This is a genomic window from Pseudomonas sp. A-RE-22, from assembly GCF_019956035.1.
GTDB lineage: Bacteria > Pseudomonadota > Gammaproteobacteria > Pseudomonadales > Pseudomonadaceae > Aquipseudomonas > Aquipseudomonas brassicacearum.
Window position 1 is genome coordinate 1 of sequence record NZ_JAHBCZ010000024.1, and the last position, 56,328, is coordinate 56,328.

Here is a 56,328-nt window from a genome sequence, read left to right on the forward strand (position 1 = left end):
AAGGGCCGCATCGCCTGAATTGTGATTATGGGAATCCCCTTCAGACTTGCATAGCCCAGAGCTGTGGGAGCCTCGCTGTCCCTGGAAAAGATGGCTAAATAAATCATCCAAGACAGTTGCTCCCACATTGGGTTTTGTGGTGTTCTTAATAATAAGGATCAGGTCATGCGCGCATTGGCTGCATTGAGTCGCTTTGTCGGCAATACCTTCGCTTTCTGGGTACTGATTTTCGCGGTGGTGGCGTTTCTGCAGCCAGCTTGGTTCATCGGTCTAAAAATCGCCATCGTGCCGCTGCTGGGCCTGGTGATGTTCGGCATGGGCCTGGCACTCAAGCTGGAAGACTTCGCCGAAGTGGCCCGTCATCCAGGACGCGTCGCCTTGGGGGTGGTTGCCCAATTCGTGATCATGCCCGGTACGGCGTGGCTGCTTTGCCAAGTGTTCAGTCTGCCGCCGGAGATCGCCGTCGGCGTGATCCTGGTGGGCTGCTGCCCGAGCGGCACATCGTCCAATGTCATGACCTGGCTGGCTCGCGGTGACCTGGCCCTGGCCGTGGCGATTTCCGCCCTCACGACCCTGCTTGCCCCTCTGCTGACCCCGGCGCTGATCTGGCTGCTGGCCTCGGCCTGGTTGCCGGTGTCGTTCTCGGCGCTGTTCTGGTCGATCCTGCAAATCGTCCTGTTGCCGATCGCACTGGGCATCATTGCCCAACGCCTGCTGGGTGCCCGGGTTCGTCATGCGGTAGAAGTGCTGCCACTGATATCGGTAGTGAGCATCGTGATCATCGTCGCGGCGGTGGTTGCAGCCAGTCAGGCGAAAATCGCCGAATCCGGCCTGCTGATCATGGCCATCGTGATGCTGCACAACAGCTTCGGTTATCTGCTGGGGTACTTCACCGGGCGTTTGTTCGGCTTGCCGTTGGCCCAGCGCAAAACCCTGTCATTGGAAGTCGGCATGCAGAACTCCGGCCTGGGTGCAGCGCTGGCGAGTGCACACTTTTCGCCACTGGCGGCGGTACCCAGCGCGCTGTTCAGCGTCTGGCACAACATTTCCGGCGCCCTGCTCTCGACGTACTTCCGGCGCATGAGCGAAAAACAGGACCGTGAGCTATTGGCCCGCCAAGCGGTGGACTGAAGGCGAATCTTGACCGAATCGTCAGCATTGGGCATTCTTGCGCCCAATGCGGGGACGACCCCGCAACGCCATAGCAACCGTTATCCGGGGACGACCCCATCCATCGATGAGGTGTGTGATGTCCTGGATCATTCTGTTTTTTGCCGGCCTGTTCGAAGTCGGCTGGGCTGTCGGCCTGAAATACACCGACGGCTTCAGCCGCCCTCTCCCCACTGCACTGACAATCGCCGCCATGGCGATCAGCCTTGGCCTGCTCGGCCTTGCAATGAAGGAACTGCCGCTGGGTACAGCCTATGCGATCTGGACCGGGGTCGGTGCCGTGGGCACGGTGATCGCCGGGATCATTTTGTTTGGTGAGTCGATGGCGCTGGTTCGTCTGGCCAGCGTGGCGTTGATCGTTGCAGGGTTGATCGGGCTCAAGGTCAGCGCTTAAGCCCTCCTGCAGGAGCAAGACCTTCTAGGAGCCGTGGAACTTGTAGGAGTAAAACCTGTGGGGAGCAGGGTCTGTGGGAGCAAGGCTTGCCCGCGATAGCGATCGCAAGGACGCCATCGCGAGAAAGCTTTGCTCCCACAGGTTTTAATCCCACAGGTCTTCTCCTTCAGTTTTTCGTTCTAGCGGACGGTCCCACGCAACTCCCCCACCAACGCCTGCAACTTCGCCGGCTCAGCCACTTCCACCGCGACCGCCGACCCCGCCACCAGCGTCACCCGCGACCAGAATCGACGAAACAGCCCTTTGGCCGGGTCGCGACTGAAAAAACTGCCCCACAACCCCTGCAACGCCAGGGGAATCACCGGCACCGGGGTCTCCTGGAGGATGCGTGTCAGTCCGCTCTTGAACTCATTGATCTCACCGTCACCGGTCAGCTTTCCTTCAGGGAAGATGCAGACCAACTCACCGTCCTTCAGGTATTGGGCGATTCGCTTGAAGGCTTTTTCGTAGATGTGAATGTCTTCCTGGCGCCCGGCAATCGGGATCGTCCCAGCGGTACGGAAGATGAAATTCAACACCGGCAGGTTGTAGATCTTGTAGTACATCACGAAGCGAATCGGCCGACGCACCGCGCCGCCAATCAGCAAGGCATCGACGAAGGAGACGTGGTTGCAGACCAACAGCGCAGCCCCTTCATCCGGGATCGCCTCCAAATTGCGGTGCTCCACGCGGTACATGGAATGGCTCAGCAGCCAGATCATGAAACGCATGCTGAACTCGGGAACGATCTTGAAGATGTAGGCGTTGACGCCAATGTTGAGCAACGACACCACCAGGAACAGTTGCGGGATCGACAGTTTGGCCAGGCTCAGCAGCACGATGGAGACGATGGCCGAGACCACCATGAACAACGCGTTGAGAATGTTGTTGGCAGCAATCACCCGCGCCCGCTCGTTCTCCACCGTGCGCGACTGGATCAACGCGTACAGCGGCACGATATAGAAACCGCCAAAGACACCCAGGCCCAGGATGTCGATCAGCACCAGCCAGGCGTGACCGAAACCGAGCACTTCAAGCCAACCGTGCCCCTCGACGCTGTCGGGGATTCCACCGGAATGCCACCACAACAGCAGGCCGAACACCGTCAGCCCGAACGAGCCGAACGGCACCAGGCCGATCTCGACTTTGCGCCCGGAAAGCTTTTCGCAGAGCATCGAACCCAAGGCGATCCCCACCGAGAACACCGTCAGGATCAAGGTCACCACGGTTTCGTCACCGTGCATCCACTCCTTGGCATAGGCCGGGATCTGCGTCAGGTAGATCGCCCCGACGAACCAGAACCAGGAGTTGCCGACAATCGAACGGGACACCGCCGGGGTTTGCCCCAACCCCAGTTTCAGGGTGGCCCAGGATTGGCTGAAGATGTTCCAGTTCAGGCGCATCTGCGGCGAGGCCGCCGCTGCGCGCGGAATGCTGCGGCTGGCCAGGTAACCGAGCACGGCAACACCGATGATCGCAGTGGACACCACGGGTGCGTAATGCGCCGAGGACATCATGATCCCGGCGCCGATGGTGCCGGCCAGGATCGCCAGGAAGGTACCCATCTCCACCAGGCCGTTGCCGCCGACCAACTCTTCCTCACGCAAGGCCTGGGGCAGGATCGAGTACTTCACCGGGCCGAACAACGCCGAATGCGTGCCCATGGCGAACAGCGCCACCAGCATCAGCGATAAGTGATCGAACAGAAACCCTACTGCGCCGACCGCCATGATGGCGATTTCGCCGAGCTTGATCAGACGAATCAGCGCGTCCTTGGCGAATTTTTCGCCGAACTGCCCTGCCAGAGCCGAGAACAGAAAAAACGGCAGGATAAACAGCAGCGCGCAGAGGTTGACCCAGATCGAGCGGTCGCCCTCGATGGTCAATTTGTAGAGGATGGCGAGGATCAGCGACTGCTTGAAAATGTTGTCGTTGAACGCGCCCAAGGACTGCGTGATGAAGAACGGCAGGAAACGCCGCGTGCGAAGCAAGGTGAACTGCGAAGGGTGACTCATCTTCCATGTTCCTGAGTGACGTGGACGCTTATTGGAATGACGCTTTTTGATCCAGGCCACACATTACCTGTCTTTAGCGATTATTTCGCCAGCCCTGCAATACAGGGCGACACAAACAACTCACCGTGCCAGGCACCGAGGACCGTACGCCGCCCGACGATCAGCCACATCACCACCAGCATCGCCACCAGCACAGCCCCGAACACGCTGAAAAAAACCAGGCCCAGCAGGTCCGCAAGCTTCAGCGTGGTCAACGCGTACACGCCCAGGGGAAAGGTAAAGCCCCACCAGCCGAGGTTGAAGGGAATGCCTGCGCGCAGGTAGCGCGCGGTGATCAGAAGCGCCATCAACATCCACCACAACCCCAGCCCCCACAGCGTGATACCGGCCACCAGACCCAACCCGACGGCGATTTCACCCACGCCGGACAGGCCATTGGCGGCAAAAATCAGCGGGGCATCGTTGCCCAATAGCAACATGCCCAGGGCGCCGGTGCCGATCGGGCCGAGGGCCAGCCAGCTCGAGGCGGCCATGTTCTCGTGAGGCAGTTTGTGCAGCGCCATGCGCAACAGCAAAATCGTCAGGATGCTGAACGCCACCGGCAGGGAAAAGGCCCAGAGCACGTAGCTGGTCACCAGCATGACCAGTTGCCCATGAGCGTCGGCCAGATGCGGCGCCAACAGCCCGCCACTGGCCGCCGCGACTTCGGCGGCCACCACCGGCAAGAGCCACACGGCGGTCATCTGGTCGATGCGGTGTTCCTGGCGGGTGAACATCAAGAATGGGATCAGCACACCACAGGCCAACGACATGGCCACGTCGATCCACCATAACGCCTCAGCCACCGCCACCACACCGCTCCCCCAGCGCGGCAGCCCAAATGCCAAAAAGCCGTTGATGATGGTCGCCAGCCCCATGGGAATGGTGCCGAAAAACATCGAGACCGTTGAATGACCGAAAATCCGTCGTGCTTCGTCGAAGAACAGTACCCAACGGGCCGTGTACATGAGGGCGAATACCACGAACAACAGCGTGTTGAACAACCACAAGCCTTCACCCAAAAGGCGCAGGCCCGGCACATTCCCAGGCCATTGCGCCAAGGCCAGCGCCAACACTCCGGTGCCCATGACCACGGCAAACCAGTTAGGCGTGAATTGGCGAATGGCCTCCTGCGGCCTGGGCAAATGGCTCAATGGACGCAAGCGGTTTTTTGCAGCGCAGCATGTCATGGCGAACTCCTGTCCTCGGATAAGGTGGAGCCATGCTAGAGCCGAATCGAATATCTATATAACGGGTAATCTCTCTATATGTTATCGGTTTAGCAGATAACCATCAGACGCTGCCTTCGGTCTCGATCACCAGGATTCTCGCTTCGCCCAAGGGCCTGGCCACATGTTCGGTGCCCACCGAGGCGTAGAAAATGTCCCCGGCCTCCAGCAAGGTTTCCTTTTCGACACCCTCTTCCCGATAGCACATCCGCACTTGCCCATCGAGCACCACGAAGACTTCCTCGCCGTCATTGACGTGCCATTTGTACGGCTGATCGGTCCAGTGCAGGCGCGTGGTGATGCCATTCATGTTGGCGATATCCAGCGCCGCCCAGGCGCGGTCCCCGGTGAAGGACTTGCTGCGAATGATTTTCAAGGGATCGTCCGGAAAAAAGACTGAGGCGCCAAGACTAACCTACTGCCAGCGACGCCTGCACCCTTGGTTTCAAGGCCGCGCGCCATCGCTGACCGGTCTCATGGATTGACGTAACCCCAACAACGCAACGACACACAGCACAATCAACACCGCGCCATAGCCATCGGTGGTCGGGATCAATCCGAACACCCGCGTCAGGTTCCCCGCCAGCAGCGACGGCAGGCTGAAGGCCAGGTAACTGAGGACATAGAACGCCGACATCAAACCGGCCCGTTCGTGGGGCAACGCCAGCGGCATGATGCTGCGCAGCGCCCCCAGGAATCCGGCGCCAAAACCGCTGCCGGTGACCAGCGTGCCAATGAAGAACAATGGCAAGCTGGCGCCATGCACCGCCGCCAGCACCAATACAAGACCGACCACCAGCAAGCTCGCGGAGAGGCGCAACATCTTGTCGGCCTCCTGGTTGCGCAGCAGGTAGATGGATAACGCGCCGCTGAGGGTCAACACCGCCACCAGCGCGCCACCGATCAGGTTGGAGGTCGATCCGGTTGCCGCTCGCACCAGGGACGGTGCCAGTGACAAGTAGAAACCGCCCACGGCCCAGGCCGCCAGGTCCAGTGGCAGGACCCGCCACAAGGCTTGCCGCGCCTGGGGCGGCACATGCAGGGTTGGCCGCAGGGACTGCCAGGCACCGGGTTGCGGGCTGACGCTTTCCGCCAGGCGCCAGAGGTAAACGGCCTGGGCCAGGAACAAGCCCAACAGAAGCCAGTACGTCAGTTGCAAGGGCAACGGCGCGAATTCAGCCAGCAGGCCACAGCCCAGCGCCCCGCATGCCATGCCCAACAGCGGCGCGACACTGGTGATCAGCGGGCCCTGGCGACGGTCGAAATCCAGCAAGGCAGCCCCCAGCACACTGGTGGCCATGCCGGTGGCAAATCCCTGGATCAAGCGGGCACTGATCAACCAGGCAACGCTGTCGGCGCTGATAAACAGCAGCATCGCCAGCATGTTGAGCAACAGCGCCACGAAGATCACCGGTTTGCGACCCAGGTAATCCGACAGAGAACCCACGGTCAGCAAGGCCGCCAGCAGACTGAAGGCGTACACACCGAAAATCAGCGTCAGGACGGCCGGGGAAAATTGCAATTGTTCCTGGTAGAGGTGATACAACGGCGTCGGCGCGCTGGACGCGGCGAGAAAACCGAGCAAGGTGAGCGCCAGGAATATCAGGCTGGCGCGGGTCGAAGCTGGACGGGACATGGGCACGCTCCACAGGAGTATTCGCAAAAGCTAATTTTTTGCTTTTGTGGAGTGTGCTACCAGCATGCGCTTAAAGCAAATTCTTTGTGTTAAGGTCTGACGCATGGCGATTAAAGAAGGTTTACGCCCCGGCGGTCGAAGCGCCCGGGTCCAAGAGTCGATTCATTCGGCGGTCCGCGACCTGCTGCAAGAGCAGGACCGCGCGACCCTGACCGTGCCGCAAATCGCTGCGCGCGCCGGGGTGACGCCGTCCACCATCTACCGACGCTGGGGTGATCTGCCGGCGCTGCTGGCCGATGTCGCCATCGCCCGCTTGCGCCCCGACAGCGAACCCGCCAACACCGGCAGCCTGCGCGGCGACCTGCTCGCCTGGGCCGAACAGTATCTGGACGAAATGAGTTCCGAGCCCGGTCGCAACATGATGCGCGACATCCAGGCCTGCGCCACCCCGGGGTATTGCGTGGGGATCATCAGCCGTCAGTTGCAGATCATCCTGGACCGCTATCCCGATGAGCCCAATCCAGGCGTCGAACGGCTGATCAATGTGGTGGTGGCGCCGACGGTGTTTCGTATCCTCTTTGCTACCGCGCCGTTAGCGGTTGAGGAGTTGTATCGGCTGGTGGATATTGCGTTGGCTCAGTAAGGCCGCCATCGCGAGCAAGCTCGCTCCCACATTTGATCTGCTGTGAATACAAAATTTATGCTCGCCCAAGACTCGGTGTGCGAGCTTGCTCGCGATGAGGCCAGCAAAAACCCTGCATAACCCAAGAATTCCCCCTACCTGCGACACCCCACCGCGCCTCGACCTTGGTCGACACTGACGAACCCGAGCGGGCATGCGAGACTGTCCTGCCGGGCTCAAGTCCTGGTGTCTTTGTCCGGGAGTTTCCATGTCGCTGTCCAGCGGGCTGATTGCCGTTGTCGCCCTGGCCTATATGGCCATCATGTTCGCCATCGCCTTCTACGGCGACCGACGCAGCACGCCGCTGCCGCCACGGGTGCGGGCTTGGGTCTACAGCCTGTCGCTGGCGGTGTACTGCACCAGTTGGACGTTCTTTGGCGCCGTCGGCCAGGCCGCCGAACAGCTCTGGGCATTCCTGCCGATCTATCTCGGGCCGATCCTGCTGCTGGTGCTGGCGCCGTGGGTCCTGCAGAAAATGGTGATGATCAGCAAACAGGAGAACATCACCTCCATCGCCGACTTCATCGCCGCCCGCTATGGCAAGTCCCAATCCCTGGCGGTAGTGGTCGCGCTGATCTGCCTGGTCGGCGTGCTGCCGTACATCGCCTTGCAGCTCAAGGGCATCGTGCTCGGGGTGAACCTGTTGATCGGTGCCGGCGCCGATGCCATGGGCACCCGCGCCCAGGATACCGCGCTGATTGTCTCGCTGATCCTGGCTCTGTTCACCATCGTATTCGGTACCCGCAACCTGGACGCCACCGAACACCACCGTGGCATGGTGTTGGCGATTGCCTTCGAATCCCTGGTCAAGCTGTTCGCCTTCCTGGCGGTCGGAGCGTTCGTGACGTACGGCCTGTACGACGGCTTCGACGACCTGTTCAGCCAGGCCATGCTCGCCCCACGGCTGGAACAGTACTGGAAAGAAACCATCAACTGGCCATCCATGGTGGTACAGACCGGGGTGGCGATGATGGCGATCATCTGCTTGCCACGACAGTTCCACGTGACCGTGGTGGAGAACATCGAACCCCAGGACCTGCGCCTGGCCAAGTGGGTATTCCCCGCCTACCTGGCCCTGGCCGCACTGTTCGTGGTGCCCATCGCCCTCGCCGGGCAAATGATGCTGCCCAGCTCCGTATTGCCGGACTCCTTCGTCATCAGCCTGCCGCTGGCCCAGGCCCATCCGGCCCTGGCATTGCTGGCGTTCATTGGTGGCGCCTCGGCGGCTACCGGCATGGTGATCGTGGCCAGCGTGGCGCTGTCCACCATGGTCTCCAACGACATGCTGTTGCCGTGGCTGCTGCGCCGCAACAACGCCGAGCGGCCCTTCGAAGTGTTCCGCCAGTGGATGCTGTCGGTGCGTCGGGTGAGCATCGTCGTGATCCTGTTGCTGGCCTACGTCAGCTACCGCCTGCTGGGTTCGACGGCGAGCCTGGCGACCATCGGCCAGATCGCCTTCGCCGCCGTGACCCAACTGGCCCCGGCCATGCTCGGCGCGCTGTACTGGAAACAGGCCAACCGCCGCGGTGTGTTCGCTGGCCTCGCCATGGGGATTTTCCTGTGGTTCTACACCCTGGTGTTGCCGATCGCCGCTCACAGCCTGGGCTGGTCGCTCAGTAGCTTCCCGGGCCTGGCCTGGCTGCACGGCAATCCATTGAACCTGCCGATTACTCCCCTGACCCAAGGGGTGGTCCTGTCCCTGGCCGGTAACTTCACGTTGTTCGCCTGGGTGTCCGTGCTGTCGCGCACACGCGTCTCGGAACACTGGCAGGCCGGACGCTTCATCGGCCAGGAAATCAGCGCCCGCCCCAACCCCCGCTCAATGCTGGCGGTGCACATCGAAGACCTGTTGCAACTGGCCGCCCGTTTCGTCGGCGAGGAGCGGGCACGGCAGAGTTTCATTCGCTTTGCCTACCGCCAGGGCAAAGGCTTCAACCCGACCCAGAACGCCGACAGCGAATGGATCGCCCACACCGAACGCCTGCTGGCCGGTGTACTCGGGGCCTCTTCGACCAGGGCTGTGGTTAAGGCCGCCATTGAAGGTCGGGAGATGCAGCTCGAAGACGTCGTGCGGATCGCAGACGAAGCCTCGGAAGTTTTGCAGTTCAACCGCGCGCTGTTGCAAGGCGCCATCGAGAACATCAGCCAGGGCATCAGCGTGGTCGACCAGTCCCTCAGGCTGGTGGCCTGGAATCGTCGCTATCTGGAGCTGTTCAAGTATCCGGACGGCTTGATCAGTGTTGGCCGGCCCATTGCCGATATCATCCGCTACAACGCCGAGCGTGGTCTCTGCGGCCCAGGCGAAGCCGAAGTTCACGTCGCCCGACGCCTGCACTGGATGCGCCAGGGTCGTGCCCATACCTCTGAACGACTGTTCCCCAACGGCCGGGTGATCGAGCTGATCGGCAACCCGATGCCCGGTGGCGGTTTCGTCATGAGTTTCACTGACATCACCGCGTTCCGTGAGGCCGCGCAAGCGCTGACCGAAGCCAACGAGGGGCTGGAGCAACGGGTGGCCGAACGCACCCGGGAATTATCGCAACTGAACCTGGCCCTGACCGAAGCCAAGAGCACCGCCGAAGCGGCCTATCAATCCAAGACCCGATTCCTGGCTGCGGTCAGCCACGACCTGATGCAACCGCTCAACGCCGCGCGGCTATTCTCTGCCGCGCTGTCCCACCAGCACGAGGGTTTGCCGAGCGAGGCCCGGCAATTGGTGCAGCATCTGGACAGTTCGCTGCGTTCCGCTGAAGACCTGATCACCGACCTGCTGGACATCTCCCGCCTGGAAAACGGCAAGATCAATCCCGACCGCAAGCCGTTCGTCCTCAACGAATTGTTCGACACCTTGGGCGCCGAGTTCACGGCGCTGGCCCAGGAACAAGGCCTGAAATTCCGAATGCGAGGCTCGCGACTGCGGGTCGACAGCGACATCAAGTTGTTGCGGCGGGTTCTGCAGAACTTCCTCACCAACGCCTTCCGCTATGCCAAGGGCCCGGTGCTGTTGGGGGTACGCCGGCGCAACGGCGAGTTGTGCCTGGAGGTCTGGGATCGCGGGCCGGGAATTGCCGAGGATAAGCTGCAGGTCATTTTCGAAGAGTTCAAACGCCTGGACAGCCACCAGACCCGCGCCGAAAAAGGCCTGGGCCTGGGCCTGGCCATCGCCGACGGGCTATGCCGCGTGCTGGGCCATACCTTGCGCGTGCGCTCCTGGCCGGGGCGTGGCAGCGTGTTCAGCGTCAGCGTGCCCTTGGCCCATACACAGGTCGTCGCACCGAGCCCCACGGCCGAACCCAACGGTCATTTGCCAAGCGGCGCCCAGGTGCTGTGCGTCGATAACGAAGACAGCATCCTGATCGGCATGAACAGCCTGCTGACACGCTGGGGTTGCCAGGTGTGGACGGCGCGCAACCGGGAAGAATGCGAGCGTTGGCTGGCCCAGGGCGGCCGACCGCAACTGGCGCTGGTGGATTTTCATCTGGACGACGGCGAGACCGGTACCGAGCTGATGGCCTGGTTGCGCACGCGCATGGGCGAACCGATTCCCGGTGTGGTGATCAGCGCCGACGGCCGACCTGAGATGATAGCCCAGGTGCATGCCGCAGGCCTGGATTACCTGGCCAAGCCGGTGAAGCCGGCGGCGTTGCGGGCGTTGTTGAGTCGGCATTTGCCGTTGTAATGGGCAGAGGGACACGCTGTTCCCCTGTGGCGATGGAAAATCTTGTGGGGAGCAAGGCTTGCCCGCGAAGGCGGTCTCAAGGATGCCATCGCGAGCAAGCTTTGCTCCCACAAGATGACCTTGCCACAAGCTTCTGCTTCAGCCTTGGGTTTGTGTTTCAGCCCTGGGTTTTCTCGCTGGCCTCTTCCGGCAACTCAGGCAGCCCATCCGCATCGGTCATCGCCCGTTCGAGCAATTCGCTGGGCAAGCTCTTGCTGGCCCGGGCGCCGAGCAGCTTGAGCTGTTCGCTGCGACTGATCAGGTTGCCGCGCCCTTCCGTCAGCTTGTTGCGCGCCGCGCTGTAGGCTTTGTCCAACTGCTGCAAGCGACTGCCGATCTCATCCAGGTCCTGGATGAACAAGACGAACTTGTCATACAGCCACCCGGCCCGCTCGGCGATTTCCCGGGCGTTCTGGCTCTGGCGTTCCTGCTTCCACAAGCTGTCGATCACCCGAAGGGTCGCCAGCAACGTGGTCGGGCTGACGATCACGATGTTGCGGTCGAAGGCTTCCTGGAACAGGTTCGGCTCGGCTTGCAAGGCGGCGGAAAACGCCGCTTCGATCGGCACGAACAACAACACGAAATCCAGGCTGTGCAAACCGTCCAGGCGTTTGTAGTCCTTGCCGGCCAAGCCTTTGACGTGGGCTCGCAACGACACCACATGTTGCTTGAGGGCCAGTTGGCCAATGGCGTCATCTTCGGCGGCCACGTACTGCTGATAGGCCGTGAGGCTGACCTTGGAGTCGACCACTACTTGTTTGTCGCCAGGCAGATAAATCAACACGTCCGGCTGGAAACGCTCGCCGTCCGGGCCCTTGAGGCTGACCTGGGTCTGATACTCGCGGCCCTTCTCCAGGCCAGCATGTTCGAGCACCCGCTCCAGAATCAACTCGCCCCAGTTGCCTTGGGTCTTCTGGCCCTTGAGTGCCCGAGTGAGGTTGGTGGCCTCGTCGCTCAAGCGCAGGTTCAGCTGTTGCAAGCGCTCCAGCTCCTTGCCCAGGGAGAAACGTTCCCGGGCCTCGGCCTGATAACTTTCTTCGACGCGTTTTTCGAAGGACTGGATGCGCTCCTTCAGCGGATCGAGCAACTGGCCCAGGCGCTGTTGGCTGGTTTCGGCGAAACGCTGCTCACGCTCATCAAAGATTTTTCCGGCGAGCTCGGCGAATTGTGCCCGCAACTCGTCGCGCGAACCTTGCAGATCATCCAGGCGTTGCTGATGGCTTTCCTGCTGCTCGCGCAGTTCGGCATGCAACGACGCCGCCTGGGCATCGAGCCGCCGCAATTCTGCTTCCTTGTTGGCGCGCTCGAGGTTCCAGGCGTGGGCCGCATCCCGGGCGTTGTCCCGCTCGATTTGCAACAACTCGACTTCACGACAGGCTGCGGCAAGCTCGGCTTGCTTGGCGGCGTTGGCCTGGCTCAGGTCGCTGATCTCATCGCGGCAGGCATCGAGCTGGGCATTGAGGCCGTCGTGGGCCATGTGCGCGGTGGCCAGGCGTTCTTCCAGCAGGGCCTGTTCGGTCTGCGCAGCGCCGGCCTGGCGTTGCAGGTGCCAGGCCAGTGCCAGCAATGGCACCGCAGCGCCCGCCAGGCCAAACAACAGGCTGGTCAAATCCATAGCCATGACAATTCCTGCCGATCAAATAAAGCCCGAAGGTTAACCAAGCGGCCGGGGGTTGCCCAGCTCGGTCTTCGTTTTCAGCCTTCGATTTCACCGAGGGCCCGGCGGGCTCGATCATCGCCGGCCCGCGCGGCCTGGCGCAGCAGGTCCTGGCCGATGCGGCGATCCCGGGCGTTGCCGCATTCACGGCACATCAATTGTCCGAGGCGACTTTGCGCGGCCACCACGCCTTCGCGGGCCGGTTGCTTGAGTAAACGGCCGGCCAAGTGCTTGACGCTGGGGCTATCTCCCAGTCGCGGGCTGTCGAGTAGCCACTCGGCCACCCGCATCGAAATACGCTTGGGTGGGGCAACACCATGGGGTGTGGAGGTAACAGGATTTGATACGGAGCGAAACTTCATAAAACACTGTGGGCTAGATCGGAAGGCGCGCCACTCTACTCCTTTTTTCGTACGGGTAAAGCCGAAAAAAACCAGCACGCCCGTGCTAGAGCAAGCGCTTGGGACAATCCACAGAAGCTGTGGATAACTCAGTGGACAACCCACCCTGAACTCGCGCAAAGCCCTGTGGAACGGGGCCTGCGCTCAAACTGACGATTTTTTCACCAGTAAAAAAAAGCGATGTTTTTCATTGACTTAAATTTTGGATACAGGCACCCACCCCGGATTGTTTCGACATGACAGTACAGTGACAAGTGGTGCAGCGAGTGTGCACAAGTAACAGCCGAATGGGTTATAACGCTGCGCTTTTTTGGCGCATCTGGCGGTAAAACCTGGGGATAAACCTCGGGCCTTGCGCGCGGCGTGGGTGGCATGGACACACCCGAGTACAGTTGGGTCCTGTGCTACGCGTCCGATCCCGACATCGACGCATGGCCCTGCTTGAATATTTTTTAACCAACGCCCTTCCCTTCACGAGTTCGATCCGTTAGTATCCGCAGCGTTAGTACCAAGCTGAAAGTCAATTCCGGGTCGAACACATCTCCACGGTCAGCCATCCTTCAAAGGACACCTCACCGAAAAAAGGAGACCGGCCCCCTCGATGGTTTCCAGGTAAACCTTGCGTCAACACAGCCTTTGATCGAATGCAAAGGGTGTTGCCAGGCTCATTACTCTGACCGAACCAACCTGCAAAATTGATCAGGATCTTCACCCCGGGCCCAGAACCTTTGCCCTTGATGTGTTGCCTGCCCTCCTAAGTACCTACCTGCCAGCCCAAGCGCGCACTTTATATAGCGCTCAAACTGGCTGCTTTGTTCCAGTCGGGTTCTTCGTTCGACCAATGGTGGTCGACGTTACTGGAACGTTTTAACGTTGCACGGTTCTTAACCGTGTCATTTGTAGGAACACCCATAACATGTCTACTCAAATCCACGCACAGGATGCTATCCGCACCCTCACCAACGCTTTTGCCCCGATGAACTGCCTGATCATGGCCGCTCGCAAAGGCTGCTTCAGCTTCACCCTGGTCAACGAACACGGCATCGCCCGTCACAGCGAACGCCTGTACCCCGATCAGTACTCCAGCGCCGAACCGCTGCAGGCCGTGATCGAGCGTACCCGCCAGGCACTGGTTGCCTGAGACGCCAGAAAGGCTGAAACTCCAAAGGCCCCGCCCAAAAAGCGGGGTTTTTTATTGCCTGGAATTTCTCGATCAAGCGAAACGGCGTAAGTACCAAGGGATATAACAGTTATAACCGTTCGTTGAAGATGTTTTAAAAACAGTCCTTTACAACGTAAATATGACACTACACTTCAAGTCAAGCGGCATGATCCGCTTCCGGCGGGGCCTGGACCGATCCACCGCTGCCAAGCCCACACTCTTCAGGCTCCGCCCATTTCACACTTCGAGGGTTTTATGGGTATCGCTGCCAGCGAACTGTGTCGATATGTGATCCGCCCGACGCTCCTCTACCTTGAGCGTCACAGCGCAACTGCGGAATCCTTGTTGCTGGGTATTGCCGCCAGCCAGTCCGCCCTGGGTTCAGCCCTGCATGATCGCCGCGGGCATGGCCTGTATCGCATTACCGAGCCCCGACACCAGGCACTCTGGGACCATTACCTGGCGCTGGACCCGGAACGAGCCAGCCTGGTACGCGGCCTGGCCAGCCAGCACGCCTTTCTCAGCGGCCCGCACCTGGAATTGACCGTCAACCTGCGCTATGCCACCGCCATTGCCTGGCTGCTGGTGGAGGAACAGAACACTCCGCTTCCTGAAGCCGATGACCTGCTTGGCATGGCCCGCATCTGGCGACAAACCTTTCACCCCCAAGGGCGCCTGCGAGATTTCACCTGCGCATGGCGAAGCTGTGTTTCACCCATGAATCAGGTCGCTTGCTGATGTGGAAATTTGGAAACTTCCTGCAACGGTCGCGAATCTGGTCGGATTGTCCTACAAAACCCCTCTAAATCAAGCGATACGGGCTATAGCGCTTGCACGAAAATGTTGGTAATTTTCGCCCCGGTGATCATCAGGAGTTCTAACAATGAAAAAAATCATGCTCAAAACCACCCTTGGCCTTGCCGTGACCTTGGCATCCACCCAACTTTTCGCCAGTGGCTTTGCCTTGAACGAACAAAGCATCAGTGGCATGGGCACTGGTTTCGCAGGTCGTTCTTCCGCTGCCGATGACGCCAGCACCGTGTTTGGCAACCCTGCCGGCATGTCGCGCCTCAAGCGCCAGCAAGTCACCGGTGGCTTCGCCGCCATTGATGCCTCCACCGATATCGACGATGCCAGCGGCACCAAGTCCGGCACTAACAAGGGCGACATGGTCCCGCTGACCGGCGTTCCGATGGGTTATTACGTCAAGCCTATCGATGATCAATGGGCATTCGGCCTGGGTGTCTACGCACCGTTTGGCTTGATCACCGATTATGAAAACGGCTTCCAGGGCGGCAACTTCGGTAGCAAGAGCGAAGTGAAGGTCGTCACGTTCCAGCCAACCGTCAGCTATGCCTTCAACGACAAGGTATCGATCGGTTTCGGCCCGACCATCAACCGTATTTCCGGCTCTCTGGAGTCGACGCTGAACACTCCGTTTTCAGCTAATGACGGCGACGTGAAGATCAAGGGCGACGACATTGGCTACGGCTACAACATTGGCGTGCTGGTCCAGGCGACCGACACCACTCGTGTCGGCCTGACCTACCACTCCAAGGTCAAGTACAAGCTTGAAGGCCACACTGAAGTGAGCCCTGGCGCCGGTACTCCTGCGGTACTTTTGAATAACGGGCGCTACGATGCCTCGCTGGACATCACCACACCTGAATCGGTGGACTTTTCGGTCACCCAAAAGCTCAATGATGCCTGGACCGTTTATGCGGGCAGCACCTGGACACGCTGGAGTCGCCTGAAAGAAATCACCGTGAATAACGAAGGGGTGACAACATCGGGTGGTGTGTTCGCTCCGGCCTTCCTCGGTACCATCACCGAAGAGCAAAACTGGCACGACACCTGGGCCTACGCCATCGGTACTTCCTACCAGTTGAACAAACAGTGGGTACTGCGTACCGGTCTGTCCTTCGACCAGGCACCGACCAACAACGCCGACCGCTCGCCACGCATCCCTACTGGCGACCGGACCATCTTCAGCCTCGGTGCCGGCTGGAGCCCGACCGACGACCTGACCATCGACGTGGCTTATTCCTACCTCAAGGAAGAAAAAGTCAACGTCAGCGGCAGCAACGCCCTCGGCCAGTCCTACAACGCCAAATATGAAAACAGCGCCAACGGTTTCGGTGTCGGTGCAACCTACCGCTTCTGATGTTTCACGGCGAACCTGAACCCCTCGCCACCTGAAGCGAAAAAAAGCCCCGCACTCTGCAAAGAGGCGGGGCTTTTTCGTGGCTGGCGATCAGGGTCTGGAAGCAATGGCCGCTTCCACCGCCTTGATGAAATCGGGATCGTCAGGCTTGATCCGGCTGGAAAAACTGCCTACGACATTGCCCTGGCGGTCCACCACATACTTGTAGAAATTCCATTTCGGCGCGCTGGATTGTTCAGCCAGGTGCCTGAACAACGGTATCGCATCCGCACCGCGCACCGGTTGAGGTTCGGTCATGGTGAAGGTCACGCCGTAATTGACGTAGCAGACCTTGGCGGTTTCAGCACCGTCCTTGGACTCCTGCTTGAAGTCATTGGACGGCACACCCAGCACTTGCAACCCTTGCTCCTTGTAGCGCTGGTTGAGCGCTTCGAGGCCTTTGAATTGCGGGGCGAACCCACAGAAGCTGGCAGTGTTGACCACCACCAGCGGCTTGCCGGCGAAGCGCTGGCACAAATCAATGGTTTCCTTGGCCCGCAGCTTGGGCAACGAACCTTCCAGCAACGGTGGGCAACCGGCGGCCCAGACTTGCCCGGTCACAGCCAGCAACAGGGCGGGAACAGCAAACCAACGCATCAACATGTCTATCTTCCTTAAAAGCACGTCAGACCACGACGTTACTCGCAGCGTCCGATGCCGTCCATTGTTCAGCAGTTGCCCATGCCCAGCTGCATCAAGGCCAACCCGCCCTGATGCCAACCCCACCAGGCGAACGCCAGCAGCAGGCCGGCACCGGCAGCGATCAACCACGGGCCGACACGACTCATGCTGCGCCGGCCTGGACTTGCAGGCGCGCCACCGGACGTTCACGTACTGGCCAGTTCAACGCCGCCGCCAACAGGCTGAGCAGGATCGACACCTGCCAGATCAAGTCATAGCTGCCGGTACGGTCGTACACCACCCCGCCCAACCAACCACCGAGGAACGAGCCCAACTGGTGGAACAGGAACACGATCCCACCCAACATAGAGAGATTTCGTACACCAAACAGGGTCGCCACCGTGCCGTTGGTCAACGGCACCGTCGACAGCCACAGAAAGCCCATCGCCATGCCGAACAGATACGCAGTGGTGGCGGTCACGGGCAGCCACAGGAACAAACCGATCACCACCGCCCGCACCAGGTACAACCCAGTCAGCAGGCGTGGCTTGGACATGCGCCCCCCCAGCCAGCCGGCGGTATAGGTGCCGAAGATATTGAACAACCCGACCAGGGCAAGCACGGTGGTGCCGACGCTGGCTGGCAGGTGTTGGTCCACCAGGTACGCCGGCAAATGCACGCCAATGAACACCACCTGGAACCCGCAAACGAAAAAGCCAATCGCCAGCAGCCAGAACCCGGAATGACTGCATGCCTCACGCAAGGCTTCGACCAGAGTTTGCTCATGGCCAGCGACCGGCAACGGCGCGTCCTTGAGCATGCTCACCAGCGGCACGATCAACGCCACCAGCAGCCCCAGCGCCAACAACGCCGCCGACCAACCGAGCCAACCGATCAGCCCCAGCGTACCGGGCAGCATGGCGAACTGGCCGAAGGAACCGGCGGCACTGGCGATACCCATGCCCATGCTGCGTTTTTCCGGCGGCACGGCCCTTCCGACCACACCCAGAATCACCGAAAACGACGTGCCCGACAGACCGATACCAATCAAAAGGCCCGCGCTCAACGACAAGGACCATGGCGAATCGGCCATGCCCATGAACACCAGGCCCACTGCGTACAGCACACCGCCGATCAGCACCACTTTCGCCGCACCGAAGCGGTCGGCCAGCGCGCCGGTGAACGGCTGCGCCAGGCCCCAGATCAGATTCTGCAAAGCAATGGCGAAGGCGAATACCTCACGGCCCCAGCCGAACTCGGCACTCATGGGCGCCAGGAACAGGCCGAAGCCATGCCGTACGCCCAGGGACAACGCCAGGATCAGCGCGCTGCCCATCAGGACCCAACCACAGGTACGCCACATCGATGTCATTCTTGTTCTCCGGTCGCGGGTATATACCCACTTATTATCGAACGAACCGGCTTCACGCCAGTTCATCCAGCAAGGCCAGCAAGGTCGCACGCTTTTCGGCGCCCAGCTTATCGATCAGTTTCTGCTGCGCCGCTTCCCAGGCAGGCAACGCCGCCGCCAGCCGGGCCTGCCCCGTTTCAGTGAGCACGACGATGCGGTTACGCAGGTCGTCACCCTCGGCCAGCGCCACCAGCCCTTCGCCTTCCAGCACCCGCAGGTTACGACCCAGGGTGCTGCGGTCCAGGCCCATGGCCTCGGCCAGGGAAGAAATACTCGGCTGGTCCAGGCGCGCCAGGTTGCTCAGCAAAGAATACTGGGCAACGTTGATCCCGAAGCCGTCGAGGGCGCCGTCGTAATACCTGCTGACGCCACGGGCGGCACGACGCAGGTTGATGCACAGACATTGGGAAGGAAGCATGATGCGTGTATATACCCGCGACTGAATGAATGCAAATTTAAATGAACGCTGTCCTGCCAGCAAGATCCGGATTCAACTCAACGCCAACGCTACCAGAACGGCCATCTCCAGCAGTTCCAGCAAGGCGCCCGCCGTATCCCCGGTGCATCCTTGCAGCCTGCGCAGCATCATCCGTCGCAACCCGATGAACACCAGCGCGGCAACCACCAGCGTCCACAGCCCGGTCCAGCCCAACAGCAGCAGGCTCCCCAACGCACAGGCCGCCAACACCTGCCAGCCCGAGCGTCGCGGCAGGTGATCGGCGAGCGCCTGGCCTAACCCACCGGCACGCACGTAAGGGGTGGTCAGGAACAGGCCGAGCAACGCGGCACGCCCCAGCACCGGCACGATGACCAAGGCCAACGTTTGTCCCTGCTCGATCAACGCCAGCAGCGCGGTGAATTTGAGCAGCAACACCAGCACCAGGGTGATCACTGCGATCGGCCCACTGCGCGGGTCTTTCATGATCAGCAGCGTGCGCTCGCGATCGCCAAAACCACCGAGCCAGGCATCGGCGCTGTCGGCCAGGCCATCGAGGTGCAGGCCGCCGCTGAGCAACACCCACGCGCTCAGCAACAGCGCAGCGTGCAGCAGCAACGGTGTACCCATCAGCAGTGCATTGAGCAGCCACAGCAAGGCGCCGAACAACAGCCCCACTACCGGATAGAACAACAACGAACGGCCCAGCTGTTCGGGCTCGGGCATGCCGGGCAGGCGCACCGGCAGGCTGCTGAGAAATTGCAAGGCGATCCAGAAGGGCAGCATCGTCAATCCGCCTCTTTGAGCACGGGCCCTGCCGACACAGCCAGGGAAAACAGCGCGCCATGGCCGACTTCGACATTGAGCAATTGCTCCCGAGGCAGACCCCGGGCCTGGGCCAGCAGCAGGCGCATCACGCCACCATGGCTGACCAGCAAGACCCGCTGACCGGCATAGGCCGAGTGCAGGTGTTCGACCGCCGCCAGCACGCGGCTGGAAAACGCCAGCATCGGCTCGCCTTCGGGGGGTGTGAAGGCATAGGGATCGGCCCAGAACTGGCCCAGTGCCTCGGCGTCGGTGTCCATCAGCGCTGCTGCGCTACGGCCTTCCCAGGCGCCGAAATGCAGCTCTTGCAGATCTTTGTCCAGCTGCACCGGCACGCCGAGTCGGGCACCAAGTTGCTCGGCGAAACGGGCGCAACGTTGCAACGGTGAACTCACCAGGCAATCCCAGGGCCCGCCTTGCTCGACTGCCGTGTGCATCTGCTCCCAGCCCCTGGCCGTCAAGGCATCGTCGAGGCTGCCGCGCAAGCCACCGCCCAGCTCGGTTTCGCCGTGACGCAGCAGGTCCAGGCGCAAGGTCATGCCGGGCGATCCGCCACGGCCGCTTCGGCGAACGTCGCCATTTGCCCATGAAGGTCACAGGCCAGGCGCAACAGTGGCACCGCCAACGCCGCACCACTGCCCTCGCCCAGGCGCAGGCCGAGGTCCAGCAGCGGTTCGGCGCCGAGGGTTTCCAGCACGTGGCGATGGCCCGGCTCGGTGCCGCGATGGCCGAACAGCAACCAGGGCCGGCACGCGGGATTGAGGCGCACCGCCACCAGGGCCGCGACGCTGCAGATGAAACCATCCACCAGCACGGCGACGCCCTGCTGGGCACAGGCCAGGTACGCACCGACCAACGCGGCGATTTCAAAACCGCCGAGGTTGAACAGGGTCTGCAACGGGTCGCTGCCCTGAACAGTGTGCAGCGCCAGGGCCCGTTCGATCACCTGGGCCTTGCGGCTGACACCCGCCGCGTCCAACCCCGTGCCCGGCCCGACCAGATGCGCCACCGGGCATTCGAGCAAGGCGCAGGCCAGGGCGCTCGCGGCCGTGGTGTTGCCGATGCCCATCTCGCCGCCGATGAACAAGTGCGTCCCGGCCGCGACCGCCCGCGCCACGCTGTCGCGTCCGGCGTGCAAGGCCTGCTCGCCCTGGCTCACGGTCATTGCCGGGCCCTGGGCAAAATTCGCCGTGCCCGGCCCGACGTTCAGGTGCCGTACGCCGGGCAGGTCCAGCGAAGGCGTGACGGTGCCCAGGTCCACCACTTCCAGCGACGCGCCCAGTTGCCGCGCCAGGACGCTGATGGCCGCGCCGCCGCTGACGAAGTTGAGCAGCATCTGCCCGGTGACCTCCTGGGGATAGGCCGATACGCCCTCGGCGACCACGCCATGGTCACCGGCGAAAATCGCGATCCATAGCCGCTCCAGGCTCGGTTTGACCTGCCCTTGCAGGCCCGCCAGTTGCACCGCCACCGACTCCAGCCGCCCCAGGGAGCCCGCTGGTTTGGTCAGTTGTTGCTGACGGGCCGTAGCCTGTTCCAGGGCCTGGGTATCGACGGGCTTGCACGGGTCCAGCCACCAGCAGTGATTCATAACGCAGTACCTTTGAGAGTCAGGGGCAGGCCGGCGACGGTCAGCACGACGCGCTGACAACGTTCGGCCAAGGCTTGATGCAGCCAACCGGCTTCATCGACGTAACGGCGAGTCAGCTCGCCCAGTGGCACGACACCCATGCCGGTCTCGTTGCTGACAAAAATGATCTCCCCGGGCAGCGCGGCCAGGCAGTCCAGCAGTGCTTCGCGTTCGGCGCTCAGTTGCTCGGGGTCGTCGAGCATCAGCAGGTTGGTCAGCCACAGGGTCAGGCAATCCACCAGCAGGCATTGCCCGTGGGCGGCGTTTTCCCGCAGCACCCGCGCCAGGGCCAGGGGTTCTTCCACCAGCGCCCATTGGGTCGGGCGCCGCGCGCGGTGTTGCACGACTCGCGCGTTCATCTCGCCATCCAGGGGTTGGCTGGTGGCGATGTAGGTCACTGGCAATTGGGTGTCTGTGGCGAGTTTTTCCGCCAGGCGACTCTTGCCGGAGCGGGCGCCGCCGAGGATCAGTTGCAGCATGGGTCATTACCTTTTATTTGGCGCTGTGGCGACTGGCCTCTTCGCGAGCAAGCTCGCTCCCACAGGGGGAGTTATGGTGTGCACGAATTCTGTGGTCATCAGACATCCAATGTGGGAGCGAGCTTGCTCGCGAAGGGGCCGGCACAGCCACCTCAAATCCCACAGAGTTCACGCAGCAACCGAGTATCCAAATGCCGCTCCACCAGATCCGCCAGCCGCTCGATGTCCCGCTCGCGCAACCCGTGGTAATCCACCGCCTGCACATCCTGCAACCCGGCCCAGCGCAACAACGCGCTACTGGCCGCCGGCGACTCAAAGAGCCCATGCAGGTAGGTGCCGAACACCTGCCCGTCGAGACTCTGGGCACCGTCGCAACGACCGTCCTCCAGATGCACCGCGGGGTTTTCCAGGGCCGGGCCGGTGGTCACGCCCGCGTGGATCTCATAGCCGCTGACCTCAGCCTCTTCCAAGGCCAGTCGCCCGCGCACATTGCGCAATTGCTTCTCGTGTTCCAGCGTCGTGTCGAAATCCAGCAGGCCCAGCCCGGCACTGGAACCGGCCGCGCCTTCGAGCCCCGACGGGTCGTGGACCTGCTGGCCGAGCATCTGCAAACCGCCGCAGATACCCAGCAGCTTGCCACCGTAGCGCAGGTGACGGTTGATCGCCGTTGCCCAACCGTTGGCGCGTAGATAGGCCAGGTCGCTGCGCACGCTTTTCGAACCGGGCAGGATGATCAGGTCAGCCGGCGGGATGGGCTGGCCGGGGCCGATGAATTGCAAGTCGACCTGCGGGTGCAGGCGCAGTGGATCGAAATCGGTGTGATTGCTGATGCGCGGCAACACCGGCACCACCACCTTGAGCACCTGCTCAGCCTTGGCGGTTTGGCGCTGGTCGAGGCCGTCCTCGGCTTCCAGGTGCAGGTCCATCACGTAGGGCAGCACGCCGATCACCGGTTTGCCGGTGCGCGCTTCCAGCCAGTCCAGGCCCGGTTGCAGCAAGGCGATGTCGCCGCGAAAACGGTTGATGATGAAGCCCTTGACCCGCGCCTGTTCACTGGGCGAAAGCAGCTCCAGGGTGCCGACCAGATGAGCGAACACCCCGCCACGATTGATATCGGCGATCAGCAGCACCGGGCAATCCACCGCCTCGGCAAAGCCCATGTTGGCAATGTCACCAGCGCGCAGGTTGATCTCGGCCGGCGAGCCGGCGCCTTCCACCATCACCACCGGATAGGCCGCGCTCAAGCGCGCGTGGGAGGCCAGCACGGCTTGCATCGCGATGGCTTTGTAATCGTGATAGGCCACCGCAGTCATGGTGGTCACGGCACGGCCATGGATGATCACCTGGGCGCCGGTGTCGCTGTTGGGCTTGAGCAGCACCGGATTCATGTCGGTGTGCGGTTCCAACCCCGCCGCCTGGGCCTGCACGGCCTGGGCGCGGCCGATTTCGCCGCCGTCGGCCGTCACGGCACTGTTGAGGGCCATGTTCTGCGGCTTGAACGGCACCACGCTCACATCTTGGCGCCGGACCCAGCGGCACAAAGCCGTGACCAAGGTACTTTTGCCGGCATCGGACGTGGTGCCCTGCACCATCACTGTGGTCATTGGGTGTCCTTGGCGTAGGCCTCTAAGGCCTGTTCGAGGCGCAGGAATTCGCTGTCGTCGGCCGGCAGTCCGAAGCGCAGGCTGCTGGTGTTGGTAAACAAGCGCAGGAGAATGCCGCGATGGGCCATGAAATCGTGAAGTCCCAAGGCGCGCTCGGTGACCAGCCATTGGAACAATCCGCAGCCACCTTGCGGCTTGAAGCCGTGGCGTTCGAGCATCAGCGCCAGGCGTTGGCTGGTGGCTTCGCAGCGTTGGCGCTGGCGGGCGTGGGCGTCGGTGTCTAGCAGGCACGCCTGGCCCAGCACTCGGGTCGGCCCACTGACGACCCACGGCCCGACCTGTTCGGCGAGCAACTTGAGCAAGCGACGTTCGGCCAATACAAACCCCAGGCGAACCCCGGCCAGGCCAAAGAACTTGCCGAACGAGCGCAGCACGATCAACCCGACCAGATGGGTGTGCGCCGCCAGGCTCAACGCCGGCGTGACGTCCATGAAGGCTTCATCCACCACCAGCCAGCCACCGCGCTGGGCCAGGCGCGCATGCCAGTCCAGCAAGCGCTCGGGCGCAAGGCTCAGGCCCGTGGGATTGTTCGGATTGACCACCACCAGCACGTCGAGGCTGTCGAGAAAGAAATCCACCTCCGACTCCAGCACTTCGCGCACGATGTAGCCGCTGCGGCGCCAGGCTTCGGCGTGCTCGGCGTAACAGGGCGACAAGACACCGACCTTGCCGGCCCGGCGCAGGCGCGGCAACAGCTGGATGGCCATCTGCGAACCGGCCACTGGCAGCACATTCAGCGCGCCGTAATAATCGCAGGCCGCCTGCTCCAAGCCGTCATCGGTTTCCGGCAGGCGCGCCCAGGCGCGCAGGGAAATCGCCGGGACGTCGAACGGCCAAGGCGCGAGGCCGCTGGACAAGTCGAGCCAATCAGCCTCGGCAATGCCGTATTGCCGGATTGCGTTGCGCAAACGGCCACCGTGCTCAAGCATAAAACTCAGCTCCCAGGCAGAGAATCAGCAGCCATAACCATACGCCGCGCTGGACCAATTGCCAGCCGCGATCAATGGCGTCGGCACTCGCCGGCACGCCTTCGCCCAGCGCTGGACGCTGGTGCAGTTCGCCGTGATAAACCGCCGCCCCGCCCAGCTCGACACCCAACGCTCCGGCACCGGCGGCCATCACTGGTCCGGCGTTGGGACTGTCCCAGGTCGGACCCTGGGTGCGCCAGCACTTGAGCGCCAGGCGGGTTTTACCGAGCAGCGCGTAGGTCAATGCCACCAGGCGCGCCGGAATGTAGTTGAGCCCATCATCGATTTTTGCCGCAGCCCAGCCGAAGCGCTCGAAGCGTTCGTTGCGATAGCCCCACATAGCGTCGAGGGTATTGCTCAGGCGGTACAACACCACCCCGGGCGCACCGGCCACGGCGAACCAGAACAACGCGGCGAACACCGCATCGCTGCCATTTTCCAGCACCGATTCGGTGGCGGCGCGGGCCACGGCGGCTTCATCCAGTTCCGCCGTTTCGCGGCTGACCAGGTAGCCGACACGCTTGCGCGCCTCCTCCAGGTCGCCGCTGCGCAAGGCCCGCGCCACCGGCTCGACATGTTCACCGAGGCTGCGCAGGCCGAGGGCACAGTACAAGGCGAGGATCTCCACCAGCCAGCCGACCATCGGCGCCCAGGACAGGGCCGTGGCGAGCAAGGTCAACGGCACCACGGCGATGATCCACGCCGTCACCCCATGGCTGCGCCAACCGCGTCCGCCGGAATTGAAACGTTGTTCGATGCGATTGGCAAAGCCACCGAATGCCACCAGCGGATGCCAGCGCCGGGGCTCGCCCAGCAGCGCATCCAGCGCCACAGCGGCGGCACTGAGCAACGCCACACTCATGGGCTCACTCCCCAATGGTTTTCATATAGCAGTTCATTGAGCGGGCGCGGTTGCGCCCAACCTTCCAGGGCGAGCATCGGCGCCGGATAAAAACCCTCGACCGGGCCCAGGCAGAGGATCGCCAGCGGCTTGGCCCCGGCGGGCAGGCCCAGCAGGTCGGCCAGGGCCTGAGGCTCGAATAGCGACACCCAGCCCATCCCCAGCCCTTCTGCGCGGGAAGCCAGCCACAGGTTCTGGATCGCGCAGGACAGCGAGGCCAGGTCCATTTCCGGCAAGGTCCGACGACCGAAGATGTGCCGCTCACGATCTTCCATCAACGCCGCCACCAGCACTTCGGCACAGTCGTCGATACCTTCGACCTTGAGCGTCATGAATTCATCGCTGCGCTCACCCAGGGCCTCGGCGGTGCGAATGCGTTCCTGCTCCACCAGTTCGCGGATCTGCCCACGCAAGGCGCGGTCGCTGATGCGGATGAATCGCCACGGTTGCATCAGCCCGACGCTGGGGGCCTGGTGTGCGGCTTCCAGTAGACGGCGCAGCAAGGCCGGCTCAACCGTCCCGCCGCTGAAATGGCGCATGTCGCGGCGCTCGGCGATAGCGCGGTAGATGGCGTTGCGTTCGGCCTGGGAGAAAGCGGTGTCTGTCATGGCCTCTTCGCGAGCAAGCTCGCTCCCACATTGGCTAGCGTTGCACTTGAGATCACTGGGTCCCCTGTGGGAGCGAGCTTGCTCGCGATAGCGGTCTCAGGATCCGGCGCAAACAACGCAGCAATCGCCCTGGGATTGGACGGAAAATAAAAATGCACATAGGAAGCCGTCATCCGCCCCTTACGGAAAACCGCTTCCGCCCCGCGCCCGCCATTGGGGCTATGGCCACGGGCAATCGGTTCAAGTTCGGTGCTGGTCAGCGAATGATGATAGGTATGCCCACGCAAGGTGCCTTCCGGCAAGTCCACCGCTTGCAACGCCAGGGCCGCCAGGCGTTTTTGCATCTGCGCATCACCCGCCAACAAACCCAGCAGTTCGGTGCGCACGCCTTCGACATCGGTCAATGAATCCAGCAGATACAACATGCCGCCGCATTCGGCGAGCAACGGTTTATCGGCTGCGTGATGGGCACGGATCGCCGCGAGCATCGGCGCGTTCCCGGCAAGCGCAACATGGTGCAGTTCCGGATAACCGCCAGGCAGATAAAGGCTGTCCGCCTCGGGCAGTTCGCTGTCATGAATCGGCGAAAAGAAGCTCAACTGCGCGCCCATGGCCCGCAGCAGATCAAGGCTGGCGCCATAGGTGAAGGCAAACGCTTCGTCACGGGCCACGGCGATGCATACCCCAGCGAGCCACGGCTCAACGGCAATCACCTCGGGCGCGGCGAACTCCACCGCTGGCGGCAGCGCCACTTCACAACTACCGGCCAGGGCCTCGGCGGCCGCGTCGAGGCGCACGTCCAAGTCGTTCAACTCGCTGGCCTGGACCAAACCGAGGTGACGACTGGGTAATTCGATGCCGGTTTCCCGGGACAGCGCGCCGTACCAGCGCAAGCCTTCGGTCAGGCTGCCTTCAAGCAACTGCGCGTGGCGCAAGGTGCCGACCCGGTTGGCCAAGACCCCGGCGAACGGCAGGTCGGGTTGATAACGCGCCAGGCCCAGGGCCAGGGCGCCGAAAGTCTGGGCCATGGCCGTGCCGTCGATCACCGCCAGCACCGGCACGCCAAAATGCCGCGCCAGATCGGCGCTCGACGGGGTGCCGTCGAACAGCCCCATCACCCCTTCGATCAGGATCAGGTCCGCTTCGGCAGAGGCTTCCCACAACAGTCGGCGACTTTCCTGCTCGCCGACCATCCACATGTCCAATTGATAGACCGGCGCGCCACTGGCCCGCTCCAGGATCATCGGGTCGAGGAAGTCCGGGCCACATTTGAATACGCGCACCTTGCGTCCCTGGTTGCGATGCAACCGGGCCAGCGCCGCGGTGACGGTGGTCTTGCCCTGGCCCGAGGCCGGCGCTGCGATCAGCACCGCCGGACAGTGGCGGCTGGTCATGGCGGGATCGCTCACAGTTCGACGCCTTTCTGCGCCTTGATACCCGCCTGGAACGCGTGCTTGATCATGCCCATTTCAGTCACGGTGTCGGCCAGCTCGATCATCTCGGGCTTGGCGCCGCGACCGGTCACCACCACGTGCTGCATCGGTGGGCGGGCCTGCAGATCGCTCAGCACCTGATCGAGGTCGAGGTAGCCGTGCTTGAGGGCAATGTTCAACTCGTCAAGCACCACCAGGCCAATGGACGGATCGCTGAGCAACTGGCGCGATACGGCCCAGGCGGCTTCGGCGGCGGCGATGTCGCGCTGGCGATCCTGGGTTTCCCAGGTAAACCCCTCGCCCATGACATGAAAGCGCACCTGCTCCGGGAAGCGGCGGAAGAACAGTTCTTCACCAGTGCTGTTGCGCCCCTTGATGAACTGCACCACGCCGCATTGCATGCCGTGGCCCATGGACCGCGCAAGCATGCCGAACGCCGAGCTGCTCTTGCCCTTGCCGTTGCCCGTCAGCACCAGCAACAGGCCGCATTCATTCGGCGAGTTGGCGATGCGCTCGTCGATCACGGCTTTCTTGCGCAGCATGCGCGCCAGGTGGCGTTCGTTGCGATCAGACGTGTCGGTGAAGAGGGAGTCGGTCATGGGAAGCCTCCGTTGGGATTGGATAACGGCGGGCGGGCACAAAAAAAGACGGCAACAAGCCTGGCATCGCCCACCGTGATGCCGTTGGATGAATCAGGCCGGTCTCCGGGCTCATGAGCGGCGTGGTGCCGGTCTGTGCGCCTTCCCATGTCTGCGACACAGTGGCTTGAGCACAGCGTTGACTCATTTACCGTTGCGGGGGCAGCGCCGGGTTCGTATGCACTCACCGGCTTCCCTGTTTCACTCTGTCGACCGCAGCCACAGAGCACCTGAAACAAGCGGCGAAGGTTAGAGGGTTGGGGGTGGAGCGTCAATTAAAGCCGCCTGTCGGGACGATCATTGGCGCCGATCAATAAAATGACGCCAATCTTGTGGGATTCTGCGGCAAGTGATATCAAAGCGACATTACGACCCGATATCACAAGAACAAGAGGGCAAAAGCATGCAAGGGATGATCATCAGCAATCCAAAACTGGAGTTTCTGCGTCCAGTGCTGGAACGTTGGTTTGACTGTATCGACCGCTACAACGCGGTGCGTGGCGATAACGACACGCCCTACTGGTTCGATGAAAAAGCCAACCTCGGCTTGCTGTCGGCCGCAGCCTGGATGGCTGAGATGGTCACGCTGCAGAACGCCCCGACCCGCAAGCAGAATGAAGAAGGCGAACGCAACGTCAGCGCCGACCTGTTCATCGCCAGCACCGAGGAGCGCGCCTTCATCCAGGCCACCCAGCGCTGGCCCAAGGTCAACAACCTGAACCTGACCCAGCCGCTACTGGAAGCCACCAGCGATGCCAAGCGCATCAGCTATGCCAGCGACCTGAAGCTGGGCTGCCTGTTCGTCTCGCCGCAAAAAGCCCAGCAAAGCGCCACGCCCGAAGAATTGCAGGACATGATCGATGACCTGCAGAAGGAAAACACCTGCGCCGCGGCCTGGTACTTCCCTTACGCCTACCGCAAGTTGCGCAATGAAGCCGGTCATTACCATCCTGGCATTGCGATGCTATTCAAACAGGCCCATGGTTGATTCATTCAACAAGGAACTGTGCAAGCAAGCTCCCAAAGGGAGCTTGCTTGCCTGGCTGACGGGGCCCACCCGCCGTTGAACCATCACGCGTCTACGCTCCTCTATGAATAACTACATGCATTCATAGGGAAGCCAGCATGCTCAAGCCACCCCACCTCCTGATCGTCGTCCTTGCCGCCGGACTTGTCGCTTGCGGCGAGTCGTCCACCTTGCAAGTGTCCGACGGCACCGGACCAGCGCCGAAACTGCCCGAACCGAACAAGACCCTGATGCCCACCGTCAACATCGCCGAAGCCGTCGGCTGGCCGCAAGGCGCCAAGCCGACCCCGGCCCAGGGCCTGCAAGTGGGTGCATTCGCTGAAGGACTGGACCATCCGCGCTGGCTCTATGTGCTGCCCAATGGTGATGTGCTGGTGGCCGAAACCAACGCCCCACCCAAGCCGGACGACGCCAAGGGCATCCGGGGTTGGGTGATGAAAAAAGTCATGGGCCGCGCCGGCGCCGGCGTGCCCAGCCCCAATCGCATCACCCTGTTGCGCGACGCCAATCACGACGGCATCGCCGAAACCCGCACGGTGTTCCTGGAAAACCTCAACTCACCGTTCGGCATGACCCTGGTCGGCAATGACCTCTACGTGGCCGATACCGACCGATTGATCCGTTTCCCCTACAAGGACGGTGACACGCAAATCAAGGCGCAGCCGACCAAGGTCGTCGATCTGCCCGGGGGCACACTCAACCATCACTGGACCAAGAACGTGATTGCCAGCCGTGACGGCAGCAAGTTGTATGTCACCACCGGCTCGAACAGTAACGTCGCGGAAAACGGCATGGAGGCCGAAGAAGGTCGCGCCGCCATCTGGGAAGTGGACCGTGCCAGCGGAAATCACCGTATCTTCGCCTCGGGCTTGCGCAACCCTAACGGCCTGGCCTGGGAACCCCGCAGCGGCGCGCTCTGGACAGCGGTGAACGAGCGGGATGAGATCGGCAGCGACCTGGTGCCGGACTACATCACGTCGGTCAAGGACGGGGCCTTCTATGGCTGGCCCTACAGCTACTATGGGCAGAATGTCGATGTCCGGGTCGAACCACAGAACCCGGCCCTGGTGGCCAAGGCCATCGCCCCGGACTACGCCGTCGGCCCTCACACCGCCTCATTGGGGCTGACCTTCGCCGAGGGCAGCACCTTGCCTGCACCGTTTACCGAAGGGGCTTTCGTTGGCCAGCACGGCTCCTGGAACCGCAAGCCCCACAGTGGTTATAAAGTGATTTTCGTACCGTTCAACGGCGGCAAGCCGATGGGACAACCGGTGGATGTGCTGACCGGTTTCCTGAACGCCGACGAAAAAGCCCAGGGCCGACCAGTGGGCGTGGTGATCGACAAGCAGGGTGGCTTGTTGGTGGCCGATGATGTGGGGAACAAGATCTGGCGCGTGTCAGGTAAATAAGGCCGACACACCCCTTGTGACGAGGGGATTTACTCCTGACCTGTGGGAGCAAGACTTGCCCGCGATGAAGGCGATGCGGTCTTTCAGAGATCGAGGTGCCTGTTTCGCGAGCAAGCTTTGCTCCCACAGATCAGGGCAACAACAACTCAGGGGTTACGCGCCAGATGCTCCGGCTGCAGCACACGCTTGGCGCCCAGGTAAGCCCTCTGCCAATAGGCCTTGGACAGGCTATCGAGCTTGACCGTGCCTCCCGTGGCCGGCGCATGGACGAAACGGCCCTCACCGACATAGATCCCGGCATGGCTGACCTGGGAGCCACCATTGGTGGCGAAGAAGATCAAATCGCCGCTCTGCAAGGCTTCCTTGCCGACATCCGGGGCACGCATGCCAATCATCTCGCGGGTGGAACGTGGCAGGGAAATGCCGGCGGCATCGCGGTAGACATAGCCAATCAGGCCACTGCAATCGAAACCCGAATCCGGTGTGTTACCGCCCCAGCGATAAGGTGTGCCCACCAGGCCAAGCGCCCGGAAGAGCACATCTTCGGCGGCCGGGGAAAAGGGTTGCGCGGGAGCAAAGACCACCGGAGCTCGCACTGGAGCAGGCGGCGGCGGAGTGCGGCTGGCGCACGCGCTGAGCAGCGCGGCAAAAAACATGAGGGCGAGGCGGGCCGACGTCGACATATGCAGAACAATCCTGATCTGGATGCGGCTTTTCTGCCGTGGGCATGAAAACAAATCCGCCTGCGGAGTACGCAGGCGGATTGCCATCAATCAATGATCTAGGATTCTAGCGGCTATACGGCAAACTTCAAGTAAGACTTTAAGTTTGCCTTACAAACTGTGTGCTTACTTGCGAGCAGTGACCACCGTCGGTGCCATGGCGAGGGCGCGCTTGGCTTCGATGAAGGTCTTGCTCCAGTAGCTGTCGCCCAGGCTGTCGATCCGCACACCACCGCTGCGGCGGCTGCTGGAATGGATGAACTGGTTGTCGCCCAGGTAGATACCGGCGTGGCTGACACGACCGCGACGACCGTTGGTGCTGAAGAACAGCAGGTCACCGGGTTCCAGTTGGTTGCGAGCCACCAGAGGGGCATTCACGTTGATCATTTCGCGAGTGGAACGCGGCAGGTTCATGCCGGCCTCTTCGCGGAACAGATAACCGATGAAACCGCTGCAATCGAAGCCGGCTTCAGAGGTACCGCCAAAACGGTAGCGGGTACCGATCAACGACATACCGCGTTCCAGGATGCTGTCGGCCAGTACTGGAAGCTGGTAAGGCTTGCTGCCGGCGAAGGCTGCGAGCTCTTTGTCGGAGGCCATTTCTTCCTGGAACGCAACGGAGGAAGACTGGGCGGTAACGGAGTTCTTGACCTGTGGTTGTTGCTCTTGCTGGGACACTGGGGAGTGGGCAGCGCAACCAAACAACAGGGTAACGAGTGCGAGAGGCACGAGGGGTGCGAAGCGATTTAGCATGGGCACGACCGTGGCTGAAGTAGTAAAGATGGCGAGACTATGCCTTCTATCAACCTCATTTGCAAATTCAATCGATGCAAATGTGACTTCTCGGTTTTACGTTTACATCTAAGCGCTTAAGCCCATTTTGAACGTCACGTGGCCTGCAGCCCAGCAGGACCGCGGGTTTCGCCGTGTCCAGAGCAGGCCAAGAGCCACTACCTGCAACGGTTCTACCAGCCCAGGGTTTCTTTCAAAAAAGGAATAGTCAGCTTGCGCTGGGCCTGGAGTGAGGCCTGATCGAGGCGTTCGAGCAGTTCGAACAACGCGCTCATGCTGCGGGTACCGCGGGTGAGGATGAAATGCCCGACTTCGTCGGTCAGGTGCAGGCCACGCCGGGACGCGCGCAGCTGCAAGGCACGAAGCTTGTCTTCGTCGGAAAGCGGGCGCATCTGGAAAATCAGCGCCAGGGTGAGACGGGACTTGAGGTCCGCCAGCTTCACCGGCAGCTCCCGTGGCGACGTCGAGGCGGCGATCAGCAAGCGCCGACCGCTATCACGCAACCGATTGAACAGGTGAAACAGCGCTTCTTCCCAGTCAGCCTTGCCGGCCACGGCCTGGAGATCGTCCAGGCAGACCAGTTCGTACTGCTCGAGGTTGTCGAGGATCTCGACGCCGCGATCGAGCAACTCGGCCAACGGCAGGTACACCGCAGGTTCGCCCAATTGCTCGAACCGCAGGCACGCGGCCTGCAACAGATGCGTGCGCCCTACCCCGTCCTTGCCCCACAGATAGATCAGGCTTTCGGTCCAGCCGGCGTCGGCTTCGCAAAGCCGCTCGACATAGCCGAGTGCAGCGGCATTGGCGCCTGGGTAGTAATTGATAAAGGTGGCGTCATCACGCAGACGCACACCTAGGGGCAGCTGAATCGGTTTCATGCTGACTGAACAGTTCCCAAGGAACCGTTAGTGGCCTCTGTGTAAAGTGCGCAAAGTTTATACCCGTGGCGCGGACCGCACAATGCGCCGGACCACGAGCAAAATCAAAGGTTTGCAGCGGCAAGACAGCGGAGCGACAGTTTCCCTGACGCTGCGCCCGACATTCGCCCTAAAGATCAGGGTCTTCGGCGCCGCTATAGATGTCCGAATCCTTGTACAAATCGTGCATATGACGCACCAGCACCATGATCACCGCCGCCACCGGCAGCGCCAGCAGGATCCCGGTGAAGCCGAACAACTCGCCCCCCGCCAGGATCGCGAAGATCACCGCCACCGGATGCAGGCCAATACGATCGCCCACCAGCAGCGGCGTCAGCACCATGCCCTCCAGGGCCTGACCGACCATGAACACCGCAACGATGCCCACCATCGGGTACAGGTCGCCGCCGAACTGGAACAATCCGGCGATCAATGCCGCGCCAATACCAATCACAAAGCCCATGTACGGCACGATGGCCGCCAGGCCGGCAATCAAGCCGATCAACAGCCCAAGCTCCAGTCCCACCAGCATCAGCCCGGCCGCATAGATGAAGCCCAGGGCCACCATCACCAGCAGTTGCCCGCGCACGAACGCCCCCAACACTTCGTGGCATTCGCCGGTCAGGGTCATGATGCGTTCTTCACGGTGACGCGGCAGCAGACTGCGTATCTTCGCCATCATCAGGTCCCAATCCCGCAGCAGATAGAAGGCCACGACTGGAATCAGCACCAGGTTCGCCAGCCAGCCGATCAACGCCAGGCCCGAGGCCGTGGCCTGGCTCAACACCACGCCAACGATGTCGGTGGTCTGGCCCATATGCTCGCTGATGGCCGCCTTGACCTTGTCGAACTTCCAGAAACCGTCCGCCAACCCCAGCTTCGACTGCACCCACGGCACCGCGCTGTGCTGCAACCAATCGAGCATCTGCGGCGCCAATTCGTACAGGCGCAGCAGTTGCTTGGCGAGCATCGGGATCAGCACCAGCAACAGTGCGCCCACAATCAAGGTGAACAGCGCAAATACCGCCACCACGCCCCAGGTCCGCGACAGGCCGAGTTTTTCCAGGCGATCCACTACCGGGTCGAACAGATAGGCCAACAGCAGCGCAACCAGGAACGGCGTCAGGATCGGATGCAGCAAATAGATAAGCGCAATCAGCAGGGCAACCCCGCCCAACCAGAACCAACGCCGCGTATCGCCCATGAACCACTCCTAGCTATATAAAGAAAGAAAACCTACCAGCGGAACCGCAGATTGGCTGCCGGCGCCGGCACAGGTGCTGCAACCGGGGCCGAACCATCGGCGGCGGGCGGCGCCACAGGCACTGGCGCGACGGCCTCGCCGGGCGGGATTTCCTGCAATTTCGCCAGGGCCAGTTGCGCCTTCAACTGCTCGGCGCTGCCGTTGACCCGATAGACGATCCTATCACCCTCAACCTGCTGCAACTGCCCACCAAATGGCTCGAGCAAACGCCCAAGCGCCGCGTACCGCTCAAGGTTCATGCCCTGCACTTCCAGCAACTGTTCAGTGGCCACGCCCGGCTTGGCGACGAAGCGCGGCGCCAGGCGCTGGTTCACCGCCAACATCACCGCGTCAGCCAGTGCGGCCGGATCGGCACCCTGGGCTGTGCCCTGCTCACGCTGATCGCCCAGCCACAGGCGCCAGGCCCCATGCCACTGCCCGCCCTCTTCCTTGGCGTGGACCGCCAGCAAGGCGTCTGTCGCGTAGCGCTCAGAGGCAGCGCGCAGAGGCGCCGGGTCGCTGCCTTCCAGGTTCGGCGCGGTGGCAACGATCTGCTCGCTCAAATCCGCCAGCGGCAAGTGCAATGCCAGCCCCCGATGCTGGGCGGCACGCCGCAATGGCGTGGCGCTGGCCTGGCCATCGCCCACCAGGCTGGAGCCCTCGACCGAGTCGTTCAGCCACCAGCCCAGGATCGATGGCCGGTTCGCGCTCCACAGCGACAAGCCTGCCGAACGCAATGCCCGGTCGGTGCTCGCCGGGTCGAAGTCCACCTTGAGGCTTTCCGGCGGGCCGGCGTCGTAGCCATATTGAAGAATGATCTGTTGCGGGTCCTTGCGCAGCGCCGCCAACCCGGGATTCTGGGCAGCCTTGGCGTCGCCGGTCAGGCGCAGGACCAGCGTATCCAGGGCGCGCAGCGTCGCCTGATTGCGCTCCTCCGGTGTCTGGCTGACGACCGGTTCGAGCACCTGATAGAGGCCATTGACGGTTTCGGCATGGCTCGCCAGGCTGATCAGCGACAAGCAGCCCACGGACAAGAATTTGAACAAACGCATGGAAGATTCCCGGACATAACGGCTGGAACAGGCCGTGTGAAGAAGATTGAGCATGGCTGTGACCACAGCACCCGGCAAAACATTCACACACCCGATGGAAGTTTCGCACGGTCATCACCATAACCGGTTACCGCTACACCTTATACAGACGCGCTACGCAGTACCAATATAAGAAATATCGGTTTTTTTCCGTGGATATGTCCCTGCCCGTCGGCGCGAGGATGGCCGCTGCCCCTCAAGCCTGATAAAATCGCGCGCCTTCGCAGACCGGCAATGGCTGGGCTCCCGGAATAATTCGTACAACGGTTATTCAATGGCCCCGGCGTCGGTCGTTACCCAGAAATCCCCCCTAAAGGCCTGGATCATGAGCAAGCAACCCTCCCTGAGCTACAAGGACGCCGGTGTAGACATCGACGCCGGTGAAGCATTGGTCGAACGCATCAAGAGCGTCGCCAAGCGCACTGCGCGTCCGGAGGTCATGGGCGGCCTGGGCGGTTTCGGCGCCCTCTGCGAGATCCCGGCCGGCTACAAGCAACCGGTCCTGGTCTCGGGCACCGACGGCGTCGGCACCAAGCTGCGCCTGGCCCTGAACCTGAACAAGCATGACAGCATCGGCATCGACCTGGTGGCCATGTGCGTGAACGACCTGGTGGTCTGCGGTGCCGAGCCGCTGTTCTTCCTCGACTACTACGCCACCGGCAAGCTCAACGTTGACACCGCCGCCCAGGTCGTGACCGGCATCGGCGCGGGCTGTGAGCTGTCCGGCTGCTCCCTGGTCGGCGGCGAAACCGCTGAAATGCCCGGCATGTACGAAGGCGAAGACTACGACCTGGCCGGCTTCTGCGTCGGCGTCGTGGAAAAGGCCGAGATCATCGACGGCTCGAAAGTCGCCGCTGGCGATGCCCTGCTCGCCCTGCCGTCCTCCGGCCCGCACTCCAATGGCTACTCGCTGATCCGCAAGATCATCGAAGTCTCGGGTGCCGACATCGAAAACACCCAGCTCGACGGCAAGCCACTGGCCGACCTGCTGATGGCCCCGACCCGCATCTATGTCAAGCCGCTGCTCAAGCTGATCAAGGACACCGGCGCCGTCAAGGCCATGGCCCACATCACCGGTGGTGGCCTGCTGGACAACATCCCGCGCGTGCTGCCAAAAGGTGCCCAGGCCGTGGTCGACGTGGCGAGCTGGACCCGCCCGGCGGTGTTCGACTGGCTGCAAGAGAAAGGCAATGTCGATGAAACCGAAATGCATCGCGTGCTGAACTGCGGCGTGGGCATGGTCATCTGCGTGGCCCAGGAACACGTCGAGACCGCCCTGAACGTATTGCGTGAAGCCGGCGAGCAGCCTTGGGTCATCGGCCAGATCGCTACCGCGGCCGAAGGCGCTGCACAGGTCGAGCTGAAAAACCTTAAGGCGCACTGATGTCCGCAACCTGTGACGTGGTGGTGCTGCTGTCCGGCACCGGCAGTAACTTGCAGGCCTTGATCGACAGCACGCGGACCGGCGACAGCCCGGTCCGTATCCGCGCGGTGATTTCCAACCGCGCCGATGCCTACGGCCTGCAACGCGCCAAGGACGCGGGTATCGACACCCGCGTCCTGGATCACAAGGCGTTCGAGGGCCGCGAAGCCTTCGACGCCGCGCTGATCGAACAGATCGACACCTTCAATCCGCAACTGGTGGTCCTCGCTGGCTTCATGCGCATCCTCAGCGCCGGCTTCGTGCGTCATTACCAGGGCCGCCTGTTCAATATCCACCCCTCGCTACTGCCCAAATACAAAGGGTTACACACTCACCAGCGCGCGCTGGAGGCCGGAGACACGGAGCACGGCTGCTCTGTGCACTTTGTCACCGAGGAACTCGATGGCGGACCACTGGTCGTACAGGCAGTAATACCGGTAGAGTTGCACGACACGCCGCAAAGCCTGGCGCAACGGGTTCACGCCCGCGAGCACCAGATCTACCCGATGGCCGTGCGTTGGTTTGCCGAAGGAAGGCTGACCCTCGACGATCGCGGAGCCTCACTGGACGGCCAGTTGCTCGCCGCCAGCGGCCATTTGATTCGATACTAGGAGATTTTATGCGTCGCGCCCTGCTCTTCGCTTGCGCTCTGCTTGCCCTGCCCCTGGCACAGGCTTCGGAACTACAACCGTTCTCCGCCAGCTACACCGCCGACTGGAAACAGTTGCCCATGAGCGGCACCGCCGAGCGCAGCCTGACCAAGGAAGCCAACGGCACCTGGAAGCTGAGCTTCAAGGCTTCGATGATGATCGCCAGCCTGACCGAAGAAAGCACCCTGACCCTGGACAAGGACACGCTGCTGCCACAGTCCTACCACTTCGAACGTGGTGGCTTGGGCAAGGCCAAGAAGGCCGACCTGGACTTCGACTGGAACACCAAGATGGTCACCGGCACCGATCGCGGCGACGCGGTCAAGCTGCCGCTCAACCGTGGCATGGTCGATAAATCCACCTATCAACTGGCCCTGCAGCACGACGTGGCGGCCGGCAAGAAAAGCATGAGCTATCAGGTCGTCGATGATGGCGAGGTCGATACCTATGACTTCCGCGTGCTGGGTTCGGAAAAGGTCGACACCAAGGCCGGCCAGATCGAGGCGATCAAGGTCGAGCGTGTGCGCGACCCGACACAAAGCAAGCGCATCACCGTGCTCTGGTTCGCCAAGGACTGGGATTACCTGCTTGTACGCCTGCAACAGGTCGAGACCGACGGCAAGGAGTACAACATCATGCTCCTGGACGGCACGGTCAACGGCAAGGCTGTGAAAGGCAGCTGATCGACGCCGACAACAAGAAGCCCCGCCGATGCGGGGCTTTTTATTGCCCGGATTTCATGACCACCCACAGGGGTTGCGCTTTCACTCAGGTTTGCCGCTGCAACATGAAAATTTCTTCATGAAAAACCACCTGCGACCGAATGCCGCGCACTGCCTGGCCTGCAGGACTGATGCGCTTTCCATGAAAACTTTTTAACGCGCCGAAGCATTTACTTAGCACGCTACCAAAATCTATAACAAAGTCCTGCACACGCCTTGCTGCAGATAACAGAGATTGGAGCTTGCAAGATGACTGTGAAAGTAACTGAACGCGACGACGCCCACATGTCCCACGAAGGGATTGCCGCCGGTATCCGGATCTGGGATGTGCATCAACAGGATCTGCTGGTGGGAATGTTCCACTCCGAAACGGACGCTCACAGCTACAAGGCCGAGCTGGAGCGTGAGGAATGGCTGCACTCGCGGGAAATGGCAGAATCCTGAACGACAGAAACACTTTATGGGAGCGAGCTTGCTCGCGATGACGTCGTGTCAGTCAATGTTACTGCCACTGATATACCGCCATCGCGAGCAAGCTCGCTCCCACAGGTTTTGTGTTTCAACTCAATGGCATTGCGCTCGGCTTACCACATCAAATCATCAGGAATCTGATACGCCGCGTACGGATCATCGGCATCCACTTCTTCGGTCTGGGTGTTGAGCTGGACGATGCGCTGGGGGTCGCGCTCCTGGATCTTCAGGGCCGCCTCGCGCGGGATCACTTCGTAACCGCCGGCATGGTGGACAATCGCCAGCGAGCCACTGCTCAGCTTGTTGCGCATCAGAGTGTTGACCGAGATGCGCTTGACCTTCTTGTCGTCGACGAAGTTGTAATAGTCCTCAGTAGTCAGCTTCGGCAGGCGCGAGACTTCGATCAATTGCTTGATCTGCGCGGCCCGAGCCTTCTGCTCGACCTTTTCCTGCTGCTGACGGTTGAGTTCCTGGTCGCGCTTGACCTTCTCGGCCATGGCCTCCTGGGCGGCGCGCTGCTGGGAGTCATCCAGTTTGATCTGGCCTTTATGGGCCAGGCGTTGCTGCTTCTGTTTCTCTTTGCCGACCTGCTTGGCCTGCTTTTGGTTGACCAGCCCTGCTTTGAGCAACTGGTCGCGAAGGGAAAGGCTCATGGTGCTTACTCACTTAGGCAACGGCCTCAGCCACAGCTGGGCAAATTCTTTTCCTGACGTTTGGCTTCGCCCCACAAGGCGTCCAACTCTTCGAGGGTGCAATCTTCCATGGGACGGTGGGTGTCGCGCAATGCCTGTTCGATAAATCGGAACCGCCGCTCGAACTTTCCGTTGGCGTCGCGCAGCGCGGTTTCCGGGTCCACTTTCAAGTGACGAGCCAGGTTCACCACACTGAACAGCAGATCGCCGATCTCATCGCTGATGGCCACCTGATCGTTGTCGGCCATGGCTTCGAGCACTTCGTCCAGTTCCTCCCGCACCTTGTCGAGCACCGGCAACGGGCCTGGCCAGTCGAAACCGACCTGAGCCGCACGCTTTTGCAGCTTCGCTGAACGGGACAACGCCGGCAGCGCTCCCGGCACGTCGTCGAGCAATGACAACTGCTCGGGTGCCGTGGCTTTCTCGGCCCGTTCCTCTGCCTTGATTTCTTCCCAGCGCTGCTTGACCTGTTCTTCGCTCAGGCGCGGGATATCCACGGGCGCATACAGGTCACCGGTAGGAAACACATGGGGATGGCGACGGATCAGCTTGCGGGTGATGCTGTCGACCACACCGGCAAATTCGAAGCGGTTTTCTTCCCGGGCCAGTTGGCTGTAATACACCACCTGGAACAACAGGTCGCCCAACTCGCCCTGCAAGTGATCGAAATCGCCGCGCTCGATGGCATCGGCCACTTCGTAGGCTTCTTCCAGGGTATGAGGGACGATGGTCGCGTAGGTTTGCTGGATGTCCCACGGGCAGCCGTACTGCGGGTCCCGCAGGCGGTTCATCAGGTGGAGCAGGTCTTCAAGGCTGTACATTAAATCCGTCTCATCACACAAAACCCTGTGGGAGCGAGCTTGCTCGCGATTGCGGCTTTTGAGTCACTACATCCTTGACTGCAAGGCCCTCATCGCGAGCAAGCTCGCTCCCACATCAATCACGGGATCACCCTGGCGTCCGGTTGCGCCGGGTCTCGATGATGTTCGGCAACTGGGAAATCCGCCCCAGCAACCGCCCCAGCGCATCCAGCCCCGGAATCTCGATGGTCAGGGACATCAGCGCGGTGTTGTCTTCCTTGTTCGAACGGGTGTTGACCGCCAACACGTTGATCCGCTCGTTCAGCAACACCTGAGACACGTCACGCAACAGACCTGATCGGTCGTAGGCGCGGATGACGATGTCCACCGGATAGGTGAGCACCGGCACCGGGCCCCAACTGACCTGGATGATCCGCTCCGGCTCGCGACCGGCCAGTTGCAGCACCGAGGCACAGTCCTGGCGGTGAATGCTCACGCCACGGCCCTGGGTGATGTAGCCGACGATCGCATCCCCCGGCAGTGGCTGGCAGCAGCCCGCCATCTGGGTCATCAGGTTGCCCACGCCCTGGATCTGGATATCGCCGCGCTTGCCCGGCTTGTAGCCGGTAGCCTTGCGCGGAATCAGCTCCAGTTGCTCGTTGCCCCTCTCCGGCTCCACCAGTTGCTGGGCCAGGTTGACCAACTGCGCCAGGCGCAGATCGCCGGCACCGAGGGCGGCGAACATGTCCTCGGCGGTTTTCATGTTGGCTTTTTCGGCCAGCTTGTCGAAATCCACCTGAGGCAGGCCCAGGCGACCGAGTTCACGCTCGAGCAGGGTCTTGCCGGCGGCGACGTTCTGGTCGCGAGCCTGCAACTTGAACCAGTGGACGATTTTCGCCCGCGCCCGCGAGGTGGTGATGTAGCCCAGGTTCGGGTTCAGCCAGTCGCGGCTCGGCGTACCGTGCTTGCTGGTGATGATCTCGACCTGCTCACCGGTCTGCAGGCTGTAGTTGAGCGGTACGATCCGCCCGTTGATCTTGGCGCCACGGCAGTTGTGGCCGATCTCGGTGTGGACCCGGTAGGCGAAGTCCAGCGGCGTCGCGCCCTTGGGCAGGTCGATGGCGTGGCCGTCGGGGGTGAAGATATAGACCCGGTCCGGCTCGATATCGACCCGCAGCTGTTCGGCCAGGCCACCAATGTCACCCAGCTCCTCATGCCACTCGAGCACCTGACGCAGCCAGGAGATTTTCTCTTCATAGTGATTGGATCCGGACTTGACGTCGGTGCCCTTGTATTTCCAGTGGGCGCAGACGCCCAGCTCGGCCTCCTCGTGCATGGCATGGGTGCGGATCTGCACTTCCAGCACCTTGCCCTCGGGGCCGATCACTGCAGTGTGCAGCGAGCGATAGCCGTTTTCCTTGGGATTGGCGATGTAGTCGTCGAACTCCTTCGGAATGTGCCGCCACAAGGTATGGACGATCCCCAGCGCGGTGTAGCAGTCGCGCATTTCCGGGACTAGGACGCGAACGGCGCGAACGTCGTAGATCTGGCTGAATTCCAGGCCTTTGCGCTGCATTTTTCGCCAGATCGAGTAGATGTGCTTGGCCCGGCCACTGATGTCGGCTACCACGCCGGTGGCCTGCAGTTCTTCTCGCAACTGGGTCATCACATCGGTGATGAAGCGCTCGCGATCCAGGCGCCGCTCATGCAGCAGCTTGGCGATCTGCTTGTACTGATCGGGCTCCAGGTAGCGGAAGGACAGATCCTCCAGCTCCCACTTGATGTGACCGATGCCGAGACGGTGGGCCAGGGGTGCATAGATGTCGAACACCTCCCGGGCGACGCGATTGCGTTTTTCGTCATCGGCTGACTTCACGGCGCGGATCGCACAGGTGCGTTCGGCCAGCTTGATCAGCGCGACACGCACGTCGTCGACCATCGCCACCAACATCTTGCGCAGGTTTTCCACCTGGCCCTGGGTGCCCAGCACCATGGACTGGCGCGGGCTGAGGCTGGCACTGATGGCCGCCATGCGCAGCACGCCGTCGATCAGCTTGGCCACCACCGTGCCGAAGCGCTGGCTGACCACCGGTAGCTGGATCTGCCCTTCGCGCACGCCGCGGTACAGCACCGCCGCCACCAGCGAATCCTGGTCGAGCTTGAGGTCCGCGAGAATTTCGGCGATCTCCAGGCCCGTCTGGAAACTCGAGGTGCCTTCGGACCACAGGTTCTTCGCCGCGTTGTGTTGCTGCTCCGCCTCGCGAGCGAACTCGCAGGCGGCCTTCAAGGCTTCGCGATCCAGAGCCATGTCGACGCTGACCGCATGATCGAGCCAAGCCTCGAGATTGATACTGCCGTCGGTGTTGATCGGCTGGTGTGCTCTCACCTGTACCATCTTTACTTACCTTCCCTACGACGCAGATTCAATGCGTCAACTTCGCTGACCTTCATGCCCGTGTTTGCGCCCAGGGCTGTGGCGGGTTGGCACGAACGGGTCAGTCGGACAAGCCATCCTGGCTCGCTTCAAATAACGCCATGGCCTCGACATGCGCCGTTTGAGGAAACATATCGAGAATCCCGGCACGTTTTAACCGGTAGCCCTGCTTGATCAGTTCGACCGTATCCCGGGCCAAAGTTGCCGGGTTGCACGAAACATAAACCAACCGTTTGGCACCCAGGGACGACAGCTTGCGCACCACCTCGAAAGCACCGTCACGGGGTGGGTCCAAGAGTACCGCAGAAAAGCCCTCGCCGATCCATTCGGCATCAGCCAGAGGCTGGGATAAATCGGCCTGAAAAAAGGCAGTGTTATTCAAATTGTTGCTGACGGCATTGGCCGCCGCACGCTCCACCATGGTCTGCACGCCTTCGACGGCCACCACCTGGCGCACGCTTTTGGCCAGCGGCAAGGCAAAGTTGCCCAGGCCGCAGAACAGATCCAGCACCCGCTCCTCGGCTTGCGGCGCCAGCCATTGCAGGGCCTGGGCGATCATCGCCTCGTTGACCCCGGCGTTCACCTGGATGAAATCCCCCGGCCGGTAGGCCAGCTCGAGGTCCCAGGCATCCAGGCGGAACCCCAGGGCCTGCCCAGGCTCCACCGGTCGCGGCTCACCTTCACCGTGCAGCCACAACTGGGCTTCATGGAACGCACAGAAGTCCTTGAGGATCGTCAGGTCGGCCTCCGACAGCGGCGCCATGTGGCGCAGCAATACCGCGAGGGACGAACCGGCGAACAACTCCACATGCCCCAGCGCCTGGGGTTTGCTCAAGCGACGCAGCATTTCCGGCAGACGGCTCATGATCGGCTGCAAGGGCTGTACCAGCACCGGGCAATCACCGATGGCAACGATGTCCTGGCTGCCGACGGCACGGAAACCGACTTCGAGTTTTTTCGCTTTCTGGTCCCAGCGCACCGCCACCCGGGCGCGACGTCGATAACCGAACTCCGGCCCGCTCAACGGCGCTGCCCACTCTTGCGGCTCAACCCCGGCCACCCGCGACAATTGCTCGGCGAGCATGCGCTGTTTCAGGGCGAGTTGTTCGTCATGGGGCAAATGTTGGACGCTGCAACCGCCACAGCGACCGGCATGGATGCACGGCGCCGCACGACGCAGTTCACTGGGCAGGAACACACGCTCGGTACGTGCCTCGACCACTTTGCCATGGGCACCGAGCACCCGCGCCTCGACTTCTTCGCCGGCCAGGGCACCGATGACAAACCAGGTGCGCCCGTCAACAAAGGCAATGCCCCGGCCATCGTTGGCCAGGCGTTCGATGGTCAAGCGCTGCTTTTTACCGGTGGGCACTTGCGGGGCCCGGCTTCCGCCGCTGGGTTGGAAGCGCAAGCCTCTTTCTTGCTTGGCCATCAGTTGGGCGCGTCGAAAATGCCGGTCGACAGGTAACGGTCGCCACGGTCGCAGATGATCGCGACGATCACCGCATTTTCAACTTCCTTGGACAGACGCAGCATCCCCGCCACGGCACCGCCCGAAGATACGCCGCAGAAGATGCCTTCTTCGCGAGCCAGGCGACGGGTCACGTCCTCGGCTTCGCTCTGGGCCATGTCGATGATGCGGTCCACGCGCTCGGCCTGGTAGATCTTTGGCAGATACTCCTCGGGCCAGCGACGAATGCCTGGAATGGCCGAACCTTCCATCGGTTGCAGGCCGATGATCTGCACGTTCGGGTTCTGTTCTTTGAGGTAGCGCGAGGTGCCCATGATGGTGCCGGTGGTGCCCATCGAGCTGACGAAATGGGTGATGGTGCCGTCGGTCTGGCGCCAGATCTCAGGGCCGGTGGTGGTGTAGTGGGCCTCGGGATTGTCGCCGTTGGCGAACTGGTCCAGCACCTTGCCACGACCCTCGGCCTGCATGCGCTCGGCCAGGTCCCGGGCACCCTCCATGCCCTCCTCCTGAGTCACCAGGATCAACTCGGCACCGTAGGCCGTCATCGCCGCCTTGCGCTCGGCGCTGGAGTTGTCGGGCATGATCAGGATCATCTTGTAGCCCTTGATCGCCGCTGCCATCGCCAGGGCAATACCGGTGTTGCCGGAGGTCGCCTCGATCAGCGTGTCGCCGGGCTGGATCTGCCCGCGCAATTCGCCACGGGTGATCATTGACAGCGCCGGCCGGTCCTTGACCGAACCCGCCGGGTTATTCCCTTCGAGCTTGAGCAAAAGCGTATTGGTGGTCACGCCGGGCAAGCGTTGCAAACGGACCAGCGGAGTGTTGCCGACGCAATCGGCGATGGTTGGGTACTGCAGAGTCATGGCGTATTCGCAATCCGGACTGCGGGGGCGCCTATCATACCGGCAAACCTGGCCAGGCCATATCACGCAAAGTAAGGGGGTTATGGCTTATGGGAATAAGCGAGGCGAAAGCCGAGCACGCGCTTAGCTTTCCCTCGATGGCTATCCCATGGACCGCGCGCCCATCGCCTTGTGAATTTTACGAAGATCGCCCGCCCGCAAATCGCTACACTGCGCAGGTAATGCGTGCCGGATGCGCGCACCGCTCAATCAGACGCTGGATGCAGGAGACAAGTGTGCTCAAGAAACTGGGAATCAAAGGCCGCGTGCTGTTGCTGACCCTGTTGCCGACCAGCCTGATGGCGCTGGTCCTGGGCGGCTATTTCACCTGGATGCAGCAATCGGACCTGCACGCCCAGTTGTTGCAACGTGGCGAGATGATCGCCGAACAACTTGCGCCGCTGGTCGCCCCAGCCATGAGCCGCCAGGACACCGATCTGCTGGAGCGCATCGCCACCCAGTCCCTCGAACAGGCGGACGTGCGCGCCGTAACCTTCCTCGCCCCCGACCGCATACCACTGGCCCACGCCGGCCCGACCATGCTCAACCGGGCGCCGGAAGGCAACAGCACGCAGCTACTGCAACGCACTGGCAACGACGCCACGCGCTACCTGCTGCCGGTATTCGGCAAGCACCGCAACCTGGCGGGCGAACTGATCCCCGAAGAAGCCGACCGCCTGCTGGGCTGGGTCGAGTTGGAGTTGTCCCACAGCGGCATGTTGCTGCGTGGCTATCGCAGCCTGTTCGCCAGCCTGCTGCTGATCGCCGCCGGCCTGTGCCTGACCGGGTTGCTGGCCCTGCGCATGGGCCGCACGATCAACCGTCCACTGAGCCAGATCAAGCAGGCCGTGGCGCAACTCAAGGACGGTCACCTGGAAACCCGCCTGCCGCCGCTGGGCAGCCAGGAGCTGGACGAACTGGCCTCGGGCATCAACCGCATGGCCAGTACCTTGCAGAACGCCCAGGAAGAATTGCAGCACAGCATCGACCAGGCCACCGAAGACGTGCGCCAGAACCTGGAAACCATCGAGATCCAGAACATCGAGCTGGACCTGGCCCGCAAGGAAGCCCTGGAAGCGAGCCGGATCAAATCCGAGTTCCTGGCGAACATGAGCCATGAAATACGCACACCGCTCAACGGCATCCTCGGTTTTACCCACCTGTTGCAGAAAAGCGAACTGACCCCGCGCCAGCTCGACTACCTGGGCACCATCGAGAAATCCGCCGACAGCCTGCTGGGGATCATCAACGAGATCCTCGACTTTTCGAAGATCGAGGCCGGCAAGTTGGTGCTCGACAGCATTCCGTTCAACCTGCGCGACCTGCTGCAAGACACCCTGACCATCCTCGCCCCCGCCGCCCATGCCAAGCAGTTGGAACTGGTGAGCCTGGTCTACCGGGACACGCCGCTGTCGCTGGTGGGCGATCCGCTGCGCCTCAAGCAGATCCTCACCAACCTGGTGAGCAACGCCATCAAGTTCACCCGCGAAGGCACCATCGTCGCCCGGGCCATGCTCGAAGACGAGCACGAAGACAGCGTGCAATTGCGCATCAGCATCCAGGACACCGGCATCGGCCTGTCCAACCAGGATGTGCGAGCGCTGTTCCAGGCATTCAGCCAGGCTGACAACTCACTGTCGCGGCAACCAGGGGGCACCGGGTTGGGCCTGGTGATTTCCAAGCGCCTGGTGGAACAGATGGGTGGCGAGATCGGCGTCGACAGCACACCGGGCGAAGGTTCGGAGTTCTGGATCAGCCTGCGTCTGCCCAAGACCCGCGACGATGCCGAGGACCTGCCCGGCCCGCCGTTGCTGGGCCGGCGCGTGGCGGTGCTGGAGAATCACGAACTGGCCCGCCAGGCCTTGCAGCACCAGCTCGAAGACTGCGGCCTGCAAGTGACGCCGTTCAACACCCTGGAAAGCCTGACCAACGGCATCACCGTCGCCCACCAGACCGATCAGGCGATCGACCTGGCCGTGCTGGGCATCACCAGCAACGACATGCCGCCGGAGCGCCTCAACCAACACATCTGGGATCTTGAGCACCTGGGCTGCAAAGTACTCGTGCTGTGCCCCACCACCGAACAGACCCTGTACCACCTCTCGGTGCCCAACCCTCACAGCCAGCTCCAGGCCAAGCCGGCCTGCACCCGCAAGTTGCGCCGCGCGCTTTCCGACCTGGTCAACCCGCGCCCGACCCGCAGCGAACCCCACGAGCCGGTTTCCAGCCGCGCCCCGAAAGTGCTGTGCGTGGACGACAACCCGGCCAACCTGCTGCTGGTGCAAACCCTGCTCGAAGACATGGGCGCCAAGGTGCTGGCCGTGGAAAGCGGCTATGCGGCGGTCAAGGCCGTGCAGAAGGAAACCTTCGACCTGGTCTTGATGGACGTGCAGATGCCCGGCATGGACGGTCGCCAGAGCACCGAGGCGATCCGCCTGTGGGAAAGCGAGCGGCACTGCACGCCGCTGCCGATCGTCGCCCTCACCGCCCACGCCATGGCCAACGAAAAGCGTGCCCTGCTGCAAAGCGGCATGGACGACTACCTGACCAAACCCATCAGCGAGCGGCAACTGGCCCAGGTGGTGCTCAAATGGACTGGCCTGGCCCTGCGCAACCAGTCACCGGAGCGCAGCGGCGATGCCCAGGGCGGCAGCGAACTGCTGGTGCTCGATCACGAAGAAGGCCTGCGCCTGGCCGCCGGCAAGGCTGACCTGGCGGCGGACATGCTGGCGATGCTGCTGGCGTCCCTGGAAGCCGACCGCGAAGCGATCCGCCAGGCCAGCGAGGCCAACGATCACAACGCACTGATCGAACGCGTCCACCGCCTGCACGGCGCCACCCGCTACTGCGGCGTACCGCAATTGCGGGCGGCCTGCCAGCGCAGCGAAACCCTGCTCAAGCAACAGGATCCCAAGGCCACCGCCGCCCTGGAAGAGTTGGAGCGGGCCATCAACCGCCTGGCCAGCGAGGCCCGTATCAGCGCCTGATCCAGGGCAAGATCCAGGGAACCGGAATCGCTGAAAATCCACGTTCCGACAGCTCCTACGGGCTTGTTTTTTTTCTGCCAGGAGGCCGCCATGCGCGTGATTTTTTTCAGCAGCCAGACCTACGACCGCGACAGTTTCACCAAGGCCCCGACGCCCGCAGGTCTTCAATTGCAATTCCAGCCCGCCCGTCTGAACCTCGACACCGTGGCCCTGGCCGAACGGCATGAAGTGGTGTGCGCCTTCATCAACGATGACCTCAGCGCCCCGGTGCTGGAGCGGCTGGCCGAAGGAGGCACGCGGCTGATAGCCCTGCGCTCGGCCGGCTACAACCACGTCGACCTGCTCGCCGCCCAACGCCTGGGCTTGAGCATCGTCCGGGTGCCGGCCTACTCGCCCCATGCCGTGGCCGAACATGCCGTGGCATTGATCATGGCCCTCAATCGCTGCCTGCACCGCGCCTACAACCGTACCCGGGACGGCAATTTCAGCCTGCATGGGCTGACCGGGTTCGATCTGGTGGGCAAGACCGTCGGGGTGATCGGCACCGGGCAGATCGGCGCGACGTTCGCGCGGATCATGGCCGGCTTCGGCTGCCAGTTGCTGGCCTATGACCCCTACCCCAACCCGCAGGTCGAAGCTTTGGGCGCCCGCTACCTGCCCTTGGCCGAGCTGCTCGCGCAGGCGCAGATCATCAGCCTGCATTGCCCGCTCAATAAACAAAGCCGACACCTGATCAACGCCCGATCGCTTGCTGCGATGCAACGCGGCGCCATGCTGATCAATACCGGGCGCGGCGGCCTGGTGGACACACCGGCCTTGATCGAGGCGTTGAAAAGCGGCCAGTTGGGCTACCTGGGCCTGGATGTGTACGAGGAAGAAGCCCAGCTGTTTTTCAAGGACCGCTCCGACCTGCCCTTGCAGGACGACGTGCTGGCCCGGCTGTTGACCTTCCCCAACGTGATCGTCACCGCACACCAGGCGTTCCTGACCCATGAAGCCCTGGCGGCGATTGCCATGACCACCCTGGACAACATCGCCGCCTGGACCGCCGGCACGCCGCAAAACCTGGTAGACAGCTAAACCTTGAGCCGGCACAAACCCTGTGGGAGCGAGCTTGCTCGCGATAGCGGTGTGTCAGTCAACATCGATACTGACTGGTCCGCCGCCTTCGCGAGCAAGCTCGCTCCCACAGGGTGGAGTTTCGTCGGTCAGATCCCTTATGGAGCATCCAAAGCCATGCCCCGTGCTAGCATGTCGCGCCTATTTGGAGGACCCATGGCCGAACACGATTTCCGCTACACCCTGATGAACCCTCAGCACACCTTGACCGAAGTCCGCGCGCTGGCGCCGGGCCGCTACCAGGTCACCGGCAATGGCGGTTCGATCCAGGCCAATGATGTGTTGCTCGTCACGCTCAAGGGCAGCAAGGACTTGTCCATGCGCCTGACCGTGGACACCGTGCGGCACCTGCTCAAGCCCATGGGCCAATGGACGGCCATGACCACCGGCCCGGTGTTCGGCGAACTGGCGATCCACACCTGGCAGGTCAACTGCGACAGCTGCGCCAAGGAACTGAGCTTCGAATTCGCCGTGGATGCCAAGCTCGGCGTCAAGGCCGAAAAACCGGCCGCCACCGCGCGAATCGCCGAACTGGGCTGGACCACCGTGGGTGAAAAACACCTGTGCCCGAAATGCCAGGAAGCCGCCTGATGAAACGTTTGGCCCTGTCCGCGTTGATCGGCATGAGCCTGATGGGCTGTGCCGCTGAACCTGTGCAGCTGCAACATAACCGCAGCTACATCCTGGAGTGGATCGGTGAACGGCCATTGATGGACTACAGCCACCTGACCATCACCCTTGGGGATGACGGTCGCGCCTATGGCAACGGCGGCTGCAACCACTGGTTCGCGCCCTACACCCTGGAAGGTCACCGCTTGAGCTTCGGCAAGATCGGCAGCACACGCAAACTCTGCGCCCCGGCGGTGATGGAGCAAGAAACGCGCTTCTTGCAGGCCCTGGAAAAGGTCGAGCGCTGGGACATCTCGCCCATCGAGCAAATGCGCTTCTGGCCGGCCCAGGGCAAGCCGCTGCGTTGGTGGCTGGAAGAGGGCTGAGCTCCGGCCCCACTTGATCGTTCCCATGCTCCGCGTGGGAACGCCTCTGGGGACGCTCCGCGTTCCGCTTTTGGGACGCAGAGCGTCCCGGGCTGCATTCCCACGCGGAGCGTGGGAACGATCATCACTTGAGCGCTTGCAACGCCTCAAGCTTGGCCATCACCCCCGCCGCCGTCTGCTCCCCCAGCAACTGCTCGCGCACCTTGCCCTTGTTATCGATGATGTACGTCACCGGTAGCCCTTCGCTGCGAGGAAGGTCGAAGATCTCGGCCGGATCCCGGGCCAGCACCGTGAAGCGAATCCCCATCTTGTCGCTGGCACTCTTGAGCTCTTCGCCCTGCACCTGGTCGAAGTTGACCCCGAACACACCGACATTGCGGCCCTTGAGCTGTTCGGCCAAGGCATTGAATTCCGGGATTTCGGTACGGCACGGCGCACACCATTCGGCCCAGTAGTTGAGCACCACCCACTGTTTGTCCAACCGCTGCGAGGCAATGGCCTGGCCGTTCTGGTCCACGCCGTAGTCGTTCCCGCAGCCGGCGAGCAACAAAATGCCGATGAATGTCAGTGCCGCCGTCAATCGCCTTGCCATGTGCCAATCCTTGTCTGAATGTGAACGCTGCTGCGACCCGTCGCCTCTCTCAGGTGCTAGGGGCTTCGCGGCACAGTAGAATAGCCGCCACCTTACGCAAGATGCGACCCACTCATGACCGATCTGACGCTTTATCACAACCCGCGCTGCTCGAAATCCCGCGGTGCGCTGGAACTGTTGGAGGCCCGTGGCCTGACGCCCACCGTGGTCCGCTACCTGGAAACCCCGCTCGACGCCACGCACCTGGAACGCCTGCTGGGCAAGCTCGGCATCACCGCCCGGCAATTGCTGCGCACCGGCGAGGACGAATACAAAGACTTGAACCTGGCCGACGAAAGCCTGAGCCAGGCCCAGTTGATCGCGGCCATCGCCGCCCACCCGAAACTCATGGAACGGCCGATTCTGGAAGCCGGGGAAAAGGCCGTGATCGGCCGTCCGCCGGAGAAGATCCTGGAGATCCTGCCGTGACCACGCCGTACATCCTGGTGTTGTATTACAGCCGCAGCGGCTCCACCAACGAAATGGCCCGGCAGATCGCCCGTGGTGTCGAGCAGGCCGGGCTGGAAGCCAGGTTGCGTACAGTGCCGGCCATTTCCGCCGAGTGCGAAGCGGTTTCGCCGGACATCCCTGAGCAAGGCCCGCTCTACGCCAGCCTTGATGACCTGAAGAACTGCGCTGGCCTGGCCTTGGGCAGCCCGACCCGTTTCGGCAACATGGCCGCGCCGCTCAAGTACTTTCTCGACGGCACCAGCAACCTGTGGCTGACCGGCGCCCTGGTGGGCAAACCGGCCGGGGTGTTCACCTCCACCGCGAGCCTGCACGGCGGCCAGGAAACCACCCTGCTGTCGATGATGCTGCCGCTGCTGCACCACGGCATGCTGATCACCGGCCTGCCCTACAGCGAATCGGCCCTGATCGACACCCAGGGCGGTGGCACGCCCTACGGCCCGAGCCATCACGCCGGGGCCGACGGCAAAAGCGGCTTGAACGAACATGAGGTCGCCCTGTGCCGCGCCTTGGGTTTGCGCCTGGCGAAAACCGCCCTGTTGCTGGAGAACGGCCGTGGCTAAGAAGCCGAAGATCCTGCCTTCGATCCAATGGCTGGAACCGCGCGTACGCATCGCCCGCATCCTCAGCCTGCTGTGCTTTTTCGGCCTGGTGGGGTTGCTCAGCGCCTATTACCTGCTGATCGCCGACCTGCACGGCGCGCGCCCCTGGGTCATTCTGCTGATCGAACTGGTGCCGCTGCTGATACTCGCCCCCGGCATGCTCACCGGCAGCGCCCGTGGACACTCGTGGATGTGCTTTGTAGTGAACCTGTATTTCATCAAGGGTGCGCTGGCGGCCTACGACCCCAACCGACAGTTGTTCGGCGTGCTGGAAATGGCGGCGAGCGTGGCGGTGTTCTGCTCGGCGTTGTTGTATGTGCGGTGGCGGTTCCAGTTGAACCGGCGGTTGGCGGGCGAAGGCGAGCCTTCCGTCGCCTGATAGGCCGCTATCGCGAGCAAGCTCGCTCCCACAGGGGGTTTGTGAACGCCAAAGATCCAGTGTGGGAGCGAGCTTGCTCGCGATGGGCGCGACGCGATTTCAATGATTGACGGTGTAAGCCAGCATCATCGAAATCTGCGACATCGGCCGTCCGCCACTCTGTTCATGCCACTGGTTGAAGGCATTCTGCACCGTCGCCAGGTCCCGCTGGCTGGTGGGGACTTTGTCGATGATCTCCTGGGCATTGAGCGCCGCCACTACGTCATAACTGGGCGTGAAGGTGTCCTTGCCCATCATGCGCAGGAAGCGCGGTGCCGACAGGCCGCCCAACTGATGGCCGTGTTTTTTCAGATAGGTCCACAGGCCGACGATGTCGGTCACTGGCCAGTCGGCGACCAGCGCGCCGAAGCTGCCCTTTTCATGGGCCACGTCCAGGATCAGTTGCGCGTTGCGCGGCACGCTCTTGAGCTTGCCCAGGTGGCGGATGATCCGCGTATCCTGCATCAATCGCTCCAGATGCTCAGCCCCCATCAACACGACTTTTTCCGGGTCGAACTTGAAGAACACTTCCTCGAACGCCGGCCACTTGGCGTCCACCAGGCTGTGCTTGAGCCCGGCGCGGAAGACCCGCAGCGCCATGGTCGAGAGGTAACGATCGTCGCTGATCTTGCGCAGTTGCGCCGGGGTCTTGGGCACCGGCAGACGGGCTTCCAGTTCAGCCGCCGAACCGAAGCGGTTCAGACAGTACTCGTGCAGCCACTTGTAATCGCGCATGCCCTCTCCTGGGGGTTAGAAATGAAAACGGCGCTTTCAAGCGCCGTAATAACTATCGGTAGAGTCAGAGATTCACCACATTGACGAACCGCGGCGTGGCGTTTTCATCGATGCGCAGGTTGGTGAAGTCAAACAGGTTGCGGTCCGCCAGTTGCGACGGAATGACGTTCTGCAGGCCGCGGAAAATGCTCTCGGTACGACCCGGCGTCTTGCGTTCCCATTCCTGGAGCATCTCCTTGACCACCTGACGCTGCAGGTTTTCCTGGGAGCCGCACAGGTTGCAGGGGATGATCGGGAATTGCTTGAAATCCGAATAGGCCTGGATGTCTTTCTCGCTGCAATAGGCCAGCGGGCGGATCACCACGTTGCGCCCGTCATCGGCGCGCAGCTTGGGCGGCATGGCCTTGAGCGAGCCGTTGTAGAACATGTTCAGGAAGAAGGTCTCGACGATGTCGTCGCGATGGTGCCCCAGGGCCATCTTGGTCGCACCGATCTCGTCGGCGAAGGTGTAGAGCGTTCCGCGCCGCAGGCGTGAGCACAGCGAACAGGTGGTCTTGCCTTCGGGAATCAGTTCCTTGACCACCGAATAGGTGTCTTTCTCGACGATGTGATATTCCACGCCCAGCGACTGAAGGTAGGCCGGCAGCACATGCTCGGGGAACCCGGGCTGCTTTTGATCCATGTTCACCGCGACGATGTCGAACTTGATCGGCGCAACCTTCTGCAGATGCATCAGCACATCGAGCAAGGTGTAGCTGTCCTTGCCGCCGGATAGGCAGACCATGACCTTGTCGCCGTCCTCGATCATGTTGAAATCGGCGACCGCCTCACCGGCCTGGCGGCGCAGGCGCTTTTGCAGTTTGTTCTGGTTGACCGTAAGAGTGCCCATGACGCGAAATCCGTGAGGTGTGACGAAAGGCCGGCATTTTACGCAAAAAATCCCGGATGTGGCACGTTCCTGCCTGCAAGGTTTGCGCGCACAGATCAAGCCGCGATTAGCCTTTTCCTTTACAGCGCGATTTGCTCTAAGCCCCCCATCCCCCTCGGGGTGACTCCTTTCTATACTGCGACATAAGGTCGCACACACTTACAGACCTTTACTTACCCGGCCATTTGGCCCGTAGGCGCTCCGTTGGGGGGCGATGGCAATAACAAAGGAGTGACTGACTATGATCTCTCATGTCGTGGGGCTCTTTACCCACCCTGATCAAGAATGGAAAGAAATCCGTGGCGATCAGGAGGAAAGCATCAGCCACATGTACCTCACCCACACGCTGATCCTGGCGGCCATTCCCGCGATTTCGGCGTTCATCGGCACCACACAGGTGGGATGGGTCATCGGCAATCGTGCACCGGTCATGCTTACCCAGGAAAGTGCGCTATGGATGACCGTCATGTCGTACCTGGCCATGTTGGGCGGTGTGGCAGTGATGGGCGCCTTCATCCACTGGATGGCCCGCACCTACGACGCCAATCCGAGCCTGGCCCGTTGCGTCGCGTTCGCCACCTACACCGCGACACCTTTGTTCATCGGCGGCCTGGCGGCGCTCTACCCGCACATGTGGCTGGGGATGATCGTCGGCACAGCGGCGATCTGCTACACGGTCTACCTGCTGTATGTGGGCTTGCCGACGTTCATGAACATTCCCCAGGACGAAGGTTTTCTGTTTTCCAGCTCGGTGCTCGCCGTCGGCCTGGTGGTGCTGGTGGCCATCATGGCGTTCACGGTGATTGTCTGGGGGCTCGGCGTCGGCCCGGTCTATACCAATTGAAGGAATGAAAAGGTCCCGATAGTACCCTCCAATAAAAACAGGATCTGCCGACACAGGCCGCCGCAAGGCGGCCTTCCTGTGTTTGAGCCGCTCGAAACGACCACTGGGCGCCTGGACGATTCGCAACGGCCGACGCTTGCGGCATACTCGGGCTTCTGGAGACCCGTAAAGCATGCTCGAGCAACTCAATACCCGCGTCGAAGAGTGTTACCAACAAGCCGAATCCTTTTTCAAACGTCCTTTCAAACGCCCCGTGGTCAGCTTCAAATTGCGTGGCCAGAAGGCCGGTGTCGCGCACCTGCATGAGAATCTGCTGCGCTTCAATCCACAGTTGTACCGGGAAAACGCCGAAGACTTCCTCAAGCAGACCGTCGCCCATGAAGTCGCACACCTGATCGCCCATCAACTGTTTGGCGAACGCATCCAGCCCCATGGCGAGGAATGGCAACTGATCATGCGCGGGGTGTACGAACTGCCGCCCAACCGCTGCCACACCTACGAAATCAAACGCCGCAGCGTGACCCGCTACATCTACAAATGCCCCTGCGACGGCAGCGACTTCCCGTTCTCGGCCCAGCGCCACAGCCTGGTGCGCCAGGGGCGGCGGTATTTGTGCCGTAGCTGCCGCAGTACCTTGGTGTTCAGTGGGGAGACGCGGGTCGAGTAGCAGGATTTTGTAGTGTCAGGGGCAGGCCTCATCGCGAGCAAGCTCGCTCCCACAGGGGTTTTGTGAGCGCCGCAAATCCAGTGTGGGAGCGAGCTTGCTCGCGATGGCGGCCTGACAGACGCTACAAAACCACCCCGCGCTTACGCAACGCTTCGATCCGCCGCGCACTGAACCCCAACTCCCCCAGCACCTGATCCGTATGCGCCCCCAACCCCGCGCCAATATGCCGAGGCTCGGGCAACCCTTCGGAAAATCTCAATGGACAAGCCATCTGCGCCTGGCTCGAACCATCACCCCGGGGCACCTGCGTCACCAGCTCCCGAGCCTGTAACTGCGGATGCCGGACAGCTTCCTCCAGGTTCAGCACCGGCTCGACGCAGGCATCGATCCCGGCAAACAGGCTGCACAGCTCGGCGAAATCGTGTTTTTCAAACTCGGCCTGCAGCGCCTGCTTAAGAGCGTGTTGTTGTTCAGGCTTGGGCGACAACCCCTGGGCCGCCAGTTCCGGCCGTCCCAAGGCCTCGCACAACGCCTGCATGAACACCGGTTCCAGGCTGCCCACCGACATCCAGCGACCATCGCGGGTGCGGTAATAGTCATAGAAGCTGCCGCCGTTGAGCATCTGCTTTTCCCACCCCGGCTCGACACCGCAGGCCAGGTAACCGGCACCGGCCATGGCGTTGAGGCTGAACACACAGTCAGTCATGCTCACGTCCAGGTGCTGGCCCTGCCCGGTTTGCTGGCGGGCGATGACCGCCGCCAACAGCCCGATCACTCCGTGCAACGAACCACCGGCGATGTCAGCCGCCTGGATCCCCAGCGGCAACGGACCGCTGTCGGCACGGCCGGTGTGGCTGGCCAGCCCCGCCAGGGCCAGGTAATTGATGTCGTGGCCGGCGCGGTCCTTGTAGGGTCCGGTCTGGCCGTAGCCGGTGATCGACACGTAGATCAGCCGCGGATTGATCGCCTTCAAGGCCTCGTACCCCAGGCCCAGTCGCTCCATCACGCCGGGGCGAAACTGTTCCAGCAGGATGTCGTAGTCCTTCAGCAATTGCGTGACCACCGCCAACGCTTCCGGTTGCTTGAGGTCCAGGGCCAGGCTGCGTTTGTTGCGGTTGAGGTAGGCGTGGTTGGCCGATACCCCCTGGTCATGGGGCGGCAGTACCCGCAGCAGGTCCTGGCGGGTCGGCGACTCGATGCGCAACACCT

Annotated in this window: 55 protein-coding genes and 1 riboswitch (1 of these 56 only partly in view); of the genes, 22 read left to right on the forward strand and 33 right to left on the reverse strand. The window is 62.1% G+C overall.

The annotated features are described in order from the left end of the window. Positions 1-165 precede the first annotated feature (165 nt). Both KGA89_RS13870 and sugE read left to right on the forward strand, forming a co-directional pair. Positions 166-1,131, forward strand: a complete 966-nt coding sequence (locus KGA89_RS13870; protein WP_223471842.1) for a bile acid:sodium symporter family protein — start codon at positions 166-168, stop codon at positions 1,129-1,131. A gap of 118 nt (positions 1,132-1,249) precedes the next feature. Beyond that, positions 1,250-1,564, forward strand: coding sequence for a quaternary ammonium compound efflux SMR transporter SugE (gene sugE, locus KGA89_RS13875; RefSeq protein WP_003204587.1), 315 nt, complete (start codon positions 1,250-1,252; stop codon positions 1,562-1,564). A 179-nt stretch (positions 1,565-1,743) separates the two neighbouring features. Here the strand turns inward: sugE and KGA89_RS13880 are convergent, their stop codons facing one another. The 4 genes from KGA89_RS13880 to KGA89_RS13895 all read right to left on the reverse strand — a co-directional run bounded on the left by KGA89_RS13880 (position 1,744) and on the right by KGA89_RS13895 (position 6,522). Then, on the reverse strand, positions 1,744-3,618 hold the full coding sequence (locus KGA89_RS13880; protein ID WP_003204590.1) for an MFS transporter: 1,875 nt from the start codon (positions 3,616-3,618) through the stop codon (positions 1,744-1,746). An 80-nt stretch (positions 3,619-3,698) separates the two neighbouring features. Next, on the reverse strand, positions 3,699-4,847 hold the full coding sequence (locus KGA89_RS13885; protein WP_223471843.1) for a TDT family transporter: 1,149 nt from the start codon (positions 4,845-4,847) through the stop codon (positions 3,699-3,701). 103 nt (positions 4,848-4,950) lie between these two features. Then, the gene (locus tag KGA89_RS13890) at positions 4,951-5,262 is read right to left on the reverse strand and encodes a cupin domain-containing protein (protein WP_018604299.1); all 312 of its coding nucleotides are present in this window, start codon (positions 5,260-5,262) and stop codon (positions 4,951-4,953) included. 69 nt (positions 5,263-5,331) lie between these two features. Next, on the reverse strand, positions 5,332-6,522 hold the full coding sequence (locus KGA89_RS13895; protein ID WP_223471844.1) for an MFS transporter: 1,191 nt from the start codon (positions 6,520-6,522) through the stop codon (positions 5,332-5,334). Between the two features lie 103 nt (positions 6,523-6,625). On the opposite strand from KGA89_RS13895, the gene KGA89_RS13900 reads away from it, so the two are divergent. After that, on the forward strand, positions 6,626-7,165 hold the full coding sequence (locus tag KGA89_RS13900) for a TetR/AcrR family transcriptional regulator (RefSeq protein WP_223471845.1): 540 nt from the start codon (positions 6,626-6,628) through the stop codon (positions 7,163-7,165). Between the two features lie 247 nt (positions 7,166-7,412). Then, positions 7,413-10,883 (forward strand): PAS domain-containing hybrid sensor histidine kinase/response regulator, encoded by a 3,471-nt coding sequence (locus KGA89_RS13905; protein WP_223471846.1) that lies wholly within the window; start codon positions 7,413-7,415, stop codon positions 10,881-10,883. A 157-nt stretch (positions 10,884-11,040) separates the two neighbouring features. On the opposite strand, the gene rmuC is transcribed toward KGA89_RS13905, so the two are convergent. Continuing rightward, positions 11,041-12,429, reverse strand: a complete 1,389-nt coding sequence (gene rmuC, locus KGA89_RS13910) for a DNA recombination protein RmuC (RefSeq protein WP_161796658.1) — start codon at positions 12,427-12,429, stop codon at positions 11,041-11,043. A 188-nt stretch (positions 12,430-12,617) separates the two neighbouring features. Next, on the reverse strand, positions 12,618-12,941 hold the full coding sequence (locus KGA89_RS13915) for a sel1 repeat family protein (protein ID WP_223471847.1): 324 nt from the start codon (positions 12,939-12,941) through the stop codon (positions 12,618-12,620). A gap of 955 nt (positions 12,942-13,896) precedes the next feature. Between KGA89_RS13915 and KGA89_RS13920 the strand changes: the two genes are divergently transcribed. From KGA89_RS13920 to KGA89_RS13930, 3 genes are all read left to right on the forward strand, one after another. Continuing rightward, positions 13,897-14,121, forward strand: coding sequence for a hypothetical protein (locus KGA89_RS13920; RefSeq protein ID WP_003204606.1), 225 nt, complete (start codon positions 13,897-13,899; stop codon positions 14,119-14,121). Positions 14,122-14,397: 276 nt separating this feature from the next. Beyond that, positions 14,398-14,880 (forward strand): hypothetical protein, encoded by a 483-nt coding sequence (locus tag KGA89_RS13925; protein WP_013694058.1) that lies wholly within the window; start codon positions 14,398-14,400, stop codon positions 14,878-14,880. Between the two features lie 145 nt (positions 14,881-15,025). Continuing rightward, a complete protein-coding gene (locus KGA89_RS13930; protein ID WP_003204610.1) occupies positions 15,026-16,306 on the forward strand; it encodes an OmpP1/FadL family transporter in 1,281 nt (426 codons plus the stop codon). Positions 16,307-16,396: 90 nt separating this feature from the next. Here the strand turns inward: KGA89_RS13930 and KGA89_RS13935 are convergent, their stop codons facing one another. From KGA89_RS13935 to cobO, 13 genes are all read right to left on the reverse strand, one after another. Continuing rightward, positions 16,397-16,948 (reverse strand): glutathione peroxidase, encoded by a 552-nt coding sequence (locus tag KGA89_RS13935; protein ID WP_003204612.1) that lies wholly within the window; start codon positions 16,946-16,948, stop codon positions 16,397-16,399. A 181-nt stretch (positions 16,949-17,129) separates the two neighbouring features. After that, positions 17,130-18,338 (reverse strand): MFS transporter, encoded by a 1,209-nt coding sequence (locus KGA89_RS13940; RefSeq protein WP_223471848.1) that lies wholly within the window; start codon positions 18,336-18,338, stop codon positions 17,130-17,132. A 52-nt stretch (positions 18,339-18,390) separates the two neighbouring features. Continuing rightward, complete coding sequence (locus KGA89_RS13945; protein WP_003204618.1) at positions 18,391-18,795, reverse strand: MarR family winged helix-turn-helix transcriptional regulator; 405 nt, start codon at positions 18,793-18,795, stop codon at positions 18,391-18,393. A 72-nt stretch (positions 18,796-18,867) separates the two neighbouring features. Further along, positions 18,868-19,599: an adenosylcobinamide-GDP ribazoletransferase gene (locus KGA89_RS13950; RefSeq protein ID WP_223471849.1), complete on the reverse strand. Its 732-nt coding sequence runs from the start codon at positions 19,597-19,599 to the stop codon at positions 18,868-18,870. 2 nt (positions 19,600-19,601) lie between these two features. Then, positions 19,602-20,177: an alpha-ribazole phosphatase family protein gene (cobC, locus tag KGA89_RS13955; RefSeq protein ID WP_003204623.1), complete on the reverse strand. Its 576-nt coding sequence runs from the start codon at positions 20,175-20,177 to the stop codon at positions 19,602-19,604. After that, positions 20,174-21,229: a nicotinate-nucleotide--dimethylbenzimidazole phosphoribosyltransferase gene (gene cobT, locus KGA89_RS13960; RefSeq protein WP_223471850.1), complete on the reverse strand. Its 1,056-nt coding sequence runs from the start codon at positions 21,227-21,229 to the stop codon at positions 20,174-20,176. Before cobT ends, cobC begins: the two co-directional genes overlap by 4 nt. Continuing rightward, positions 21,226-21,747 carry a bifunctional adenosylcobinamide kinase/adenosylcobinamide-phosphate guanylyltransferase gene (gene cobU, locus KGA89_RS13965; protein ID WP_003204628.1) on the reverse strand — a complete coding sequence of 174 codons (522 nt, stop codon included), beginning with the start codon at positions 21,745-21,747 and terminating at the stop codon, positions 21,226-21,228. The genes cobT and cobU overlap by 4 nt, the downstream gene beginning before the upstream one ends. A gap of 152 nt (positions 21,748-21,899) precedes the next feature. Further along, on the reverse strand, positions 21,900-23,351 hold the full coding sequence (locus tag KGA89_RS13970; RefSeq protein ID WP_223471851.1) for a cobyric acid synthase: 1,452 nt from the start codon (positions 23,349-23,351) through the stop codon (positions 21,900-21,902). Next, the gene (gene cobD, locus KGA89_RS13975; protein WP_223471852.1) at positions 23,348-24,340 is read right to left on the reverse strand and encodes a threonine-phosphate decarboxylase CobD; all 993 of its coding nucleotides are present in this window, start codon (positions 24,338-24,340) and stop codon (positions 23,348-23,350) included. The genes KGA89_RS13970 and cobD overlap by 4 nt, the downstream gene beginning before the upstream one ends. After that, complete coding sequence (gene cbiB, locus KGA89_RS13980) at positions 24,333-25,241, reverse strand: adenosylcobinamide-phosphate synthase CbiB (protein WP_013694063.1); 909 nt, start codon at positions 25,239-25,241, stop codon at positions 24,333-24,335. Before cbiB ends, cobD begins: the two co-directional genes overlap by 8 nt. Then, positions 25,238-25,888, reverse strand: a complete 651-nt coding sequence (bluB, locus tag KGA89_RS13985) for a 5,6-dimethylbenzimidazole synthase (protein ID WP_223471853.1) — start codon at positions 25,886-25,888, stop codon at positions 25,238-25,240. Before bluB ends, cbiB begins: the two co-directional genes overlap by 4 nt. Continuing rightward, the gene (locus KGA89_RS13990; protein ID WP_223471869.1) at positions 25,885-27,282 is read right to left on the reverse strand and encodes a cobyrinate a,c-diamide synthase; all 1,398 of its coding nucleotides are present in this window, start codon (positions 27,280-27,282) and stop codon (positions 25,885-25,887) included. The genes bluB and KGA89_RS13990 overlap by 4 nt, the downstream gene beginning before the upstream one ends. A gap of 11 nt (positions 27,283-27,293) precedes the next feature. Further along, complete coding sequence (gene cobO / locus KGA89_RS13995) at positions 27,294-27,920, reverse strand: cob(I)yrinic acid a,c-diamide adenosyltransferase (RefSeq protein WP_003204642.1); 627 nt, start codon at positions 27,918-27,920, stop codon at positions 27,294-27,296. A 78-nt stretch (positions 27,921-27,998) separates the two neighbouring features. Further along, a riboswitch (cobalamin riboswitch) is annotated at positions 27,999-28,208 on the reverse strand. 154 nt (positions 28,209-28,362) lie between these two features. On the opposite strand from cobO, the gene KGA89_RS14000 reads away from it, so the two are divergent. Then, a complete protein-coding gene (locus tag KGA89_RS14000; RefSeq protein ID WP_223471854.1) occupies positions 28,363-28,947 on the forward strand; it encodes a hypothetical protein in 585 nt (194 codons plus the stop codon). Positions 28,948-29,084: 137 nt separating this feature from the next. After that, positions 29,085-30,395: a PQQ-dependent sugar dehydrogenase gene (locus KGA89_RS14005; protein WP_003204646.1), complete on the forward strand. Its 1,311-nt coding sequence runs from the start codon at positions 29,085-29,087 to the stop codon at positions 30,393-30,395. Positions 30,396-30,541: 146 nt separating this feature from the next. Here KGA89_RS14005 and KGA89_RS14010 read toward each other — a convergent pair whose 3' ends face one another. The 5 genes from KGA89_RS14010 to KGA89_RS14030 form a co-directional block, all read right to left on the reverse strand. Then, a complete protein-coding gene (locus KGA89_RS14010) occupies positions 30,542-31,078 on the reverse strand; it encodes a C40 family peptidase (protein ID WP_003204647.1) in 537 nt (178 codons plus the stop codon). 165 nt (positions 31,079-31,243) lie between these two features. Beyond that, positions 31,244-31,870, reverse strand: coding sequence for a C40 family peptidase (locus KGA89_RS14015; protein ID WP_003204649.1), 627 nt, complete (start codon positions 31,868-31,870; stop codon positions 31,244-31,246). Between the two features lie 212 nt (positions 31,871-32,082). Beyond that, positions 32,083-32,787: a DnaA regulatory inactivator Hda gene (gene hda / locus KGA89_RS14020; RefSeq protein WP_003178999.1), complete on the reverse strand. Its 705-nt coding sequence runs from the start codon at positions 32,785-32,787 to the stop codon at positions 32,083-32,085. Between the two features lie 169 nt (positions 32,788-32,956). Beyond that, entirely contained in the window at positions 32,957-34,030 is a 1,074-nt protein-coding gene (locus tag KGA89_RS14025; protein WP_003204655.1) for an AI-2E family transporter, read from the reverse strand. A 32-nt stretch (positions 34,031-34,062) separates the two neighbouring features. Further along, positions 34,063-35,121 (reverse strand): DUF2066 domain-containing protein, encoded by a 1,059-nt coding sequence (locus KGA89_RS14030; RefSeq protein ID WP_003204656.1) that lies wholly within the window; start codon positions 35,119-35,121, stop codon positions 34,063-34,065. A 364-nt stretch (positions 35,122-35,485) separates the two neighbouring features. On the opposite strand from KGA89_RS14030, the gene purM reads away from it, so the two are divergent. The 4 genes from purM (at position 35,486) to KGA89_RS14050 (ending at position 38,399) form a co-directional block, all read left to right on the forward strand. Then, positions 35,486-36,544, forward strand: a complete 1,059-nt coding sequence (gene purM / locus KGA89_RS14035) for a phosphoribosylformylglycinamidine cyclo-ligase (protein ID WP_003204658.1) — start codon at positions 35,486-35,488, stop codon at positions 36,542-36,544. Further along, a complete protein-coding gene (gene purN, locus KGA89_RS14040; RefSeq protein WP_003204660.1) occupies positions 36,544-37,194 on the forward strand; it encodes a phosphoribosylglycinamide formyltransferase in 651 nt (216 codons plus the stop codon). Before purM ends, purN begins: the two co-directional genes overlap by 1 nt. A gap of 8 nt (positions 37,195-37,202) precedes the next feature. Then, positions 37,203-37,916, forward strand: coding sequence for a DUF3108 domain-containing protein (locus KGA89_RS14045; protein ID WP_223471855.1), 714 nt, complete (start codon positions 37,203-37,205; stop codon positions 37,914-37,916). Positions 37,917-38,204: 288 nt separating this feature from the next. After that, complete coding sequence (locus KGA89_RS14050) at positions 38,205-38,399, forward strand: hypothetical protein (protein ID WP_223471856.1); 195 nt, start codon at positions 38,205-38,207, stop codon at positions 38,397-38,399. A 140-nt stretch (positions 38,400-38,539) separates the two neighbouring features. On the opposite strand, the gene KGA89_RS14055 is transcribed toward KGA89_RS14050, so the two are convergent. The 5 genes from KGA89_RS14055 to cysM form a co-directional block, all read right to left on the reverse strand. After that, a complete protein-coding gene (locus KGA89_RS14055; protein ID WP_223471857.1) occupies positions 38,540-39,079 on the reverse strand; it encodes a DUF2058 domain-containing protein in 540 nt (179 codons plus the stop codon). Positions 39,080-39,105: 26 nt separating this feature from the next. Next, entirely contained in the window at positions 39,106-39,939 is an 834-nt protein-coding gene (mazG, locus tag KGA89_RS14060; protein ID WP_223471858.1) for a nucleoside triphosphate pyrophosphohydrolase, read from the reverse strand. A gap of 127 nt (positions 39,940-40,066) precedes the next feature. Beyond that, on the reverse strand, positions 40,067-42,313 hold the full coding sequence (gene relA / locus KGA89_RS14065) for a GTP diphosphokinase (protein WP_003204671.1): 2,247 nt from the start codon (positions 42,311-42,313) through the stop codon (positions 40,067-40,069). Between the two features lie 100 nt (positions 42,314-42,413). Beyond that, positions 42,414-43,784 (reverse strand): 23S rRNA (uracil(1939)-C(5))-methyltransferase RlmD, encoded by a 1,371-nt coding sequence (gene rlmD, locus KGA89_RS14070; RefSeq protein ID WP_223471859.1) that lies wholly within the window; start codon positions 43,782-43,784, stop codon positions 42,414-42,416. Continuing rightward, positions 43,784-44,686, reverse strand: a complete 903-nt coding sequence (gene cysM / locus KGA89_RS14075) for a cysteine synthase CysM (protein ID WP_003204682.1) — start codon at positions 44,684-44,686, stop codon at positions 43,784-43,786. Before cysM ends, rlmD begins: the two co-directional genes overlap by 1 nt. Positions 44,687-44,961: 275 nt before the next feature. Here cysM and KGA89_RS14080 point away from each other — a divergent pair, with 275 nt between their 5' ends. From KGA89_RS14080 to KGA89_RS14095, 4 genes are all read left to right on the forward strand, one after another. Beyond that, positions 44,962-47,712: a response regulator gene (locus KGA89_RS14080; protein WP_027911886.1), complete on the forward strand. Its 2,751-nt coding sequence runs from the start codon at positions 44,962-44,964 to the stop codon at positions 47,710-47,712. A 90-nt stretch (positions 47,713-47,802) separates the two neighbouring features. Beyond that, complete coding sequence (locus tag KGA89_RS14085) at positions 47,803-48,792, forward strand: 2-hydroxyacid dehydrogenase (RefSeq protein WP_027911885.1); 990 nt, start codon at positions 47,803-47,805, stop codon at positions 48,790-48,792. 195 nt (positions 48,793-48,987) lie between these two features. Beyond that, entirely contained in the window at positions 48,988-49,422 is a 435-nt protein-coding gene (locus KGA89_RS14090; RefSeq protein ID WP_003204688.1) for a hypothetical protein, read from the forward strand. After that, positions 49,422-49,826: an META domain-containing protein gene (locus tag KGA89_RS14095; RefSeq protein ID WP_027911884.1), complete on the forward strand. Its 405-nt coding sequence runs from the start codon at positions 49,422-49,424 to the stop codon at positions 49,824-49,826. Before KGA89_RS14090 ends, KGA89_RS14095 begins: the two co-directional genes overlap by 1 nt. Positions 49,827-49,950: 124 nt before the next feature. Here the strand turns inward: KGA89_RS14095 and KGA89_RS14100 are convergent, their stop codons facing one another. Continuing rightward, a complete protein-coding gene (locus tag KGA89_RS14100; RefSeq protein ID WP_003204690.1) occupies positions 49,951-50,418 on the reverse strand; it encodes a TlpA disulfide reductase family protein in 468 nt (155 codons plus the stop codon). Between the two features lie 114 nt (positions 50,419-50,532). Here KGA89_RS14100 and arsC point away from each other — a divergent pair, with 114 nt between their 5' ends. Genes arsC through KGA89_RS14115 form a run of 3 tightly spaced genes read left to right on the forward strand, consistent with a single transcriptional unit; the run spans position 50,533 to position 51,906 of the window. After that, on the forward strand, positions 50,533-50,886 hold the full coding sequence (gene arsC, locus KGA89_RS14105; RefSeq protein WP_027911883.1) for an arsenate reductase (glutaredoxin): 354 nt from the start codon (positions 50,533-50,535) through the stop codon (positions 50,884-50,886). Then, complete coding sequence (gene wrbA / locus KGA89_RS14110) at positions 50,883-51,488, forward strand: NAD(P)H:quinone oxidoreductase (RefSeq protein ID WP_003204695.1); 606 nt, start codon at positions 50,883-50,885, stop codon at positions 51,486-51,488. The genes arsC and wrbA overlap by 4 nt, the downstream gene beginning before the upstream one ends. After that, positions 51,481-51,906 carry a DUF2069 domain-containing protein gene (locus KGA89_RS14115; protein WP_223471860.1) on the forward strand — a complete coding sequence of 142 codons (426 nt, stop codon included), beginning with the start codon at positions 51,481-51,483 and terminating at the stop codon, positions 51,904-51,906. Before wrbA ends, KGA89_RS14115 begins: the two co-directional genes overlap by 8 nt. Positions 51,907-52,005: 99 nt before the next feature. On the opposite strand, the gene KGA89_RS14120 is transcribed toward KGA89_RS14115, so the two are convergent. Both KGA89_RS14120 and ttcA read right to left on the reverse strand, forming a co-directional pair. Further along, a complete protein-coding gene (locus KGA89_RS14120) occupies positions 52,006-52,680 on the reverse strand; it encodes a DNA-3-methyladenine glycosylase I (protein WP_003204697.1) in 675 nt (224 codons plus the stop codon). Positions 52,681-52,744: 64 nt separating this feature from the next. Further along, complete coding sequence (ttcA, locus tag KGA89_RS14125; RefSeq protein WP_038857410.1) at positions 52,745-53,569, reverse strand: tRNA 2-thiocytidine(32) synthetase TtcA; 825 nt, start codon at positions 53,567-53,569, stop codon at positions 52,745-52,747. Between the two features lie 280 nt (positions 53,570-53,849). Here ttcA and KGA89_RS14130 point away from each other — a divergent pair, with 280 nt between their 5' ends. Both KGA89_RS14130 and KGA89_RS14135 read left to right on the forward strand, forming a co-directional pair. Then, complete coding sequence (locus tag KGA89_RS14130) at positions 53,850-54,452, forward strand: Yip1 family protein (protein ID WP_223471861.1); 603 nt, start codon at positions 53,850-53,852, stop codon at positions 54,450-54,452. Between the two features lie 172 nt (positions 54,453-54,624). Beyond that, entirely contained in the window at positions 54,625-55,119 is a 495-nt protein-coding gene (locus KGA89_RS14135) for a SprT family zinc-dependent metalloprotease (RefSeq protein WP_210640118.1), read from the forward strand. A gap of 121 nt (positions 55,120-55,240) precedes the next feature. Here the strand turns inward: KGA89_RS14135 and KGA89_RS14140 are convergent, their stop codons facing one another. Continuing rightward, a protein-coding gene (locus KGA89_RS14140) for a CaiB/BaiF CoA transferase family protein (protein WP_223471862.1) crosses the window boundary here: on the reverse strand, positions 55,241-56,328 show its 3' portion. 94 nt of this gene lie beyond the right edge of the window; only the last 1,088 of its 1,182 coding nucleotides appear in the window; its start codon lies beyond the right edge, outside the window; its stop codon occupies positions 55,241-55,243.

Excerpts from the sequence above, each read along its gene's own strand:
- KGA89_RS14135 (WP_210640118.1), top strand. The coding sequence starts at position 54,625 with ATGCTCGAGCAACTCAATACCCGCGTCGAAGAGTGTTACCAACAAGCC.
- KGA89_RS13900 (WP_223471845.1), top strand. The coding sequence starts at position 6,626 with ATGGCGATTAAAGAAGGTTTACGCCCCGGCGGTCGAAGCGCCCGGGTC.
- cobO (WP_003204642.1), bottom strand. The coding sequence starts at position 27,920 with ATGACCGACTCCCTCTTCACCGACACGTCTGATCGCAACGAACGCCAC.
- KGA89_RS14025 (WP_003204655.1), bottom strand. The coding sequence starts at position 34,030 with ATGGGCGATACGCGGCGTTGGTTCTGGTTGGGCGGGGTTGCCCTGCTG.
- KGA89_RS13895 (WP_223471844.1), bottom strand. The coding sequence starts at position 6,522 with ATGTCCCGTCCAGCTTCGACCCGCGCCAGCCTGATATTCCTGGCGCTC.
- cbiB (WP_013694063.1), bottom strand. The coding sequence starts at position 25,241 with ATGAGTGTGGCGTTGCTCAGTGCCGCCGCTGTGGCGCTGGATGCGCTG.
- KGA89_RS14010 (WP_003204647.1), bottom strand. The coding sequence starts at position 31,078 with ATGTCGACGTCGGCCCGCCTCGCCCTCATGTTTTTTGCCGCGCTGCTC.
- KGA89_RS13925 (WP_013694058.1), top strand. The coding sequence starts at position 14,398 with ATGGGTATCGCTGCCAGCGAACTGTGTCGATATGTGATCCGCCCGACG.
- KGA89_RS14120 (WP_003204697.1), bottom strand. The coding sequence starts at position 52,680 with ATGCGCGATTACAAGTGGCTGCACGAGTACTGTCTGAACCGCTTCGGT.
- KGA89_RS13940 (WP_223471848.1), bottom strand. The coding sequence starts at position 18,338 with ATGACATCGATGTGGCGTACCTGTGGTTGGGTCCTGATGGGCAGCGCG.
- relA (WP_003204671.1), bottom strand. The coding sequence starts at position 42,313 with ATGGTACAGGTGAGAGCACACCAGCCGATCAACACCGACGGCAGTATC.
- KGA89_RS13885 (WP_223471843.1), bottom strand. The coding sequence starts at position 4,847 with ATGACATGCTGCGCTGCAAAAAACCGCTTGCGTCCATTGAGCCATTTG.
- KGA89_RS14130 (WP_223471861.1), top strand. The coding sequence starts at position 53,850 with ATGATCTCTCATGTCGTGGGGCTCTTTACCCACCCTGATCAAGAATGG.
- mazG (WP_223471858.1), bottom strand. The coding sequence starts at position 39,939 with ATGTACAGCCTTGAAGACCTGCTCCACCTGATGAACCGCCTGCGGGAC.
- KGA89_RS14085 (WP_027911885.1), top strand. The coding sequence starts at position 47,803 with ATGCGCGTGATTTTTTTCAGCAGCCAGACCTACGACCGCGACAGTTTC.
- KGA89_RS13945 (WP_003204618.1), bottom strand. The coding sequence starts at position 18,795 with ATGCTTCCTTCCCAATGTCTGTGCATCAACCTGCGTCGTGCCGCCCGT.
- KGA89_RS14090 (WP_003204688.1), top strand. The coding sequence starts at position 48,988 with ATGGCCGAACACGATTTCCGCTACACCCTGATGAACCCTCAGCACACC.
- cobU (WP_003204628.1), bottom strand. The coding sequence starts at position 21,747 with ATGCTGCAACTGATCCTCGGCGGCGCCCGCTCCGGCAAGAGTCGCCTG.
- cobD (WP_223471852.1), bottom strand. The coding sequence starts at position 24,340 with ATGCTTGAGCACGGTGGCCGTTTGCGCAACGCAATCCGGCAATACGGC.
- KGA89_RS14005 (WP_003204646.1), top strand. The coding sequence starts at position 29,085 with ATGCTCAAGCCACCCCACCTCCTGATCGTCGTCCTTGCCGCCGGACTT.
- KGA89_RS14045 (WP_223471855.1), top strand. The coding sequence starts at position 37,203 with ATGCGTCGCGCCCTGCTCTTCGCTTGCGCTCTGCTTGCCCTGCCCCTG.
- KGA89_RS13990 (WP_223471869.1), bottom strand. The coding sequence starts at position 27,282 with ATGACCAGCCGCCACTGTCCGGCGGTGCTGATCGCAGCGCCGGCCTCG.
- sugE (WP_003204587.1), top strand. The coding sequence starts at position 1,250 with ATGTCCTGGATCATTCTGTTTTTTGCCGGCCTGTTCGAAGTCGGCTGG.
- bluB (WP_223471853.1), bottom strand. The coding sequence starts at position 25,888 with ATGACAGACACCGCTTTCTCCCAGGCCGAACGCAACGCCATCTACCGC.
- KGA89_RS14055 (WP_223471857.1), bottom strand. The coding sequence starts at position 39,079 with ATGAGCCTTTCCCTTCGCGACCAGTTGCTCAAAGCAGGGCTGGTCAAC.
- KGA89_RS14030 (WP_003204656.1), bottom strand. The coding sequence starts at position 35,121 with ATGCGTTTGTTCAAATTCTTGTCCGTGGGCTGCTTGTCGCTGATCAGC.
- KGA89_RS14000 (WP_223471854.1), top strand. The coding sequence starts at position 28,363 with ATGCAAGGGATGATCATCAGCAATCCAAAACTGGAGTTTCTGCGTCCA.
- KGA89_RS14100 (WP_003204690.1), bottom strand. The coding sequence starts at position 50,418 with ATGGCAAGGCGATTGACGGCGGCACTGACATTCATCGGCATTTTGTTG.
- KGA89_RS14050 (WP_223471856.1), top strand. The coding sequence starts at position 38,205 with ATGACTGTGAAAGTAACTGAACGCGACGACGCCCACATGTCCCACGAA.
- KGA89_RS13930 (WP_003204610.1), top strand. The coding sequence starts at position 15,026 with ATGAAAAAAATCATGCTCAAAACCACCCTTGGCCTTGCCGTGACCTTG.
- cobC (WP_003204623.1), bottom strand. The coding sequence starts at position 20,177 with ATGACCTTGCGCCTGGACCTGCTGCGTCACGGCGAAACCGAGCTGGGC.
- KGA89_RS13915 (WP_223471847.1), bottom strand. The coding sequence starts at position 12,941 with ATGAAGTTTCGCTCCGTATCAAATCCTGTTACCTCCACACCCCATGGT.
- KGA89_RS13920 (WP_003204606.1), top strand. The coding sequence starts at position 13,897 with ATGTCTACTCAAATCCACGCACAGGATGCTATCCGCACCCTCACCAAC.
- purN (WP_003204660.1), top strand. The coding sequence starts at position 36,544 with ATGTCCGCAACCTGTGACGTGGTGGTGCTGCTGTCCGGCACCGGCAGT.
- hda (WP_003178999.1), bottom strand. The coding sequence starts at position 32,787 with ATGAAACCGATTCAGCTGCCCCTAGGTGTGCGTCTGCGTGATGACGCC.
- KGA89_RS14015 (WP_003204649.1), bottom strand. The coding sequence starts at position 31,870 with ATGCTAAATCGCTTCGCACCCCTCGTGCCTCTCGCACTCGTTACCCTG.
- rlmD (WP_223471859.1), bottom strand. The coding sequence starts at position 43,784 with ATGGCCAAGCAAGAAAGAGGCTTGCGCTTCCAACCCAGCGGCGGAAGC.
- KGA89_RS13905 (WP_223471846.1), top strand. The coding sequence starts at position 7,413 with ATGTCGCTGTCCAGCGGGCTGATTGCCGTTGTCGCCCTGGCCTATATG.
- KGA89_RS13970 (WP_223471851.1), bottom strand. The coding sequence starts at position 23,351 with ATGACCACAGTGATGGTGCAGGGCACCACGTCCGATGCCGGCAAAAGT.
- ttcA (WP_038857410.1), bottom strand. The coding sequence starts at position 53,569 with ATGGGCACTCTTACGGTCAACCAGAACAAACTGCAAAAGCGCCTGCGC.
- cysM (WP_003204682.1), bottom strand. The coding sequence starts at position 44,686 with ATGACTCTGCAGTACCCAACCATCGCCGATTGCGTCGGCAACACTCCG.
- arsC (WP_027911883.1), top strand. The coding sequence starts at position 50,533 with ATGACCGATCTGACGCTTTATCACAACCCGCGCTGCTCGAAATCCCGC.
- purM (WP_003204658.1), top strand. The coding sequence starts at position 35,486 with ATGAGCAAGCAACCCTCCCTGAGCTACAAGGACGCCGGTGTAGACATC.
- KGA89_RS13870 (WP_223471842.1), top strand. The coding sequence starts at position 166 with ATGCGCGCATTGGCTGCATTGAGTCGCTTTGTCGGCAATACCTTCGCT.
- cobT (WP_223471850.1), bottom strand. The coding sequence starts at position 21,229 with ATGAATCACTGCTGGTGGCTGGACCCGTGCAAGCCCGTCGATACCCAG.
- KGA89_RS13880 (WP_003204590.1), bottom strand. The coding sequence starts at position 3,618 with ATGAGTCACCCTTCGCAGTTCACCTTGCTTCGCACGCGGCGTTTCCTG.
- KGA89_RS13935 (WP_003204612.1), bottom strand. The coding sequence starts at position 16,948 with ATGTTGATGCGTTGGTTTGCTGTTCCCGCCCTGTTGCTGGCTGTGACC.
- KGA89_RS14095 (WP_027911884.1), top strand. The coding sequence starts at position 49,422 with ATGAAACGTTTGGCCCTGTCCGCGTTGATCGGCATGAGCCTGATGGGC.
- KGA89_RS13950 (WP_223471849.1), bottom strand. The coding sequence starts at position 19,599 with ATGCTGCCCTTCTGGATCGCCTTGCAATTTCTCAGCAGCCTGCCGGTG.